The sequence below is a fragment of the Streptomyces sp. NPDC015127 genome (assembly GCF_043080095.1).
GTDB lineage: Bacteria > Actinomycetota > Actinomycetes > Streptomycetales > Streptomycetaceae > Streptomyces.
In genome coordinates this window covers 1-53,714 of the sequence record NZ_JBIBVE010000030.1, presented here as the reverse complement: position 1 = coordinate 53,714, position 53,714 = coordinate 1, and the positions used below count along the sequence as shown (strand labels likewise).

Genomic DNA, 53,714 nt, shown 5'->3' with positions numbered 1-53,714 from the left:
GCAGGGGGGACCCTGTGGGAGAGTAGGACGCCGCCGAACAATCATTGTGGGGAAGCCCCGGAACCTGGTTCCGGGGCTTTTCTGCGTTCCGGGGCCATTTCGGAGTGGATTCATCCCGTCACCGATCGTCGCCGGCGTGGCTTCGGTGCGACCCCTGTGCTCGGTGCCCGAGCGGCTGCCGGTAAGGTCAGGGGGCATCGTCGGTACGTTTCCCACAGGAGGCCCCCGGGTGGAGGTCCAGGAGACCCGCGTCCAGACGGACCGGGTACTCACCATCCCCAACATCCTCAGCATGGCGCGCCTGCTCGGAGTGCCGCTCTTCCTGTGGCTGATTCTTCGCCCCGAGTTCGGTGGGCCGAAGAGCGACGGCTGGGCATTGCTCGTTCTGATGCTGAGCGGGGTGAGCGACTATCTCGACGGGAAGCTCGCCCGCCGGTGGAACCAGATCAGCAGCCTGGGCCGTATCCTCGACCCGGCCGCCGACCGGCTCTACATCCTCTCCACCCTCGTGGGACTGACCTGGCGCGAGATTCTTCCGCTCTGGTTGACCGCTGCACTTCTGGCCCGGGAACTGATGCTGCTGGTGATGGTGTACATCCTGCGCAGGCACGGTTATCCGCCACCCCAGGTGAACTTCCTGGGCAAGGCGGCCACCTTCAACCTCATGTATGCCTTCCCCTTGCTGCTCCTGAGTGACGGAACCGGATGGCTTGCGTCACTGGCCGCGATTTTCGGATGGGCGTTCGCCGGATGGGGTACAACTCTCTATTGGTGGGCAGGGATCCTCTATGTGGTTCAGGTCCGCCGACTCGTCAAGGCGGACGCAGAGGCCGATTGACCCCGAAGACACGGTGACCGGCAGTGTCGCCGGGCGTGGATGCCACCTGAGGGTCTGTTCGTGCGGGTGAAGTCGGCTGGACCGTCATCTCTTCAAGGAGGACGCTTCCGACATGAAGGCCGTCGTGATGGCTGGTGGCGAAGGAACACGACTTCGCCCCATGACCTCGAGCATGCCCAAGCCGCTCCTGCCGGTCGCCAACCGGCCGATCATGGAGCATGTACTGCGGCTGCTCAAGCGGCACGGGCTCACTGAGACCGTCGTTACCGTGCAGTTTCTCGCCTCACTCGTCAGGAACTATTTCGGTGACGGCGAAGAGCTCGGAATGGAGCTCACCTATGCCAACGAGGAGAAGCCACTCGGCACCGCGGGGAGTGTGAAAAATGCCGAGGAAGCGCTGAAGGACGATGCCTTCCTCGTCATTTCCGGTGACGCCCTCACCGATTTCGACCTCACCGACCTGATCTCCTTCCACAAGGAGAAGGGCGCCCTTGTCACCGTCTGTCTGACGCGGGTGCCCAACCCTCTGGAATTCGGCATCACGATTGTCGACGAGGAGGGGAAGGTCGAGCGCTTCCTCGAGAAGCCGACCTGGGGCCAGGTCTTCTCGGACACCGTGAACACAGGCATTTACGTGATGGAGCCCGAGGTCTTCGACTACGTCGAGCCCGACGTCCCCGTCGACTGGTCGGGCGACGTCTTCCCGCAGCTCATGAAGGAAGGCAAGCCGATCTACGGCTATGTCGCCGAGGGCTACTGGGAGGACGTCGGCACGCACGAGAGCTACGTGAAGGCGCAGGCCGACGTCCTGGAGCGGAAGGTCGACGTCGAGATCGACGGGTTCGAGATCTCTCCCGGCGTGTGGGTCGCCGAAGGCGCCGAGGTGCATCCCGACGCCGTGCTGCGCGGGCCGCTGTATGTCGGTGACTACGCCAAGGTCGAGGCCGGGGTCGAGATCCGCGAGCACACGGTCGTCGGCTCCAACGTCGTCGTCAAGTCCGGGGCGTTCCTCCACAAGGCCGTGGTCCACGACAACGTGTACATCGGGCAGCAGGCCAATCTGCGCGGCTGCGTCATCGGCAAGAACACCGATGTCATGCGTGCCGCGCGGATCGAGGACGGCGCGGTGATCGGTGACGAATGCCTGGTGGGCGAGGAGTCGATCGTCCAGGGCAACGTGCGGGTCTATCCGTTCAAGACCATCGAGGCCGGCGCGTTCGTCAACACCTCGGTCATCTGGGAGTCCCGCGGGCAGGCGCATCTGTTCGGCGCCAGGGGTGTCAGCGGCATCCTGAACGTGGAGATCACCCCGGAGCTCGCCGTGCGCCTGGCCGGGGCGTATGCGACGACGCTCAAGAAGGGCGCCACCGTCACCACGGCCCGGGACCACTCCCGTGGTGCCCGAGCCCTGAAGCGGGCGGTCATCTCCGCTCTGCAGGCCAGCGCAATCGACGTCCGGGACCTGGAGAACGTGCCACTGCCCGTGGCGCGGCAGCAGACGGCCAGGGGCAGCGCGGGCGGCATCATGATCCGTACGTCCCCGGGCGTGCCCGACTCCGTCGACATCATGTTCTTCGACGAACGCGGCGCCGACCTGTCGCAGGGCGGCCAGCGGAAGCTGGACCGGGTGTACGCGCGCCAGGAGTACCGCCGGGCGTTCCCGGGCGAGATCGGTGACCTGCACTTCCCGTCGAGCGTGTTCGACTCGTACACGGGCTCCCTGCTCCGCAACGTGGACACCTCGGGAATCGCCGAGTCCGGGCTCAAGGTGGTCATCGACGCGTCCAACGGCAGCGCCGGCCTCGTGCTGCCGAGCCTCCTCGGCCGCCTCGGCGTCGAGGCTCTGACGATCAACCCGGGTCTCGACGAGTCGCGGCCGACCGAGTCCGTGGACGCGCGCAGGTCGGGGCTCGTGCGGCTCGGTGAGATCGTCGCGTCCGCGCGGGCCGCGTTCGGTGTGCGCTTCGACCCCGTAGGTGAGCGGCTGTCGCTCGTCGACGAGAGGGGGCGGATCGTCGAGGACGACCGGGCGCTGCTGGTCCTGCTGGACCTCGTGGCCGCCGAGCGGCGCAGCGGCCGGGTCGCTCTGCCCGTGACCACCACGAGGATCGCCGAGCAGGTCGCCGCGTACCACGGCACGCAGGTGGAGTGGACGACGACATCGCCGGACGACCTGACGCGGGTGGGCCGGGAGGAGACCACGATCTTCGGCGGCGACGGCCGCGGCGGATTCATCGTGCCCGAGTTCAGCAGTGTCTTCGACGGCACGGCCGCGTTCGTACGGCTCGTGGGGCTGGTGGCCCGTACGCAGCTCACGCTGAGCCAGATCGATGCCCGGATCCCTCGGGCCCACGTGCTGAAGCGTGATCTGGCGACGCCGTGGGCCGTCAAGGGCCTGGTTATGCGCCGGGTCGTCGAGGCCGCAGGTGATCGACATGTCGACACCACGGACGGTGTGCGCGTCGTCGAGGCCGACGGGCGCTGGGTGATGGTGCTGCCCGACCCGGCCGAGGCGGTCACCCACCTGTGGGCGGAGGGGCCCGACGACGCTTCGGCGCAGGCCCTGCTCGACGAATGGGCGTCGGTCGTGGACAGCGCCGGTCGGTGAGGCGGCCACCGGTGTGCCGGCCGCCTTTGCGGGGTGGCGCCCGGCACACCGGTGGGGCCATTCGGCGGTAGCGGCTGCGACATGCGACGATGTGCGGCATGTCGCAGCAGCCCCCCGTTCGGAGCACAGGATCTCCGCCCGCGCGTCCCGATGCGTCGATGTCGCTGCTGACGAACGTGATGGAGCACAGCCTCGACGACGGGTACGCCGAGGCGGCCGCGCGCCGGGCCGACGGGGGACTGCCCCGGACGCTGCGCGCCAAGCTCGGGCTCGCCGCCGGTCTGGTGCTGGCCGCCATCGTGGTCACCGTGGGTGCCGCGGAGGCGCGGATTTCCGCACCGGTGCTGGCGAAGGAGCGCGAGGAGCTGATCGACCGCGTCCAGGCGCAGACCGGTTCCGTGGACGAGCTCGAGGAGAGTGTCGACGCGCTCCGCGACGACGTCCAGGAGCGCCAGCGCAAGGCCCTCAACACCGACGGCGGCGACCAGGGCGCGCTCGTGGGTCTGCTCGCCGGTGCCACCGAGGTGGTCGGGCCGGGCGTGAAGCTCGTGGTGGACGACGCCAAGGGCACCGACCAGAGCGGCGACGGGCCGCGTGAGAGCAGCGGCTTCTCCGACACGGGCCGGGTCCGCGACCGTGACATGCAGCGTGTCGTCAACGGGCTGTGGGAGTCGGGCGCGGAAGCCGTGGCCATCAACGGGCAGCGGCTGACGGCCCTCTCGGCGATCCGCGCGGCGGGCGACGCCATACTGGTCGACAACAGGCCGCTGGTGCCGCCGTACACGGTGCTGGCGGTGGGGGACGGGAACAGGCTGAGCACCGCGTTCCAGGACAGCGCCGACGGGCAGTATCTGCACGCGCTGCAGGAGAACTTCGGCATCCGCTCCAGCATCTCCGACGAGCAGACGGTGCGGCTGCCCGCGGCCCCGAGCTTGATCGTACGTACAGCAGAGCCGATGACCGCCGACGCCGACCAGGGCAGCGGGCCGGGTACGGCTGACACAGGGAAGGGCACATCGTGATCGCCGTACTGGGCCTCGTCGTGGGAGTCGTGGTCGGACTGTTGATCCGGCCCGAGGTGCCGGCGGTGGTCGAGCCCTACCTTCCGATCGCGGTGGTCGCCGCTCTGGACGCCGTGTTCGGCGGCCTGCGGGCCATGCTCGACGGGATCTTCGTCGACAAGGTCTTCGTCGTCTCCTTCCTCTCCAACGTGGTCGTGGCCGCGCTGATCGTCTTCCTCGGCGACAAGCTCGGGGTGGGTGCCCAGTTGTCGACGGGCGTGGTCGTCGTCCTCGGTATCCGGATCTTCTCCAACGCCGCCGCGATCCGCCGGCATGTCTTCCGGGCGTGACGAACATGAACAGCGAAGAGAAGCCCAACAGCGGCTCGCCGGAGCCGAGGCGTGAGCCGCTGCCGCCGCTCGCCCCGCCGGCGCCGCAGCAGCCCGCGCCCGCGCCCGACGAGGCGCCCTCGCAGACGGGACGGCAGCGGCTGGGCGCCGCTGTCTGGCCGCCTCGCGTGACGCGGGCCCAACTCATCGTGGCGGTCCTGCTGTTCGTGCTCGGTCTGGGGCTGGCCATCCAGGTGCGGTCCAACAGCGACGAGAGTGCGCTGCGCGGGGCGCGCCAGGAGGACCTGGTGCGCATCCTCGACGATCTCGACAACCGTTCGCAGCGCCTGGAGGACGAGAAGCGGCGTCTGGAGGACCAGCGCACCGAGCTGGAGAACAGTTCGGATCAGGCCGAGGAGGCGCGCAAGCAGACGCTTCAGAAGGAGCAGCAGCTCGGCATCCTCGCCGGCACGGTCGCCGCGCAGGGTCCGGGCATCACGCTCACCATCGGCGACCCGTCGGGCACGGTGGAGCCGGACATGCTGCTCGACGCGATCCAGGAGCTGCGGGCGGCCGGTGCGGAGGCGATCCAGGTCAACGGGGTCCGGGTCGTCGCCGATACGTTCTTCTCCGGCACGGCGGGCGATATAGAGGTCGACGGAAAGCGTGTGAGCGCGCCGTACACCTTCAAGGTCATCGGCAAGCCGCAGGACCTGGAACCGGCGCTCAACATCCCTGGTGGCGTGGTGCAGACACTGGAGAAGGAGCAGGCCACGGCGACCGTGGCCCGTTCGGAGAAGATCATTGTCGACGCCTTGCGACCGGCGGAGCGGCCTGACTACGCTCGGTCGTCCTCGCAGTGAAACGGGGGAGCATGAGGACTGCCGGACCAGGGCGGAAGATTGCAGGGGGGCGACGCACCGGATCAGTGGTGCGTGGTGGAAACTGTCCGGTGGTTGCGGACGTTGTGAGGATGTCCGGGTCGGCAGGTGTGTTCGTTCAGGGTTCGTCCTGCCCCACGGGCGGGTCTATTTCGGTCAAGGGGAAACGCCCGTGAAGTTGTTTGGGAAGTTGTTCGGCAAGAGCGCCCGCGAGGACGGCAATGCCCGCCATCGCGCGCCGCGCCACGGCCAGAGCGAGGAGCAGGGAGCTGAGCGGCCGCTGTTCCGCGACGAGGTCGCCGGTGGCGACAATTCGGGCGGACAGGGCGCGTCGTCTGTTGACCCCGCCGGTGCCGGGCGCATAGGTTTCGGGGAACCATCAACCTCAAGTACGGGTGGAGGGTTTGCCCCCGACCCGTATGCGACCAATCCCCACGCGGGCCAACCGCGGCAGGAGGATCCGTCCATGGCGGGTTTGCCGGTTTGTACGAGGTGCGGCCACCGGAACACCGAGGCCGGTCGGTTCTGCTCCAACTGCGGTGCGCCGCTTCGCGGTGGCGCTCCGGCCGAGCGCGCCTCCGAGACGACCTCGACCATCTCGATCTCCGGGATCGAGGCGTACGACTCCGAGGTCACCGGGCAGACCGCTCTGCCCTCACTGTCGCCCGAGGCGCAGGCGGCCGTCGACGCCCTGCCGCTCGGCTCCGCCCTCCTGGTGGTGCGCCGCGGCCCCAACTCGGGCAGCCGGTTCCTGCTGGACGGTGACCTGACGACAGCGGGCCGTCACCCGCAGAGCGACATCTTCCTCGACGACGTGACGGTCTCGCGCCGCCATGTGGAGTTCCGCCGCGGCCCGGACGGCAGCTTCAGCGTCTCCGACGTCGGCAGCCTCAACGGCACGTACGTCAACCGCGAGCGAATCGACTCCGTGGTCCTGTCGAACGGTGACGAGGTCCAGATCGGCAAGTACCGGCTGGTGTTCTACGCGAGCCAGCGGGGCGTGTGACCTCCCCCAGACTTCGTCCGGGGGGACCCACAGGGAAGGTACATGCTGCGTACACCGACGGGCGGTGCCGGACACGGCACCGCCGGCACGGGCGACCGGCCGATGAGCATCGGCACGGTGCTCGCCCGGCTGCGCGACGAGTTTCCCGAGGTGACGATCTCCAAGATCCGTTTCCTGGAGGCCGAGGGGCTCGTCGAGCCGAGCCGGTCTCCGTCCGGGTACCGCAAATTCAGCGCCCAGGACGTCGAGCGCCTGGCGCTCGTCCTGCGCATGCAGCGGGACCACTACCTTCCCCTCAAGGTCATCCGCGAGCAGCTGGACGCCGTCGAGCGCGGCGAGCAGATCCAGCTGCCGGTCCAGGGGGCGCAGCGCGACCTGTTCGACGGGGGTGACGGCGCCGAGGGCGAGCGCCGTACGGCCCGGCGGCTCGGCCGCGCCGAGCTCCTGGCCGCCGCCGAGGTGGGCGAGGAGGAGCTGGCCGAATGGGAGTCGTACGGCCTGCTCACGGCCGACGGGAGCGGCGGTTACGACGCCGAGTCGGTGACGGTGGCCCGGCTGGTCGCCGAGCTCGGCAGATTCGGGCTCGAGCCGCGGCATCTGCGGGCGATGAAGGCGTCCGCCGAGCGGGACGCCGGGCTGGTCGAGCAGATCGTGACGCCGCTGCGCAGACACCGTAATCCGCAGACCAGGGCACATGCGGAGGCCACCACGAGGGAGCTGGCGGCGCTGGCCGTGAGACTGCACGCGGCACTGGTGCAGAGCGCCCTCGGGGTCCGGCTGCACTGATCTTGGCCCAGCCCGACTACCCAAACCTCGTCCGCACGTCCTAGGGTTGCTGTGTGAACGAGCTCGACGTTGTGGGTGTCCGGGTCGAAATGCCCTCGAACCAACCGATCGTGCTCCTGCGTGAAGTGGGAGGCGATCGGTACCTCCCCATCTGGATCGGACCGGGGGAGGCGACCGCGATCGCCTTCGCGCAGCAGGGCATGGCCCCCGCCAGGCCCCTGACGCACGACCTCTTCAAGGACGTCCTCGAGGCGGTTGGCCAGGAGCTCACCGAGGTCCGCATCACGGACCTGCGCGAGGGCGTGTTCTACGCGGAGCTGGTCTTCGCCAGCGGTGTCGAGGTGAGCGCCAGGCCGTCCGACGCCATAGCGCTCGCCCTGCGGACGGGGACCCCGATCTACGGCAGTGACGGTGTGCTCGACGACGCTGGGATCGCCATCCCGGACGAGCAGGAGGACGAGGTGGAGAAGTTCCGCGAGTTCCTCGATCAGATCTCGCCCGAGGACTTCGGTTCCAGCAGCCAGTGACGCCGTCGCGGCTGGTGAAACGGCCGGCCGTGCGGCAGCGGCACATTCGAGTAGCCTTTCCCCGGATCGGGGCACGAGAAACCACTCTCAGGGTGATTATCACTCGGCGTGCCGAGTGTGGCGATCGTTGACGCACCCCTGGTGACTCCCTACCTTCGAGGTGGCAGGTCAAGGACGGAGGTCGGCGTGAGAAGCAGCGGCGACAGTACGGCTGGGGGCGGCCCCGGAATCAGTCCGGTGGAAGGCGGGCCGTATCCGCTGCAGGACAGCGCGGGCGACCCCTCTGCGGACACCATCGGATACCGGGGACCGACCGCGTGCGCGGCGGCGGGGATCACCTATCGGCAGCTCGACTACTGGGCGCGGACGGGGCTGGTGGAGCCGAGTGTGCGGCCGGCGTACGGATCGGGCACCCAGCGGCTCTACAGCTTTCGGGACGTGGTCGTCCTCAAGATCGTCAAACGGTTCCTGGACACCGGTGTGGCGCTGCAGAACATCCGCGCCGCCGTCCAGCACCTGCGGGCCCGGGGGTTTCGTGACCTGGAGCGGATGACGCTGATGAGCGACGGGGCCACGGTGTACGAGTGCTCGTCGCCCGACGAGGTCGTCGACCTGCTCCAGGGCGGTCAGGGCGTCTTCGGGATCGCGGTGGGTGTCGTGTGGCGGGACGTGGAGGCCGCCCTTTCGCAGCTCCACGGCGAACGTATCGACACCGGCGAGACCCTGGTCGGCAACAACCCCGCGGACGAGCTGGCCCGGCGCAGGCGCGACCGGGCGGGCTGATCCGGATCAGTCGTCCGCGCGGCGGCGGGTGGAGGCCTGTCGCCTCGCCGTTCGGGCGGCGACGTTGTCAGTGGCGTAGGGCAGCATCGAGGGTGTGAGATCCGCGCCGACGATCCTGCATCTGGACATGGATGCCTTCTACGCCGCCGCCGAGCAGGCGGCGAAGCCTTCGTTGCGCGGGAAAGCCGTGGTGGTCGGCGGGCTGGGGCCGCGCGGAGTGGTCGCCACCGCGTCGTACGAGGCGAGGCGGTTCGGTGTGCACTCGGCGATGCCGATGGCGCAGGCCAGACGACTGGCGCCGAACGCCGCGTATCTGGTGCCGCGGTTCTCGCTCTACCGCTCGGTCAGCGAGCAGGTCATGGAGTTGCTGGGCCGGCTGTCGCCGCTCGTGGAGCCGCTCAGCCTGGACGAGGCGTTCGTCGACCTGGAGGCGGGCGGGGCCGCCGACGACTCGGCCTCGGCCCGTGCGACGGGGGAGCGCCTGCGGGCCGACATCCGGGCGGCGACCGGGCTGACCGGGTCCGTCGGCCTGGCCGGTTCCAAGATGCTGGCGAAGATCGCCTCCGAGCAGGCGAAACCCGATGGCCTGGTGCTGATAGAGCCGGGCACCGAGAGGGAGCTGCTCGCGCCGCTGCCGGTGCGGACGCTGCCCGGGGTGGGCCCGGCGACCGGGGAGCACCTCAGGCGCGCCGGGATGACCACGGTCGCCGATCTCGCGGAGGCCGGCGAGGACGAGCTCGTACGTCTGCTGGGCAGGGCGCACGGGGCCGCGCTGTTCCGGATGGCGCTCGGGCACGACGACCGGCCCGTGGTCGCCGAGCGGGACGCGAAGTCGGTCTCGGTGGAGGACACCTTCGACGTGGACCTGCACGACCGGGTGCGGGTCCGGATCGAGGTGGAGCGGCTTGCCGAGCGCTGCGTGCAGCGGCTGAGGGCGAGCGGGCACTCCGGCCGGACGATCGTCCTCAAGGTCCGGCGCTACGACTTCTCGACGCTGACGCGCTCCGAGACGCTCAGGGGGCCCACCGACGACCCGGCCGTGGTGCGGGAGGCGGCCGGCAGGCTGCTGGAGTCCGTGGACACGACGGGGGGCGTACGGCTGCTGGGGGTCGGGGTGACAGGGCTTGCCGACTACACGCAGGAGGACCTGTTCGCGCAGGCGGCGGCGGAGGAGGCCGCTGCCTCCGCCGCGTCAGCGGCCGCCCCCGGTGAACAGCCGGAGCCCGAGCGCGAGGCGGCGCCGACGGAGCCCGTACCCGCCGAGGCCGCCGCGCGGCACTGGTCCGCCGGGCAGGACGTCCGGCACGCCGTGTACGGAGCGGGCTGGGTGCAGGGGAGCGGGGTGGGGCGCGTGACCGTGCGCTTCGAGGAGCCGGGCTCGGCGCCGGGCCGGGTGCGCACGTTCCGTGTCGACGACGAGGACCTCCAGCCGTCGGATCCCCTGCCGCTCGTGCCGGCGTCGCCTCCTGGGGCGCAGGCGCCGGACGTGGCCGCCGCGGGCACGGCGGCAGGGAGGCCCGTCGACGAGCCCGCCCGGCACGTGCCGGCGGAGGGGAGCGCGTCCGTCCCGGGCGGGGACGGCCGGCCGGTGGCGCACGGCGACTGACGGGGGAGGGAGGTGCCGCAGGCGTCAGGGCCGCGCTCGGCATGGGCGTCCACGTGGCCGACAGTGGGCGGCCGCCGGTGCCCGGGCTGCCGGATCGGCGTGCCCGGAGAGCGACGGGCGAGGTGTCGGCCTCAGTCCTCCTGGCCCGCCACGCGGCCGAAGGAGCGGTCGCCGGAGCGGTCGCCGGGGCGGTCGCCGGCGGACGGGGCCGGGGCCGGGGGTGCGGAGAGGTCGAGGCCGTAGTGGTGGTAGAGCTGGAGTTCCTGCTCGGGGGAGAGATGGCGGCCGACACCGAAGTCGGGGGCGTCCTTGATCAGGGCGCGCTCGTAGGGGACATGGAGCGCGTTGTCGACGACCTCACTCGGCTCCAGGGGCACGAAGGCGTCCCGGCTGAACAGTCCCGTGCGTACGGCGGCCCACTCGGGCTCGCCCGTGGCGTCGTCCAGGTACACCTCGTCGACGGTCCCGATCTTGTGGCCGTCGCGGTCGAACGCCTTGCGGCCTATCAGGCTGCGCGGATCGATGTCGGTCTGCACGGGTCCCTCCACGTGGTCGCACCTGCTCTACAGTCACTACGAAAGGGCAGATCCCGGGTGTCGGCCACTCGAAGGATCGCCGAGGGAACGCGCTGGTACCCTGGCAATCGGCTGTTGACCCCGTGCGGGAGAGTCCACCGGTGATCCCACCGGCGGCGCCGAAGGAGCAAATCCTCCCCGGAATCTCTCAGGCCCCTGTACCGCACGGACGAGGTCACTCTGGAAAGCAGGGCGGGCGTCGGACGGCATCCGCTCTCACCGACGGTGAAAACCGGCGCGTCGTCCCATGGCGCCCGGTGAAGCTCTCAGGTTCGAGATGACAGAGGGGGAGGCCGTCCGGGCATCCGCGCCGTGATGCCCCTCGCAGGTCGTACATGACCAGGAGGCCTCCCACATGACCGCCAACCGCATTCCGCTCTCCCAGCTGGAGCGAGGCACCCCCTTCGAGCAGCGTCACATCGGGCCCGACGCCGCTGCTCAGGCCAAGATGCTCGCACAGGTGGGCTACGGATCGCTCGACGAGCTGACCGCCGCCGCGGTGCCGGATGTGATCAAGAGCGCCGAGGCGCTGAACCTCCCCGACGCCCGCACCGAGGCCGACGTCCTCGCCGAACTGCGTTCGCTCGCCGACCGCAACCAGGTGCTCGCGCCCATGATCGGCCTCGGCTACTACGGCACCTTCACGCCGCCGGTCATCCTGCGCAACGTCATGGAGAACCCTGCCTGGTACACCGCGTACACCCCGTACCAGCCGGAGATCTCCCAGGGACGGCTCGAGGCCCTGCTGAACTTCCAGACCGTCGTCGCCGACTTGACGGGCCTGCCGACATCCGGCGCCTCCCTCCTGGACGAGGGCACCGCGGCCGCCGAGGCCATGTCGCTCGCCCGCCGGGTCGGCAAGGTCAAGGGCGGCGTCTTCCTCGTCGACGCCGACGCCCTGCCGCAGACCGTCGCCGTGATCGAGACCCGTGCCGAGCCCACCGGCGTCGAGGTCGTCACCGCCGACCTCAGCGAGGGCATCCCGGCTGAGATCGCCGAGCGCGGCGTCTTCGGCGTGCTGCTCCAGTACCCCGGCGCCTCCGGTGCCGTGCGGGACCTGAAGCCGGTCGTCGAGCAGGCGCACGAGCTCGGCGCGATCGTCACGGTCGCCGCCGACCTGCTGGCCCTCACCCTGCTGACCTCGCCCGGCGAGCTCGGCGCGGACATCGCCGTCGGCACCACCCAGCGCTTCGGCGTCCCGATGGGCTTCGGCGGCCCGCACGCCGGTTACATGGCCGTGCGCGACAAGTTCGCCCGCAGCCTGCCCGGCCGCCTCGTCGGCGTCTCCGTCGACGCGGACGGCAACAAGGCCTACCGGCTCGCGCTCCAGACCCGTGAGCAGCACATCCGCCGCGAGAAGGCCACCAGCAACATCTGCACCGCTCAGGTGCTGCTCGCCGTGATGGCGGGCATGTATGCCGTCTACCACGGTCCCGACGGCCTGCGCGGCATCGCCGAGCGCACCCACCGCTACGCCACCGTCCTCGCCGACGGGCTGCGGGCCGGCGGTGTCGAGGTCGTGACCGGCACCTTCTTCGACACCCTCACCCTCCGCGTGCCCGGCAAGGCCGCCGACGTCGTCGCCGCCGCGCGAGAGGGCGGGGTCAACCTGCACCTCGTGGACGCCGACCACGTCTCCGTCGCCTGCGACGAGACCACCGGCCGCGAGCAGCTCACGGCCGTGTGGTCCGCGTTCGGCGTCGAGGGCGACATCGAGGCGCTGGACGCGGCGAGCACCGAAGGCCTGCCGGCCGCGCTGCTGCGCTCCGACGACTACCTGACCCACCCCGTCTTCCACCAGCACCGCTCCGAGACCGCGATGCTGCGCTACCTGCGCAAGCTCGCCGACCGCGACTACGCGCTGGACCGCGGCATGATCCCGCTCGGCTCCTGCACGATGAAGCTGAACGCGACGACGGAGATGGAGCCGGTCACCTGGCCGGAGTTCGGCCAGATGCACCCCTTCGCGCCCGTCGAGCAGGCCGAGGGCTATCTGACGCTCATCAACGAGCTGGAGGAACGTCTCTCCGAGGTCACCGGCTACGACAAGGTCTCGATCCAGCCCAACGCCGGTTCCCAGGGCGAGCTGGCCGGTCTGCTGGCCGTGCGCGCCTACCACCGCGCAGGCGGCGACGAGCAGCGCACCGTGTGCCTGATCCCGTCCTCCGCGCACGGCACCAACGCCGCCAGCGCCGTGATGGCCGGCATGAAGGTCGTGGTCGTGAAGACCGCCGACGACGGCGAGATCGACGTCGAGGACCTGCGCGCCAAGATCGAGCAGTACAGCGACGAGCTGTCCGTCCTGATGATCACCTACCCGTCGACGCACGGTGTGTTCGAGGAGCACGTCGCCGACATCTGCGCCCAGGTGCACGACGCCGGCGGCCAGGTCTACGTGGACGGTGCGAACCTCAACGCGCTCGTCGGTCTCGCCAAGCCGGGCAGGTTCGGCGGCGACGTCTCGCACCTGAACCTGCACAAGACCTTCTGCATCCCCCACGGCGGTGGCGGTCCGGGCGTCGGACCGGTCGGCGTGCGCGCGCATCTCGCGCCGTACCTGCCGAACCACCCGCTGCAGCCGACCGCGGGCCCCGAGACGGGCGTCGGCCCGATCTCGGCCGCGCCGTGGGGCTCGGCCGGCATCCTGCCGATCTCCTGGGCGTACGTCCGTCTGATGGGCGGCGAGGGCCTCAAGCGGGCCACGCAGGTCGCGGTGCTCGCGGCGAACTACATCGCCAAGCGCCTGGAGCCGCACTACCCGGTGCTCTACACCGGTCCTGCGGGTCTGGTCGCCCACGAGTGCATCGTCGACCTGCGGCCGCTGTCGAAGGCGACCGGTGTCAGCGTCGACGACATCGCCAAGCGCCTGATCGACTACGGCTTCCACGCGCCCACCATGTCGTTCCCGGTGGCCGGCACGCTGATGATCGAGCCGACGGAGAGCGAGGACCTGACCGAACTCGACCGCTTCTGCGACACGATGATCGCGATCCGCGCCGAGATCGAGAAGGTCGCGACGGGCGAGTGGCCCGCGGAGGACAACCCGCTGCGCAACGCCCCGCACACCGCGGGTGCGCTCGGCGGCGAGTGGAACCACGCCTACAGCCGTGACGAGGCCGTCTTCCCGGCCGGGGTGAACGCCGCGGACAAGTACTGGCCGCCGGTCCGCCGTATCGACGGCGCCTTCGGCGACCGCAACCTCGTCTGCTCCTGCCCGCCGCTGGACGAGTACGACAACTGACGTTCTCGGGGCTCGGCGCGCATGGATCGGGGCCGGTACGGAGAACTCTCCGGCCGGCCCCCGGTCGTATCGGTGACCGCGCTACGCGGCCGTGACCACCTGCCCGGTCTCACGCGGCCGGTGGGGGGCGATGATCTGCCCGTCGGGCAGCAGTTCGCCGGTGTCCTCGAAGAGGAGAACGCCGTTGCACAGAAGGCTCCAGCCCTGCTCCGGGTGGTGCGCCACCAGGCGTGCCGCCTCCCGGTCGGCTGAGTCGGGCGTGGGGCAGGCTGGCTGGTGCTGGCACATGGATGGGTTCTTTCGCTGCGATGTGGTGAGTGTCCTGCGGCTCGATGAGCTGTTCATGGCCGCCCCCGTATCTGTATCGGTCCGATCCCAGTGTTCCCCCACGGGCGTCGATCCGCAGGGATTTCACAGCAGCTCTTCCTACTGATTGATGACGCATCACCCGCGCGGACGGTTCAACGCAACTGGGCTGTCCTTTCGGGTGGTTCGCCATGGCCCGGCAGGACTAGTCAGGCCGGGCCCTGCGCCCGCTCGTCAGTACGCCCCGCGACCGGACGGTCGCGGGGCGTACTGACGTCGCGCGAGGTCAGGCGGCAGGTGAGTCGAACAGGGACTCCGGCGTCAGCCGCAGGGTCAGCACGGGCAGCAGATCGGCGACCTGGTGCGGCCGGTGGGCCGCGATGCCGGGCGGAGCCGGTGCGAGCGGCACCAGGACGTCGGTCGGCTGAAGGGTGCCGGCGGAGGCGTCCGCCTCGGTGTCGTGATGGAGCCAGAGCGTGAGCATGTAGAGCTCCGGCACGGAAAGGAGCCGCGGCTGGAAAGGCGGCCCCATCGCCTCTGCCTGGCGCAGCGCACGTTCGGTGGAACCGAGATAGGGGCCTTCGAAGAAGTGGGAAAAGGCCCAGCCGTCGGGCGTCAGCCGGGTGTCCGCCGCAGCCACGGCGCGATCGCCGCTGCGGATCAGGAAGCGCCACCCGGCGAGCCGGGTGTACGGGGCGCTGCCATTCGGAACCACCCGGTCCAGGACATGGACGGGAAGCGGCAGTTCGGGGCTCAGAGGTCCCTGGACGGACCTCAGAGCGGGCGTCGGAGCCTCACGGACGGCCGTGGGGGAACCGAGTGCTGCGAGAACGCTGCGCAGGGCGGGCGCGGGGGCCGGAGGAACATGCAGCGGCATGATGGGTCGCCTCTCGCTCAGGAGACACGGTGATGCGGGGAGATGCGGACGGCACTGTCGGCGTACGGGCCGCGCGGGGCCGGAAAGACCACCTGGCGCCGAGTCTCGGCCCATCGGCAGAGTTTATACGACCCGTGTTCACGCTTCGTTTCCGCTAGCCGACGCCGGTATTTCCCGCAAGGCGAATACAGGTCCCTCGCGCCAGGGGTTTCCGGCGCGATTTCCGTGGTGTCGCGGCCGTGGCCTGCGGTTTTCTTCACGGCGTGGTAGGCCGAATCCGGACGGTGTTTAACGATGCATCCGTCCCGGAAAGTGACCGTCGCATCACACCGGGGAAAGTGCCCGATGAATGTGCCCCGTGCCCGAAGACTCCCAGCCTATCGGGAGCGGACCTGCCGCACGGGCGTTACGGATCAAAGAGTCTGGGCATTATCGTCCGTGACACGAGCGGCCCACGTTGCGTGGCTGCCCACTCGAGGAGGGACGCTTCGATGGGGGAGAAGATCGTGGCAGGCGGGTTCGACCTGTCCGATCGGCAACGGTACCGGCGCAAGCTCCAGCAGTGCCTGGCAGCGCTCGGGCGGCTGCTCGCGGAGAAGAGGTTCGACCGCCCCAGGAATCTGATGGGACTGGAGATAGAGCTGAATCTCGCCGATGCGGACGGGACTCCGCGGATGATGAATGCGGAAGTGCTCTCGCGCATCTCGAGTCCGGATTTCCAGACCGAGCTCGGAATGTTCAATCTGGAAGTAAACATCGTTCCGCACCGGCTCGACGGGCACGTTTTCGATCAGTTGGCGGAGGAGTTGCGGACCGGTCTCGGATATGCCGACCGCAGGGCCGCGGACCTCGGGTCCGGGCTCGTGATGATCGGAATTCTGCCCACCCTGCGGCAGTCCGATCTCGTCTCCGCCAATCTCTCCGACGTCGACCGCTACATGCTGCTCAACGATCAGATCGTGGCCGCACGCGGCGAGGACTTCACCCTCGACATAGAGGGCGTCGAGAGGCTGACCTGCACCTCGGAGTCGATCGCGCCCGAATCGGCCTGCACATCGGTCCAGCTGCACCTCCAGGTGACGCCCGCCCGGTTCGCCGACGTGTGGAACGCGGCGCAGGCCGTTGCGGCCGTCCAGGTCGCCGTCGGCGCCAACTCGCCGTTCCTGTTCGGCAGGGAGCTGTGGCGCGAGTCGCGGCCGCCGCTGTTCCAGCAGGCGACCGACACCCGCCCGCCCGAACTCCAAACGCAGGGGGTGCGTCCGCGCACCTGGTTCGGCGAGCGCTGGGTGAACTCCGCGTACGACCTCTTCGAGGAGAACCTGCGCTACTTCCCCGCGCTGCTGCCGTTCTGCGACGACGAGGACCCGCTGCGGGTGCTGGACGACGGCGGGGTCCCCCGGCTCCAGGAGCTCGTCCTGCACAACGGCACCGTCTACCGGTGGAACCGGCCGGTGTACGCGGTCGTCGACGGAGTGCCGCACCTGCGCGTGGAGAACCGCGTCCTGCCCGCCGGGCCCACGGTCGCCGACGTCGTCGCGAACGCCGCCTTCTACTACGGACTCGTACGGGCGCTGGCCGAGGAGGCGCGGCCGGTGTGGTCCCGGCTCCCCTTCGCGGCCGCCCACGAGAACTTCGAGACCGCCTGCCGCCACGGCATCGACGCCGACCTGCTGTGGCCGCGCCCCGGCCGCGGCGGCGGCGTCACCCGGGTGCCCGTCACGGCGCTCGTGCGCGACGAACTGCTCCCGCTGGCAGCGGCCGGTCTGGACGCGTGGAACATCGAGCCCGCCGACCGCGACCGGTACCTCGGCATCATCGAGGAACGCTGCCGACGCCGGACGAACGGCGCGTCCTGGCAGGTGGACACCTTCCACCGGGCACTGGAGGCCGGCCTGGAGAGGGACGCGGCCCTCGCGGCGACCACCCGGCGCTACGGCGAGCTGATGCGCGAGGGGGAGCCCGTGCACACCTGGCCCGTCGGGTTCCCCGGCGCGGCCTCGTGACGGGCCGGGCCGGCTGACGGGGCCGGGACCGGCCGTCAGCCGGCCGCGCCGCTCTTCTGCCCGACCGCCATAATCGCCTTGAGGATCACCGACGTGATCTCCGCCGGGTCGCTCACCTGGTAGCCCGCGCCGCCCGTCGCCCTGGCGATCTCGTCCACCTCCTGGAGGTCCGCCTCCGGCCCGATGGCAATGGCGATCACCGGTACCGGGGTGTTGGGGTTGTCCAGCTGGTTCAGCTCGGAGATCAGACTGCTGCGGGTGATGCTGAACCGGTCCTGGTTCGAGCCGTCGGTGAGCACCACCATCGCGTTGAACTTGTCCTTCACATAGGTGTCCTGGGCCTTCTTGTAGACCGCGAGCGTGGTGTCGTACAGGCCGGTCGCGCCGTTGGGGACGGCGGCGAGGTCGTCGAACGCCTCGGCGAGCCGGGCCCGCTGGGTACCGGGCTTTCCCACCGGGCCCAGCGGGTCCGTCGGCACGACCTCGCGGTAGTCGTTCGGGCCGTCGAGCCCGGTCGCGAACTCCCACAACCCGATCTCGTCCTCGGGCGTGAACTGGTCCAGCGCCTTGCGCAGCGCCGCCCTGGTGACATCGAGCCGGGTCTGTGTGCCCCGCCCCGGCACCGGCGTCTGCATCGACCCGGAGATGTCGACGACCGTGGTGAGCCGGGCGCTCTGCACGGTGATGGTCCACATGCCGAGCGTCTGCTGGACCGCGTCCGCCGGGACGGGTTCGGACACCGCGCCCTCGGCGGCGAACGGCTGCGGGGCCCGCCCGCCCGCCGCACGGACCAGCTGCCCGTCCACGGGCCTGCCCGGCGCCCGGAACCCCTGCCGCGTGAGGGCGGCGCGCGCCTCCGGCTCCTCCAGCAGCAGCATGAAGCGGGTGGCCGCCCTGCTCTCGTCGGTGGACAGGTCGGTCTCGTCCACGAGCTCGTACGGGTAGTCCAGCATCGGGCTGCCGTCCTCGGGATAGAACAGCCGCAGGTCGGGGACTCCCTCGCCGGCCGACGCGTTGTACGCGAACGCTGCCTGCTCCGCGAGGAAGACGGCCTGGTTGCGGGCCGGGTCACCGGCGGCCTGGCCCGCGTCCGCGCGCGACAGGGTGTTCGCGGCCGCCGTGTCCGTGTCCGACACCCGCTGGGACAGCAGCTTGGCCGTCGCCGCGACGCCGGTGTCCGCGTCCGGGTCCGTCCGCTGAGCGGAGCGGGAGACGCTCGTGAGCGCGAGCAGCCCGGTGGCGCTGCGGGCCGGGTCGGCGGAGCCCAGGCGGATGTCGTCCGTGGCCGTCGCCGCCTCGGTGAGCTCCGCCCACGTGTACGTCGTGCGCGGCCAGCCCATTTCGGCGGCGGCGGACGGCACGGTGGCCAGGACCACCGGGGTGCGGGCGACATTGCCGGCGGGCGTGAGCGGCACGCCGTCGCCGGTGCTCCGGACGCGTTCCGCCCAGATCTCGGAGTCCGGTACCCAGACCTCGTAGTCAGGGCTGTTCGACCCGGTCGACAGCAATTCCGCCACTTCGTGGTTCTCGCGGGAGACGACCTGTACGTCCATGCACTGGCCGTCGGACCTGATGCCCTGTTCGCGGGCCCGTTCGGCGGTCTCCCTGACGGCCGGTGCGAGGTCGGGCGACACGGCCACGTCGATCCTGACGGCGGAGTCCTCGCAGGAACCGGCGAAGGAGAGCAGACCGCTCTCCACGGCCGCCCCCGCCCCGGCCGCGACGCCGAGCACGAGCGAGGTGGCGATGGCGGTCGTGCGACGGCGTACGCGAGGACGGGACCTGCCTCCCTCCGTCGCGTCGGCGTCGGGCAAGCTGTGACGTCCCATGCGGTGGTGCCCCTCCTTGTGCGGTGTGCAAGGAAAAAGGGGACCGCGTCATCGTGATGACGTGTGTCCCCCCGGCCTGTCGCGCGCGATCTTCGTACCTGCATTCGAGACCCTAGCGGCACGAGGACGGGGACGAGACGGGATTGGCGAACTGGAGGCAGTTGTGCAGGCGGAGCCGGGAGGCATGGCCGATTCTCTTCCCCGGGAGAGCTCGTCACGGAAGATCCTGAGGTCCGAGACGGTGCTCGTCCTCGCGCTGTCACTGGGCGCGAGCGGGGTGTCGGCCCTGATCAGCTTTGTCGGGTCGTTGACGAAGCCAGGGGGGCTCAAGGACCAGGCGGCGATGCTCAACGCGTCGCAGGCGCCGGGCCGGCCGTGGCTCGATCTCGCCTGGCAGCTCTTCGGTATCACCACCGCTCTGGTGCCCGTGCTGCTCGTCGCCCACTTCCTGGTCCGCGAGCGCGCCGGGCTCGGGGCGATCGGCTTCGACCGGAGCCGCCCGTGGTCGGACCTCGGCAGGGGCGCGCTGGTGGCGGCGGGCATCGGAAGCGCCGGGCTGGCCTTCTACCTCGGAGCACGCGCCGCGGGGTTCAATCTCACCGTCGTACCGGAATCGCTGCCCGACGTGTGGTGGAAGTACCCGGTGCTGATCCTCTCGGCGCTCCAGAACTCCGTGCTGGAGGAGGTGATCGTCGTCGGCTACCTGCTGCGCAGGCTGGGGCAGCTGGGGTGGTCGCCGGTGGCCGCGCTGGCCGCGAGCTCGGTGCTGCGCGGGTCGTACCACCTCTACCAGGGCGTGGGCGGGTTCGTCGGCAACATGGTGATGGGCGTCGTCTTCGTGCTCCTCTACCGCCGTTGGGGCCGGGTCGGCCCCCTGGTGGCGGCCCATGCGCTGCTCGACATCGTGGCCTTCGTGGGCTACGGGCTGCTGGCCGGCCACGTGTGCTGGCTGCCCACGCCGACAGGCCCCGAGCACTGCTGAGGGGCGTACGGCACCGGCCGTACGCCCCGGCTCCTGCTCAGGGCGCCGTCAGCAGCTCCCCGTCGACGACGGTCACGGCGCCGCCCCTGAGCAGCGTCCGCTCGCCGCGCAGCACGGTGCGGACCAGGCCCGAACGGGCGGACGCCTGGAGCCCGGTCAGTTCGTCGCGGCCCAGGCGCGCGGACCAGAACGGCGCGAGCGCGGTGTGCGCGCTGCCGGTGACCGGGTCCTCGTCGATGCCGACCCGCGGGAAGAAGCAGCGGGAGACGAAGTCGTAGCCCGCCGACGGGTCCCCGGCCGCGGCGGTCGCGATGATGCCCCGCTCGGAGTGCGCCACCAGGGCCGCGAAGTCGGGCGCGAGCGAGCGGACCGTCCGTTCGTCGGCCAGCTCCACCAGCAGATCGCCGACGTGCTCGCCGGTGTCGTGGGCGGAGAGGACCTCGGCACCGAGCGCCTTCGCGATGCCGTCGGGAACGGTGAGGGGCGTGAGCGGCGAGGTGGGGAAGTCGAGGGTGATCGTCGCGTCGTCGTGGGCCGTGGCGGTCAGGATGCCGCAGCGTGCGCGGAAACGGACGGTGCCGCTCGCGGCGCCCGTGGTGTGCAGGACGTGCGCGGTGGCAAGGGTGGCGTGCCCGCACATGTCGACCTCGGTGGCCGGGGTGAACCAGCGCAGCGCCCAGTCGGCCGCGCCTCCGTCGGGCAGGGGGTGGGCGAAGGCGGTCTCGGAGAGATTCACCTCCTTGGCCACGTTCTGGAGCCAGGTGTCGTCCGGGAAGCCGTCGGAGTCGAGCAGCAGGACTCCGGCCGGGTTTCCGGCGAAGGGACGGTCGGTGAAGGCGTCGACGATTCGAATCCGCATGCCGTGACCGTAGAGGCCGGGTAAAGCCGCAGGCCAAGGCCAATCGCGGGGAGCTGGACCCATGGGCATTGCCATACGACAGTTTCCGATATATCGTTGACGCATCGCGACAGATCAACGATGGAAGGAGCGTAGCGATGCGTTCACATGGACACGGCCAGGAAGGCGAACACGGCCGGGGCCGTGGGCACTGCGGGCCCGGCCATCAGGGTCGGGGCGAATGGGAGAGCCGGCGTGCGGCGTTCGGGCCCTGGGGGCCTCCGTTCGGCGGACCCTTCGGCGGCGGACGCGGGCGCGGCGGCGGCCGGGGCAGGGCGCGGCGCGGCGATGTGCGCGCCTCGATCCTGGCCCTGCTCAAGGACCGGCCGATGCACGGTTACGAGATGATCCAGGAGATCGGCGAGCGCAGCGGCGGGGCATGGAAGCCCAGCCCGGGCTCGGTCTACCCGACGCTCCAGCTCCTCGAGGACGAGGGTCTGATCGTCTCCGAGAGCGAGGGCGGCAAGAAGCTGTTCACGCTCACCGACTCCGGCCGCGCCGAGGCCGAGACGGGGCCGGAGGCCCCGTGGGAGGAGGCCGGGCGTGGCGTCGACTGGGACACGGTCAACGAGATCCGCCAGGCCGGCTTCGGGCTGATGGAGGCATTCGGCCAGGTCTGGAAGACGGGCAGCACCGAGCAGCGGCAGAAGGCCGTCGCTGTCATCAACGAGGCCCGCAAGAAGCTCTACCTGATCCTCGCCGACGAGCACTGAAGCGCAGACCGGCACCGAGGGGCCCCGCACACGCGGGGCCCCTCGCGCATGCTCAGGCGACCAGGCCGCCCAGCTTGCGCAGCGACTCGTTGAGCGCCGCCGTCGCCGAGTCCTTGAGCTTTCCGGCCATGAGCGAGACCGCCGCGCCCGTGAACTCGCCGTCGATGCGCACCGTCGTCGCCGAGCCGTCCGGGACGAGTTCGTAGCGCGTGCCGACGTTCACGGACATCGGTCCCTTGCCCCGGATGGCGAGCACCCGCTCGGTCTCCAACTCCTCTACCGTCCAGGTCACCTCGGCGGGGAAGCCCATCAGCTTCATGTTCTCCGCGAACGTGGCGCCCCTCTCCAGGGGCTCGGGGCCGCCCTGGGGGAAGCTGGTGTGCGTGGCGTTCCAGCGGCCGTACGAGGCGAAGTCCGTCAGCTGGGCCCAGACCTTCGCCGCCGGCGCCTCGATGCGTGCCTCCGCGCTGACCTCGGCCATGCGGCCACCCCTTCCAGTCGGGTTACGGTGCCGGGGAACGTAGCCCCGAGTGCCCGAACATTCAATACTGACGACCCATCAGATATGCCCGGCCGGGCGGGCAAGGCGGCGCGCCGCCCCGAGGGGGAGATGTCGCGATCTCATCCGTAAGGAGGAGAAACCGGCCAGGTGTGCCCAACCTCCGTGGGATGCGCACATGCTCCCCTGCGGGGACGCCGCGGACGCCCTCGCCTGATGAGGTGGATACCGTGCAAAGCCCCATGCCGCGGGTGCCCCGGCAGCCCGCCCCCGTCCGTGCAGAGATCGAGGACTCGCTCACCGTCGAGCTGGCCTCGGTGGTCGCGGGCGCGCGCCGCAGGGCGCTGCGCGACGGCGACCGGCAGATCGACACGGCTCACCTCCTGCACTCGCTGCTGGAGTCCGACGCGGACGTCAGGGCGGCGGTCGGCGACGGGGCGCAGGTCGCGCGCGTGCTCGGCTACCTCGTGCAGCGCAGCATCGGCTACGGGCTGCGCTGGCAGGGGTCGGTGGAGGACTCGGGGGCGCTTCCGGTGGTGCGCGCGGCCGCCGTGCCCGGCTGGTCGCCGTCGGCCGTCGCCGCCATGACGGGCGCTCTCGCCCGGGCGCAGATGCGTGGCGATCTGCGGGCCCAGGGCATCGACGTGCTCGCCCGCATCGTCACCGATCCCGCGTGCCGGGCCGTCGAGGTCCTGCGCCGCGCGGGCGTCGACACCGCGCAGGTCGGCGAACGGATCGCGGCAGCGTCTCGACATGTGTCACGGGGGTGACGGTCCTGACGCGCCCTGCCATCATGTCCGGATGCGCACGTCTTCGGGAAGAAGCGCCGGCCTGGGCATCGCCCTCGGGTCGGCCTTCGCTTTCGGTGGTTCGGGAGTCGCGGCCAAGCCGCTGATCGAGGCGGGGCTCGACCCGCTTCATGTGGTGTGGCTGCGGGTGGCGGGCTCCGCCCTCCTCATGCTGCCGCTGGCCTGGCGCCATCGCGCCCTCGTGCTGCGCAGGCCCGCACTGCTCGCCGGCTTCGGTCTGCTGGCCGTCGCGGGCGTGCAGGCCTGCTACTTCGCGGCGATCTCCCGCATCCCCGTCGGCGTCGCGCTCCTCATCGAGTACCTGGCGCCCGCCCTCGTGCTCGGCTGGGTCCGCTTCGTGCAGCGCCGCCCGGTGACCCGCGCCGCGGTCGTCGGCGTCGTCCTCGCTGCGGCGGGACTCGCCTGCGTCGTCGAGGTGTGGGCCGGGCTGAGCTTCGACGTCCTCGGCCTGCTGCTCGCGCTCGGCGCCGCCTGCTGCCAGGTCGGCTACTTCGTCCTGTCCGACCAGGGCGGCGACAGCGAGGACGCGCCCGACCCGCTGGGCGTCATCGCCTACGGCCTCCTCGTCGGCGCGGCCGTGCTGACCCTCGTGGCCAGGCCCTGGGGCATGGACTGGTCACTGCTGGCGGGCCGCGCGGACATGAGCGGCACCGAGGTGCCCGCGGCGCTGCTGCTCGGCTGGATCGTGCTGATCGCCACCGTGCTCGCGTACGTCACCGGAGTCGTCTCGGTGCGCATGCTGTCCCCGCAGGTCGCCGGTGTCGTGGCCTGCCTGGAGGCGGTCGTCGCGACCGTGCTGGCCTGGGTGCTGCTCGGCGAGCACCTGTCCGCCCCGCAGATCGCCGGTGGCGCCGTGGTGCTGATCGGTGCCTTCATCGCCCAGTCGCAGGCGCCCAAGGCGCCGTCCGGGCCGGTCGCCGAGGGCGGACGGGAATCCGTCCGCGACGGCGTCGGCGAGTTGTCCGCCGGATATCCCGCGCCGTAGGGTGACGCCCATGCATTCGACCGTACTTCCGCCGCCTGCCGCTTAGCGCGGGCGGCCGTTCTTCGACGAGGACCGGGCTCGGGGTGCTCCCGAGCGGTTCGCCGCTGCCCGCGTGACGGAGCCGAGCGACCCCTCATCCCCTGTCCTCCACACGGAGAAGTCACGTGTCGAATTCCTCCACAGCTCCTGTCGGCGTGCCCGTCGGACGGAGCCTCGTCTACCTCGTGTTCGCCGGAGTCGCCTGGGGCACCGCCGGTGCCGCGGCCTCCCTCGTCTTCGCGGTGAGCGACCTCGGTCCTCTCTCGCTGTCCTTCTGGCGCTGCGCGGGCGGACTCCTGCTGCTGCTCGCCGTCCTCGCGGTACGCGTCCGCCGGCGTGCGACCGCCCCCGCACCCCGCACCGTCGCCGAGACCCGTGGGCGCAGGTACCTGCGCATAGTCGGCACCGGCGTGGGACTGACCCTCTTCCAGAGCGCGTACTTCGCCGCCGTCGAGTCGACCGGTCTCGCCGTGGGCACGGTGGTCACGCTCGGCGCGGGACCCGTCCTCATCGCCGTCGGCGCCCGGATCACCATGGGTGAACGCCTCGGCCGGGGCGGCACCGTCGCGGTGGCCGGAGCCCTCACCGGACTCGGCGTGCTGGTGCTCGGCGGCGAGGGCGGAACCGTGCGGCCCGCCGGTGTCGCGCTCGCCCTGCTGTCCGCGGCCGGGTACGCGGCGATCACCCTGCTGACGCGATGGCTGGGCCGGGACGGCGGAGGCGGCGACTCCCTGTCGACGACGGCCTGGGCCTTCGCGATCGGCGCGGTCGGCCTGCTGCCCATGGCGCTCGCCGAGGGCCTGCTGCCGCACACCGCGGACCCCGCCCGTGTGGTGTGGCTGCTCGTGTACGTCGCGGCCGTGCCCACGGCGCTCGCGTACGCGCTCTACTTCACGGGCGCGGCCGTGGTCCGCGCCGCCACCGTCTCCGTGATCATGCTGCTGGAACCGGTGAGCGCTGCCGTCATCGCGGTGACGCTGCTGGGCGAACGCCTGACGTCGGCGACGGTGGTCGGCACGCTGCTCCTGCTGGCGGCCGTGGCGGGGCTCGCGGTGGCCGAGGCCCGGGTAGCCGCGGTCCGCAGGCGGGCGATGGCCCCGGCCTGAGGGGTGGGGGCGGCGGGGCCGGACGGCCCCCGCCCGTGCGGCGCGTGGGCGGGCGGTGCGGCCTGCACGGTGTGGGGGTGGGCGGTGCTGCTACCCGCACGGCGTGTGGGCGGGCGGTGCGGCCTGCACGCGCGTGGGGCGGGCGCGGCGGCCTGTACTGCGCGGGCCGGCGCTGCCGCCCGCACGGTGTGCGGGGCTGGCGCGGCGACTCGCACGTGTGTGGGGGACGGCGCGCCGCCCCCACCGCACGCGCGGGCGCGCCTGCCCGCTGCCAGGTCAAGGGCGGCCGGGCCACATACGACGGCTACTGGCACACCTGGTGGATCAAGACCCCTGCGGTCGGCATGGTCCCGTCGCTCTACATGAGCGAGATCTTCCTGACCGGCGGAGGCAACGACGAGCCGGACACGGGCCTGCCCATCTGCTGAACCCTGACCATCACGACATAACGCCCCGGGTGCCGAAAGCGGCGTCCGGGGGCGTTTCGGTACGCACCGGTCCTGAAGACGCGTTCCGTGATTCACCGGACCGATCACAAACTATGGCCGGAATACGGCGGAGTGGGACAACGTCGCAGCGCCAACCGCGGCTCCTGTAGAAGCCTACGAAGAGCCGACGGGCGCTTTCATGTCTTTTACTCCTAGCTGGCGCCACTCGGTTGGCTGTGTACTCCTCAACAAGTTGCAACGGAACAAGCCACGTTGCAACGCCGCAGGGACGGTCGAAGTCGCCATGGACCGCCGTCGGCCACCACTCTGCCCGATCCTCCTGACATCGTGCCCAACGAAGGAGAAAGCCGTGTCTCAGACGTTATCCGGTCGGCATGTCGAGATCGCCTGGCCTGATCTGGGTATCACGGTTACCGCCGAACTCGAAGGTCACACCGGAGCGCATTTTCGGCGCCCAGCCGTGATGGTCTCCCACGGGTGCCATCGGCAGCACTGATCCGAAGGCGGCACCCGCGGGGGCCCCCTTGTCACCCCGGGTGCGGCGTCCCGCACGGGCAGAGCATCCGGGGAGTCCCCAACCTCTTCGAAATGGAGTGACCATGACCGCACACATCCAGGAAACGACCGTCCAGGAGTTCGAGCGCGCCTGGATGGAACAGGCGATCAGCCTGGCCACCAACAGCGTGATGAACGGCGGCGGTCCGTTCGGCGCACTGGTCGCCAAGGACGGCGAGGTGGTCGCGACCGGCAACAACCAGGTCACCGCGACCCTGGACCCGGTGGCACACGCCGAGGTCAGCGCGATGCGTGCCGCCTGCAAGGAGCTGGACACCTTCTCGCTTCAGGGCTGCGTCCTGATCACCTCGTGCGAGCCGTGTCCGATGTGCCTTGCCTCCGCACTGTGGGCGCGAGTCGACCGGATCGTCTACTCCGCCGACCGGCACGATGCCGCGGTGGCCGGCTTCGACGACCGCAAGTTCTACGACCTGTTCGAGAAGAAGCCCCAGTCGATGTGGCCGATGTCGGTCGAGCGGCTGGACCTGCCGAACCGTACGGCGCCGTTCGACGCGTGGCTGGCCAAGTCCGACCGCGTCGACTACTGACAAGGAGCTCTTGTGGTGCCGTCGCGGCACGACTTCACGCTGGTGTTCAACGAAGCCTCGTCCACCAGGAGGTCGCCGGCCGCAACGAGGGGAGCGTTCCTCCACCTCCCGGGCCGTCGCGCCGGCGATGGGCATCCGCGGCCAACGATCCGGGCCGCAGCTACTTCGGGTGGTCACGAGAGTTGGACATCGCCGACGGCACTCGGGCTGCTGCGGCACGGTGAGACGCCGCTGACGCCGGAGAAGCGGTTCTCCGGCAGCGGCGGCTCGGATCCGTCGCTGTCCGAGGCCAGGCGGCGAGTCGGTGGCGCGGCGGGTGGCCTTGGCGCGGGATGTGCTGCTGGCACGGCACGCGGGGGGCACCGTGCTTGTCGTCTCGCACGTCGGTCCGCTGAGGACGCTGGTGCGGTTGGCGCTGGGTGCGCCGGCGGAGTCGCTGTTCCGGAGGGAGCTGGCGGCGGCGTCGCTGTCGGCAGTGGCGTACGACGCGGAGGGGAACGCGTCGGTGCGGCTGCTCAATGACACGAGGCACCATCGGTAAGAGGGGGAGACTTTCGCGGGATGCCGCGGCCGTGACCGGCCGCGGCATCCCGCGCTTCGCGTGGGGCCTCCTGCTCAGCAGTGGTCCACGGAGTCCGAGGGGTCCTGGCCGATGTTGACGTTGCCGCCCCACACATAGACGTTGTTGCGCGTGGGCTCGACGACGTGACCGTCGTGGACGTGGCCCTTGTACCAGACGTCGGTGCCGTAGCCGCCGATCGTGACGTACTGGCCGCGGACGTAACAGACGCCGTCCATGTAATAACGGTCCTTGACCGTACCGGTGTTGAGGAGCAGCCGACTGGCCGAGGTGGCCGCCTCCCGGACGTTGCTGTTCGTCTGGAGCGAGACGTAGAAACCGGAGGCGCCGGCGTGCGCGGTTCCGGTGCCGCCGAGCAGGGCGAGAGCGGCTCCGGCCGCGAGGCCGGCGGCGGTGAATCGGGTGCTGCGCTGGGGCATGGGAGTCCTCCGTCGGATGCGTGGCCCTCGCGGACCGCGGCGTGCCTTCCCCGTGGGACGGGCCCCGCGGCCGCCTCGTATGCCCCGGATGCCGGTCCGCGGCCGTGCGGCGGGATGGCGCCGGTCGCCCTCATACGGCGGGCGGCGCCGACCCGTCGAGTCGGTGGTGCGGGTGACGCACCGTCCACCCCGGCCGAAGGAGACGACATGACGAGGAATCCGGCGAGGCGCACCGCCGCACTGGGCGGCGCGGCCGCGGCACTGAGCGCCCTCGCGACGGCCCTGGGCGCGGTACCCGCACAGGCACAGGCCGAGCAGCCGCCGCCCTACCCCGTCTTCAGCACCTGGGCGACCGACGTCAACGTGCGGGTCGGCGACTCGCCCGGCTACCGCTGCGCCGAGTTCCCGTCCCCGGGCAACTGCCCCAAGGTGAAGGGGCAGGCCCAGCCCGGCGACCGGCTCGCGGTCGTCTGCCAGACCAAGGGTGAGCAGGTCGGCACCAACCCCAATTGGGTGTTCGTCGAGAACCGGACACGCGGCTTCGACGGCTGGATGGCCGGCTACTACATCGCGCACCCGGACAACTGGCTGCCCGGCGTCCCGCAGTGCTACGGGCCGTGAGCCCCGTCCGCCCCGACAGCGAACCGTCCCGACCCGAGGAGGTCCGGCAACCATGACCCCGAACCACCCCTTCGTCCCCGCCCTGACGCGGCTCGCGCCTACGCGGCGCCGACGCCGTGCGGCCGGCCCGGCAGCAGCCGGCAGCGGCATCCGCCGGCGCTCCGCCCTCGCAGGCGTGCTCTCGACGGGCCTCGCGGTGCTCCTGTCGTCCACGGCGGCCGCCACCACCGGTTCCGGCGCGGCGGCCGTTCCGCCGTCCCCGCAGCCGCGCGCCGCGCAGGCCGAGGTGCCCGCCGGGGTGACGGCGGGGGTCGCGGTCTTCGACCGGCAGACCGGCACGTTCACCGAGCAGGTCAACAGCGCCGGCCAGTTCCGGTCGGCCTCCGTGGTGAAGATCCTGATCGCTCTCGATCTGCTGTGGAACCGCAGCCCGGACGCCCTGGCGCCGTCCGACCGCTCCCGCGTCGACGCGATGCTGCGCGGCAGCGACGACAGCGCGGCGAGCCACTTCTGGGCGAACAACGGCCAGGGCGCCGTCATCGACCGCATGGTCCCGAGGCTCGGTCTCACGGACACCGCCCGGCCTCCGGCGTCGCACCCGGGTTTCTGGGGCTACACGGCCCTGTCCGCGCGCGACACCGTCAGGATCTACCGGTACCTGCTGGACTCGGCCCCGGCAGCCGTACGCGACTACGTGCTGAACAACCTGCGGCGGTCCACCCGCTGCGCCACCGACGGCTACGACCAGCACTTCGGCATCGCGGGGGCCTTCGACAAGCCGTGGGCGGTGAAGCAGGGCTGGTCGGGCTTCGATTCGGGCGGGTGCACCGCCGCCGCGAGCAGCCGCACGACGGGTACGGCCGGTTCGGACGGAGGCCCCGGGACGCGCGCCGCCGGGTCCGCCGCCGGCATCCGGGCCGTGGACCTCGCCCGTCCGGCGCTGCACACGACGGGTGTCGTCGGCGCGGGGGACCGTTCCATCGTGGCGGTCCTCACCCTCCACCCCGGCGGTACGCCGTACGGCAAGGCGTACACCGACGTGGGCCGGCTGACCCGCTCGCTCCACGTGCCCGGCGCCGCGCGCCCGGCGGGCACCTGGATCGGCACCTGGGGCAGCGGAGTACGCATCCGCTCCCAGGCCACCACCGGCTCCGCGGCCCTGACCACGCTGCCGGCGGGGGCGGAGGTGCTGGTCGCCTGCCAGAAGCGCGGCCAGCAGGTCAGCGTGCCGCCGTACGTCAACGACTGGTGGGCGTATCTGCCCCAGTACGGCGGCTACATGACCAACATCTACCTCAGCTCGCCGGACAACCAGGTCCCGGGCGTACCGGTCTGCTAGCCGGCACCGGCACCGGCACCGCCCTCGGCCTCGGCAGCCGCATCGGCACGGTGCCCGAACGGAGGGGCGGTGCGAACCGGTCCCGCCCCTCCGCCGTGCCGTCTCAGCCGAGCGCGGCCAGGTAGTCCGGCAGCGCCACCGAGTCCGCGAGGTCCTCCGACGGGACGGGGGCGCCGTACGCGGGGGCCACCGGGACGACACCGGCCCAGTGCGGGAGCGCCATGTCCTCCGGCTCGTCGTTCGGACCGCCCGCGCGGCACTTGGCGGACACCTCGGCGAGGTCGATGCGGATCACGGCCGTCGCCGCCAGCTCCTTGGCGTTCGCCGGACGCGAGTCCGCCGAGCGGCCCGCCACCACGTGGTCGACCAGGGCGTCGAGCGCCATGCGCTTCTCGTCGGGGTCGGTGACCTGGTACGCGGTGCCGTGGATCACCGCCGAGCGGTAGTTGATGGAGTGGTGGAAGGCGGAGCGCGCCAGCACCAGGCCGTCGACATGAGTGACCGTCAGGCACACGGCAAGGCCGGGATCCGCCTGGCCCGCCATCCGCAGCGGCCGCGAACCGGTCGATCCGTGGACGTACAGCGTCTCGCCGACGCGCGCGTAGAGGGTCGGCAGGACGACGGGCGCGCCGTCCCGGACGAAGCCGAGGTGACACACATAGGCGCCGTCGAGTATCGAGTGGACCAGCTCGCGGTCGTACGAGGCCCGCTCCCGGGACCGGGTGGGGACCGTGCGGGTGGTCGGCTCGTACGCGGAGGGGGTGTCCGGCTCGGCGGGGTGCGACATTGCAGAACTCCATTGCGCTAGTGCATAATGTGTTTTGTGCTAGGAGAGTATCGGATCACGGGCAGACGCGCATCGGAGATTGCCGGGAGCATCGAGCGCGCGGTGGGTACGGGCGACCTCGAACCGGGTCAACTGCTCCCGCCCATGCGGGAATTGGCGAACGATCTCGGGGTCAATCCCAATACCGTGGCCGCCGCCTACCGGACCCTGCGCGAGCGCGGCGTCATCGAGACCGCCGGCCGGCGGGGCAGCCGGGTGCGCCCGCGCCCCGCGAGCACGCCGCGCAACGCCATCCGGATCGAGGCACCGCCCGGTGTGCGCAACCTCAGCGAGGGCAATCCCGACACGGCGCTCCTGCCGCCGCTCGACGAGGCGCTGGCCGCCGCGGCCCGCCGGCACGCCGAGCACCCGACGCTCTACGGGGAGGGGCCGCTCGATCCGGAGTTCGCCCGCCGAGCCAGGGAGTCGCTCGCCGCCGACGGCGTTCCGCACGGGCCGCTCGCCGCCACCTCCGGCGCACTCGACGCCATCGAGCGCGTCCTCGCCGCCCATCTGCGAGCCGGGGACGCGATCGCGGTCGAGGATCCGGGGTGGGGCAGCCTGCTCGACCTGGTCACCGCCCTCGGGCTCAAGGCGCTGCCCGTCGGCCTCGACGACGACGGGCCGCTCACCGCCGACGTCGAGCGCGCCCTGGCGGCCGGGGCCCGCGCCCTCGTCGTCACCGACCGGGCGCAGAACCCCACCGGCGCGGTCCTGTCGGCCGGGCGGGCGGCGGAACTGCGCGCCGTCCTCGCCCGGTTCCCGCACACCCTCGTCGTCGAGGACGACCACGGGCACGCCATCGTCGACCAGCCCCTGCACCCGCTGGCCGGCGCCACCGTGCACTGGGCGTTCGTGCGCTCGGTGGCCAAGGCGTACGGACCGGATCTGCGCGTCGCGGTCCTCACCGGTGACACCGTCACCGTCGACCGGGTGCTGGGACGACTCGGGTTCGGACCGGGCTGGGTCAGCACCCTGCTCCAGCGCGCGGTCGCCCACCTGTGGGCGTCGGGGGCGGTCGACCCGCGGGTGGTGGCCCGGGCGTACGGCGAACGGCGCGATGCGCTCATCGGGGCACTGGCGCGCCGCGGTGTCACGGCGTACGGGCGCAGCGGGATGAACGTGTGGGTGCCCGTGCCCGACGAGACCGGCGCGGTGACGCGGCTGCTGCATGCCGGGTGGGCGGTGGCGCCCGGGGCCCGGTTCCGGATGTCGGCGGCGCCCGGCGTGCGCATCACCGTCTCCGGGCTGACGCAGGCGGACATCGAGCCGATCGCCGCGGCGGTGGCCGCGGCGATCGGCCCGGTGCCGGCGCGCAGCTACGGCTGAGCGGCGGGGGCGGTGGCCCTGTCGGCGGGTCCGCCGCATGCCGGTGCGGCGGCTGCCGGGGCGGGCCCGGCGGCCGCCGGGCCCGCGGCCGTCGTGGTACGCGTGCTCCTGGCGCGGCTCTGCGTGAGCGCCGCACCCGCCAGCACGATGAGCGCGCCGACGGGCGTGTTCCAGGCGAGCTGCTCGCCCAGCAGCGTCACGCCCGCCGCGGTGGCGATGACCGGGATGAAGTACGTCACCATCTGCGCCGTCGTCGGGCCGACCTCGGCGACCAGCCCGTACTGCACCAGCAGCGCCAGTCCCGTCCCCAGCGCACCGAGCGCGACGACCGCGAGCAGCGGCATCAGCGGGAACGAGGCCGGCATCGTGGTGAACAGCGGCGTGACGACGGCCAGTTGGACGGTGGCGAGACCCAGTTGCGCTCCGGTGAGCGACAGATGGGAGTGACTGGAGCCCGCGAGCGTACGGCGCACGTAGATCCAGCCGACCGGGTAGCTGAGGGAGGCCAGCAGCGCCATCGCCGTGCCGCGGACGTCGAGGCCCGAGAAGCCCTGCCACGCGCCGAGCACCGTCAGCACGCCGAGGAAGCCGATGCCCAGGCCCGCCACCCGGCGCCGGGTCGGCCGGTCCTCCGACAGTGCGACCAGGGACAGCGCCATGCCCCACAGCGGTGAGGTGGCGTTGCAGATGCCCGCGAGCGTCGAGGGGATCGTCAGCTCGGAGTAGGCGAAGAGCGAGAAGGGCAGCGCGTTGAGGAGGAACGCCGCGACGGCGAGATGGCCCCAGGTGCGCAGCCCGCGGGGCAGCCGCTCGCGCCGGAACGCCATGGCAGCCGCCAGGACGGCGGTGCCGAAGAAGAGTCGGCCGAAGGTGACCTGGAACGGCGCGTATGCCCCGGTGCCGATCTTGATCAGCAGGAAGCTGAAGCCCCAGACCGCCGAGAGCACCGCGAACCGGATGCGCCAGTCGACGGCACGGCGGTGCGAGACGGCCGGCGGAAGGGACGGGAGGGCGCGGCCGGACGAGGCCGGCGCTGAGGCAGCGGTGGTCATGTACTCAACCATCCCTGCTGCGATGTCTTAGGACAAGCGAGAAAAGATGGACCACTTCGCTTAGGATTGCTTACATGTTGAACCTGGAGCGCCTGCGCACCCTGGACGCCCTGGCCCGGCACGGCTCCGTGAGCGGTGCCGCCGACGGACTGCATGTGACGACCTCGGCCGTCTCCCAGCAGATGGCGAAGCTGGAGCGGGAGGTCGGCCAGCAGCTGCTCGCCAAGAACGGGCGCGGCGTACGCCTGACCGATGCCGGACAGCTCCTCGCCGACCATGCCGCACGGATCCTGTCCCAGGTCGAACTGGCCCAGTCCGACATCGAGGCGCAGCGCGGGCAGGTCGTGGGGGAGGTGCGGCTCGGCGCGTTCCCCACGGCGGCCCGCGGCCTGTTCCCCGCCGCCGTCTCCGCGCTGCGCGGCGACCACCCCGACCTGCGGGTGCGGACCTGCGAACTGGAGCCCGAGCTGGGCATCCGCGCGGTCATCCGCGGTGACCTCGATCTCGCGGTCGTCCTCGACTGGAGCAACAAGCGCCTGCCCGTGCCCGGCGGCCTCAGCCAGGCCCAGCTGCTCGACGACGTGCCGGATGTCGCGATGCCGGCCGGGCATCCCCTCGCGGACCGCGAGGAGGTGGATCTGGAGGAGTTCGCGGACGACGAGTGGGTCTCCTGGCCCGCGGGGGAGTTCTGCCACGACTGGCTGGTGTTCACCCTGCGTTCCAAGGGCTTCGAGCCCAAGATCGCCCACCAGGCCGGTGAACACCACACCCAGCTGGCGCTGATCGCCGGCGGCCTCGGCGTGTGCGTCGCTCCCCGGCTCGGCCGCGGTCCCGTCCCCGAGGGCGTCGCGCTCGTGCCCGTACGCCAGCGGATGCGCCGGCATGTCTACGCGGTGTGGCGCACGGACGCCGACCGCAGGCCGTCCATCAGGGCGGCCGTCGAGGCGCTCCGCGCGGCCGCGGGATCAGAGAGCTGACAGCTTCCTGAAGTCCCAGGAGGCGATCGCGTCGGGCGTCAGCCTGAGCCAGGCGTGCCGGCCGTCGTGCGGCATCGCGTCCAGGTCGAAGTTCTTGCGGGCGAACAGCGCCTCGGGCACCCGCAGTTCGGGGCAGTCGGCGCCCGTGCGCGGGGCCTCGCCGACGAACACGGCGGTGCCGGTGAGCTCCACGCCCCTGAGCTCGCCGTACTCCTCGCCGTCGTCGACCACGACGGCGATGCGCGGGTCGTGGCGCAGGTCGGCCCAGCGGCGGCTGCGGGTCAGCGAGTACAGCCACAGCGACGTGCCGTCCCAGGCGAACCACAGGGCGCTCACGTGCGGGCGGCCGTCCGGTGAGACGGTGGCCACCCGGCAGGTGCGCCGCTCGGTGAGGAAGGCGTCCAGCTCGGCGGGGGTCATCATGATGCGCCGGCCGCGGCGCTGGGTGACGGCCATCGGCGTCGTACCCCTTCCCTGTGCTGACGGTATGTCAGAAAGCATGGCGGCACTTCCTCCGTGGCGCAATGGCGGCTACCCTCGCGCGCCCCGGGACAGCGAGGAGGGGCACACCATGGCGTCCAGGGAAGAGATCGCCGGACAACTGGATCCGGCGACCACCGTGCTGCTCACCGTCGAATGCCAGGAGGGCGTCGTCGGAAGCGGGAGCGCTCTGCCCGAACTGGCCGCACAGGCACGCTCGTCGGGCACGCTCCACAACATCGCCCGCCTGGTGGACGCGGCGCACGAGGCGGGTGTGCAGGTCATGCACGCCGTCGCGGAGCGGCGACCCGACGGGAGAGGGGCCAATCACAACGCCCGGCTGTTCCGGGCCGCCGCCCGGCTCCCCGTGCAGCAGCACACCGGCTCGGCCGCGGTCCGCGTCGCGTCGCCGATCGAGGTGGCGGCCGAGGACATCGTCGTCCGCAGGCTGCACGGTCTGTCCCCCGTGGCCGGCACCGAAGTGGACCCGCTGCTGCGCAATCTCGGCTGCCGCACGCTCGTCGTGACCGGCGTCTCGGCGAACATCGCCGTTCCGGCCGCCGTCTTCGACGCGGTGAACCTGGGCTACACCGTTGCCGTGGTCGCGGACGCCATCGCGGGAGTGCCCGCCGAGTACACCCCCGCGATGATCCGCAACACACTGTCCCTGGTGGCCACGATCGCCACGACCGACACCGTGCTGGGTTGCTGGAAGCGGCCGCGCCGGACCCAGCGCGCCTAGGGGCTGCCCGGCGGCCCCTGACCCCGCGCACACCCCGGCCCCGGCCCGGCCGCCTCCCACGCGTGATCCCCGAGACCGGTCCGGCGCCTGACCCCGTGCGCCGGAACCGGCCGTGTCACGCGAGTGTGATGGCGTCGCCTTCCACGGTGATCTCCGCCGGGGGCAGCGGCGAGGTCGCGGGACCCGCCTTGACGCTGCCGTCCGACGCGTCGAACGCGCTGTTGTGGCAGGGGCACGTGATGACCCCGTCCGCCACGTCCTTGACCGCGCAGCCCTGATGCGTGCATTTCGACGAGAACGCCTTGAACTCGCCCGCCCGCGGCTGCGTGATCACCACGTCGCCGACGACCTTGCCACCGCCCTCCGGGATCTCCGTGGTCCTCGCGACCACCGAGCCGCCGCCACCCGAGCCGCCCGTCGACCCGCCGCTCTGCCCGGCGGGCTTGTCGGACACCGACCCGGCCGACCCGCCCTGATCGCCGCAGGCGGTCAGGGCGACGGCGAGACCGGCGCCGCCCGCCGCGGCGACGACGGTACGGCGCGCCACGGTCCGTGCGGTCCCCTGCGATCCGGTCATGTTGGCTCCCTCTCCACGGCCGGCCCTCTGCCGGCCCGTTCGTGAAGGTGTACGGGAGAACCGCCGCCGATGTTCACCCCTTCCCCCGATTGCCGCGGGGCAATGCGCTGCGACGTCACAGCGCCCCGCAGCGTCACGCCCGGCCATGCGCCCGGCGGACAGGGCACGGTCGGGGAGGCGGTAGGGGGCGAAAGGGGTGCCTGGCCGGTTGCGTACCCGCTTACCTTCACCACCCGAGTGCGCCACCGTTCCCAGGACTTCGCGGTGATCGGCCGCTTCCGCCGGCACGGATTCCGGCGCCTCGGAAAACCACGTTCTCGAGCGAAGTGCAGCGAGGAGATTCCATGGGCCGGGCTGAGGGCAAGGTCGTCGTCATCACAGGAGCGGCGCGGGGGCAGGGGCGCAGTCATGCCGTTCGGCTCGCCGAAGAGGGCGCCGACATCATCGCCATCGACATCTGCGAGGACATCGACACCGCCGGCTACGCGATGGCGGGCAATGACGAACTCGACGAGACGGCCCGCCTGGTGAAGGAGGCCGGCCGTCGCGTGGTGGTGCGGCACGCGGACGTGCGCGACTACGCGGCGCTGCGCGCGGCCGTCGAGGAGGGCGCCGCCGAGCTGGGCGGCATCGACGTGGTCATCCCGAACGCGGGCATCCTCCCCATGGGGTCCGACCTTCCGGTCGGCGCGTTCACCGGCACCATCGACGTGAACCTGGTCGGTGTGTTCAACACCGTGCACGCGACTCTGCCGCACCTGCGGGAGGGCGCCTCGGTCATCGTCGTCGGCTCGATCGCGAGCTTCATGCCGCCCATGCCCTCGGACGTGGTGGCCGGCGCCGGATACACGGGATACCGGTTCGCCAAGCACGTACTCGTCGACTACGTGAAGGAACTCGCGCTGCAGCTCGCGCCGACGAAGGGCCGGGTCAACTCGATCCACCCGACGACGGTCGACACGGAGATGTCGTTCAACAAGGGCATGTTCCAGACCTACCGTCCGGACCTGGAGAACCCGACGAAGGAGGACATCGAGCCGATCCTGGCCTCCATCCACGCGATGCCGATCTCGTACGTGACGCAGGCCGATGTCACGCATGCGGTGGTCTACCTGGCCTCCGACGAATCCCGCTATGTCACCGGGACCCAGATCAAGATCGACGGCGGCGCTCTGGCTCTGCAGCGTCTCTAGGACCAGGAGGGCGACATGACCGAGGCCGATTCCACGCTCTATCTCGAACTGCTGAAGAAGGTGCTCACCAACCGGATTCAGATGGACAACCGCACGGAGTGGCTGGCCGAACCCGACAGCGGCTCCGCCGAGCCCGAGGCACAGCCGAACATGTTCTCCGCGCACACCATGGTCAGCCCGGAGGGGCTGGACACGGTGCAGTACTGCGTCGAACGCGCTCTGGCGGACAAGGTCCCGGGCGACCTCATCGAGACCGGTGTCTGGCGCGGTGGCATCTGCGTGCTCATGAGGGCCGTCCTCAAGGCGCACGGCGTCACGGACAGGCGTGTCTGGGTCGCCGATTCGTTCCAGGGCGTGCCCACGGCAGGGGAGGACAGCCACCCCCTCGACCAGGAGATGGGGCTGCACAACCTCAACACCGTGCTCAGCGTGTCCGCGGACGCCGTTCGGGCCGTCTTCGCGTCGTACGACCTGCTCGACGACCAGGTCGAGTTCCTGGAGGGATGGTTCAACGAGACGCTGCCCGGCGCGCCGCTCACGTCACTGGCGGTGCTGCGCCTGGACGGCGACCTGTACGAGTCCACGATGGACTCGCTGACGGAGCTCTACCCGAAGCTGTCACCGGGCGGGTTCGTCATCGTCGACGACTACAACCTGACCCCGTGCCGCACGGCGATCCACGAGTACCGCGATGCCCACGGCATCAAGGAAGAGATCAAGCCGGCCGACAGCGTGGGCGTCTACTGGCGCAAGGACTTCTGATCGGGGCCGTCGGCACGACGGCCTCGCAGAGCGAGCGGCGGCCCCCGCGGGAGCCGCCGCTCGCTCGCGCGCACGTCGGTCAGTCGGTTCGCCGCTGGAAGAAGACGGCGGCGAGCGTCACCGAGACCAGGAGGATGCCGGCGGACCAGGCGAGCCCGATCCAGGGGTTGTTGCCGACCGGCTGATCGAGGAGGAAGCCGCGCAGGCTCTCGATGATGGCCGTGGACGGCTGGTGCGTGGCCACACCCTGGAGCCAGCTCGGCAGCGTGTCGATCGGAACGAACGCACTGCTGACATAGGGCAGGAACATCATGATGAACGCGAAACTCGCGGCGGCATCCGTGGACTTGGTCAGCAGACCGACGACGGCCGACAGCCAGGACATGGCCAGGATGAACGCCACCAGGATCCCGCACGCCCCGAGCCACCCCAGCAGGTCCGCCTGCGGGCGGAAACCGATGAGAAGGGCGACCGCGATGACCACGACGGTGGAGGCGATGTTCTTGACGATGCTGGCCATCACATGACCGCCGAGCAGGGCGGCGCCGCTGACGTCCATGGACCGGAAGCGGTCGACGATGCCGGTGGTCATGTCGTTGGCGACGCCGACACCGGTCTGCGCGGCTCCCCACGCCGTGCACAGCAGAAGCACGCCGGGAGCGACGTAGGTGACGTAGTCGCCGCCGGTGCGGATCGCGCCGCCGAAGAGGTAGACGAACAGGACCATCATCATGATCGGCAGCATCAGCGACATGATCAGGGCGTCCATGTCACGGCTGGTCAGCCGGGTGCAGCGGCCGATCATGGTCAACAGGGCGGACACGGCACCCGTGCGCCGGGGCCTGGTGTCGAGGACGAGGCTCTCAGCCACCGACGGTCTCCTTCACTCGCTCCGCCTCCACGTCGGGGGCGGTACGGCCGGTCAGCGCGAGGAAGACATCGTCCAGCGTGGCGCTGTGCACGGTGAACTTGGTGACGCGGCTGCGGTCGAGGTCCACCTCGTCGAGCAGCGTGCGGATCTGGGCGGCCGATCCGTCCGTGGGCACTCCGATGGTGAGGAGGTCCCTGTCCTTCTCGACGACGCGGTGTCCGAGCAGGCTCAGCACGTCCTCGAAGGCCTGGTGATCGGCCAGTTCGAGGTCGAGGCGCTGGCCGGAGACCCGCTCCTTGAGCTCTTCGGGGGTGCCCTCGGCGACGACCCTGCCCTCGTCGAGCAGAGCGACCCGGTCGGCGAGGCGGTCGGCCTCCTCGAGGTACTGCGTGGTCAGGAACACGGTCAGGCCGCCTGCGGCCAGGTCCGCGATGACGCCCCACAGCGCCATCCGGCTCCGCGGGTCGAGGCCGGTGGTCGGCTCGTCGAGGAAGACGATCGACGGCGCGCCGACCAGGCTGGCCGCGAGGTCCAGCCGGCGGGCCATACCGCCGGAGTAGGTGCCGAGCCTGCGGCCGCCCGCGTCGGTCAGGTCGAACCGCTCCAGCAGATGCGCCGCCCGTTCCTTGGCCTCGCCACCGGAAAGGCCGGAAAGCCTGGCCATCATGTAGAGGTTCTCGGCGCCGGTCTGGTTCTTGTCGATCGCCGCCTGCTGACCGGTCAGCGTTATCCGCCGCCGTACTGCGCGGCGTTCCCGCACGACATCGAAGCCGGCGATTTTCGCCATGCCGCCGTCGAGGGAAGTGAGCGTCGACAGGATACGGACCGTGGTCGTCTTTCCCGATCCATTCGGTCCGAGGAGGGCGAACACGCTGCCTTTCCGGACATTGATGTCGACGCCCCGGAGCACCTCTGTCTTGCCGTAGGACTTCAGTAGTCCACTTGCTTCGATCGCCAAATCGTAGGTCATTTTCAGTCGCACTCCTGGCCGTCCACGGCCGATCGGGTGGGATCTGCGTGCTGCGTACGCTATAGAGTGTAGAGCGTACGCAGTCGGCCCGTCCAGTCGTCAACTCGACGGCGATCCCACCCCCTTGGGGTGTCCCGTGGGGCGTGACCCGTCCCGCTGGCCCGAGCCTTCGTCAACACGCTGTTCCACGTGACCGTTTCGAACGCCGCTACTACTGCTTGGGGGAGTCGCATGGTCCTGCGCTGGGGGTGTGGGGTCGGCGTGACGGTGGCGCCGGACGGCTGGCTGGTCCTGTGCTGCGAGGCAACGGGCGAGGTGTACCGGTATCCGCCGCCGTTCACCGTGGCCTGGATCTCGTTGCGGCGCCATCGTGGCAACGCGCGCCTGGCGGCCGACGAGATCGCGGTGAGCTGGCACGCCGACCGGGCCGAGATTCTCGAGTTCATCGACCGGTGGCTGGACGAACTGCTCACGGCGGGGCTGGTCCGACAGGGCTGTTGACCTTGCCACTTGGGCCCGCGTCGGACCTGCGCGCGCCGCGCATCCCTGTTCGGCACCCCTGCATGACACCCCTGTCAGGCCACCCCTGTGCCGCCCGTGCGGACGGGCGTGAGGTTTAGGGGTCGCCGATGGGCTCACACGGGGCCCGGTTGCGGGTAGTCAAGGCGGTGTGCGCCGGCTCGCGCCGGTGCGGAACGCCGCGCTCCTCCATGCCGCCTTCGAGGGTTGACTGCTCTTCTGCGTACTGCGTATCTTGTACGCGTGCGCCATACGCAGAAGTGGGCTCGAGGGGGCATGGCGCAGGTGGAGTCGGGGGACGGTCCCGGCAGTAATGTGGATCATTCCGCTCGCGAGTGGGTTGCCCTGGGGTGCCTGTGCCCCGACAACCGCCAGTCGTCGGGCACGGAGAGGTAGGTCATTGTGCGTGATTCGACGGGCCTTCTGGCAAAGGCCCCCAGCGGGCGCCGTTCCAAGTGGTTTCTCCTGTTGGGCTGGGTGTTCCTTGCGGCACTCCTCACGCCGTTGTTCGGCGGTCTCGAGGATTACGAGGACAGGAGTCCCTCGGGCTCTCTCCCGCGGGGTGCCGAATCCACCGCCGTCATGGCCGAGATGGACAAATACCGTTCGGCGCTGGACCAGGTTCCTGCTGTCGTCGTCTACACGCGCGAGAGCGGAATCCAGGAAGCGGACCGCAAGAAGGCGGAGGCCGACCGGACCGCGTTCGCCGAGTTCGCCGGCGGCGAGGACATCGCGTCGGCGATCCCGTCACAGGACGGGAAAGCCCTGATGACGGTCGTCCCGCTGACACGGGACAAGGTCGAGATCGACTTCGCCATCAAGGACATGCGCGCGACCGCTCAGAAGGGGGCTCCGGCCGGGCTCGGCATCGCGGTCGGCGGTCCCGGAGGTCTGCTGAACGACTACACCCAGGCCTTCGAAAACCTTGACGTGAACCTGATGATCGCCACGAGCTCGATCGTCATCGTCCTGCTCCTGCTGATCTATCGCAGCCCGTTCCTGTGGCTCCTGCCGCTGCTCTCGGTCGGTTTCGCGAGCGTCCTCACGCAGGGCGTGGTCTACCTGCTCGCCAAGCACGCCGGCCTTCCGGTGAACCCGGCCAGCTCCAGCCTGCTGATGATCCTCCTGTTCGGCGTCGGCACCGACTACGCCCTGCTGCTGATCGCGCGCTACCGCGAGGAGCTGCGCCGGCACGAGGACCGGCACGTCGCGATGGGGATCGCGCTGCGCCGCTCGGGCCCGGCGATCCTGGCGTCCGCGGCGACCGTCGTGGTCGGCCTCGCGTGTCTCGCCCTGGCGGACATGCAGAGTTCGCGCAGCCTCGGCCTGGTCGGTGCCACCGGTGTCCTGTGCGCCTACATCGCCATGGTGACGATCCTGCCCGCGCTGCTCGTCATCGCCGGACGCTGGGTCTTCTGGCCGTTCGTACCGAGGGCCGGGCAGGAGAGCCGGACCACGACGGGCGTCTGGGCGCGGATCGGCGACATCGTCGGGCGCCGTCCCCGCGCTGTCTGGCTGGGCTGCCTCGTCGTCATCGGTGCCCTCGCCTTCAGCGCCCAGGGCATGAACCTGGGCCTGGGGCAGTCCGACGTGTTCCAGACGAAGCCGGAGTCGGTGTCCAGCCAGGAGAAACTCGCCCGCCACTACCCGTCCGGAGCATCCGACCCGGCCGTCGTCATCGCGGACGCCGAAGCCGCCGCACCCGTCAAGGCGGCACTGGCGAAGGTCGACCGGGCGCAGGTGGGCCAGGACTCGCCCAGTCCGGACGGGCGCCGCGTCATGATCGACGTCGTCCTCGAGGACTCTCCCGAGAGCGACGCGGCCAAGGACACGATCGAGGACCTCCGGACGGCCGTGCACGCCGTACCCGAGGCGCACGCGATCGTCGGCGGCAGCACGGCCGAGACGCTGGACATCGACCGGGCGCAGAGCCGCGACGTCAAGGTCGTCATCCCCGTGGTGCTCGCGGTGATCCTGCTCTTCCTCCTCCTTCTGCTCCGGGCGGTGATCGCTCCGCTCATCCTGCTGTCGACCGTCGTCGTGTCCTACTTCGCCGCCCTCGGCGCCTCCAGCCTGCTGTTCGAGCACGTCTTCGGGCACGCCGGCGTCGCCTGGCAGCTTCCGCTGGTCAGCTTCGTCTTCCTCGCGGCGCTGGGCGTCGACTACAACATCTTCCTCATGACCCGCGTACGGGAGGAGGCGGCGCTGCTCGGCCACGCCGAAGGTGTTCGCCGGGGACTGTCGGTCACGGGCAGCGTGATCACGTCGGCCGCCATCGTCCTGGCCGCCACGTTCGCGGTGTTCGTCTCGATGCCGGTCGTCGACATGGTGCAGCTCGGCGTCGTCGTCGCGGTCGGTGTGCTGCTGGACGCCTTCCTGGTCCGCACGCTGCTCGTGCCCGCGCTCTCCTTCGACATCGGCCGGGCGAGCTGGTGGCCGGGCGCGCTGTACCGGCGACTCGGCCGCCAACGCGCGCCGGAGGCAGCCCCGTCGGAAGCGGCGCCGACGGATGTGTCGGTGGGCCGCTGACCTTCCACCGGGGCGCGGCCGGCCGCGCCCTTCGTTCCTCGGCGGCCATCGGGCGCGGGCTCCCCGCGCCCGATGGCGTTTGGCCGATGCCGCCCATGGCGGTGACTTGTCAGTGGTATACGGATAGGGGTTGGTATAGGGGTTGGGCCTGTGCCAGGCGCGGATATAGCGTCAGGGGTAGTGGGGACTCCTGATTTGCCTTTGTGGTCGGGAGGGCTGGCGTGGGGGGTGCTGGGTGTGCTCGTGCTGGTTTGCTGCTGGTTCCTGGGCGGTCCGTGCTCTGTCGGAGGCGGGTCCGGGCCACTGCCCGGGTGAGCAGGGGGGTCGTCAGCGATGCCCCTCAACCTCTGCCGACGACAGTGCCGGTGAGGGCGCGTTAGGGGCACCGGTCCGCGAACTCGGGCCGGTTCATTGGGCGTTGTCCGCCGTGGCGTACAGCGGAGACGGAATCGATCACCGTGCCCGGTCCCGACCATGCCCCTTCACGCGCCGGTTCCGGCCTGCGAGGCCGGTCCGCTTCCGTGGTGCGGTCGCCGCCGTGTCTTCCGTATGTTCGATACTCAACACGCCGCGTACACCTTCGGATACGACAATGAAGGGGTCGAACACGCGGGGGGCCGTGGTGGGGACAGGTCGCCGCCATGAGCGGCACAGGGGCTTCGACGGGATGCCGCATGCCGGCACCCTGCCCGCCGGCGGAGACGCCGTGGCAGGGTGCCGGTTATGTCGGATATCGTTTCGGCGAGCACACCCTCGTCGAGGCGGACCATGAACCGATCACGTCGAGGAATCAGGCGATGCGCGTCACTCACGCCGACGGAGGACGTCTCGCACGCCGGGATCCACGGTGCCTCGGACGAGCCGTGCCACGTCACGTCCGAGCGCCGATCGGCAGGGGCACAGGAGCCCTCTCGAAGCACCGCCTGTGAGCGGTTGTTCATGATGTTTTCCATCGGAAAAAGTCGGGTGCACGGCGCATAGATCATCGGGGGATTTGGCGTTTATGGCGAGAATGGGCTACAGCGTCGCACTGTCTCGGTTGAGGGAACTTCTGTCGGAAAGCGCAAAGGGTCATGGCAGGCTTGTTCTCGTAGAAGGCGGTCTGGCCAGCGGAAAGACATATTTGCTGCATGAATTCTCGCGCCAGGCGGCGGAATCCGGCGCCTTGGTGCTCAGTGCCACCGGATCCAGGATCGAACAGACACTGCACATGGGCGTCTTCGACCAGTTGTTCCGCAGCGCAGGCCCGGCGCCCGCCCTGCCGGCGCGCGTCGCCCAACTCGTAGGAGCAACGGACGAGTCGAACGGCGTACCAGGAGAAGACCGGTCGGCCGCGCAGCACGCGCTGGACGCCGAGGTCCGCGAACTGTGCGCAGCGGTACTGGATCTGTGCGCGGACCGGCAGGTCGTCCTCGCCATCGACGACGTCCAGTTCGCCGACGCGGCGTCGCTTCAACTCCTGCTCTCCCTTCAGCGCAGGATGAGCTGTTCCCGCCTGATGGTGATCCTGAACAAATGGCACCGCGGGAGGCCGACGCTCCCGGAATTCCTCGCGGAGCTCACGCGCCACCCGTACAGCCAGATCCGGCTGTCCCCGCTGTCCGAGCAGGACATCGCCGACCTCCTCGTCAAGGAATCCGGATCGCCGGACGCCGAGGATCTCGCGGAGGGATACCACGAGCTCACCGGCGGAAATCCCATGCTGTTGCACGCGGCACTCGAAGACGCTGTGAGCAGCATGCCGACCGGCCCGGGAGAAAGACCGGACGGCCCCGTGGTCGGCGTCACCTACGCCCACGCGGTGCTGACCGGCCTGTACCGCTGGGACGCCGAACTGCTGGCCGTGGCACGCGCCGCGGCGCTGCTGGGCGAGCGCTCGACCACGGCACTGATCGCGCAGTTGCTCGGCGCCAGACACGAGGAGACCGAGGAACTCGTCACCATCCTCGCCGACGCCGGAATGCTGCGGGGCGAACGGATCCGGCACCCGCGCGGCGAGGCCGTCATCCTGGAGAGCGTGCCGCGCCGCGAACGGTCGAGCCTGCAGACCCAGGTGGCGAAGCTGCTGCACCAGCGGGGCGCGCCCCCGATCGAGGTCGCCCGGCATCTGCTGGCCACCGACGAGGCGCCCGAGCGCTGGGCCGTGGCCGTACTGCGCGACGCCGCCGATCACGCACTGGCCTCGGGCGAGGCGGACACCGCGGTGCGCTGCCTGGAGCTGGCCGTCGGGGCATGCGCCGACAAGGTCGAGCGCAACTCCGCCCTGTACGCCTTGATCCGCGCCCTGTGGCGGGAGAACCCGGCGGCCGCGACCGCCTACCTGTCCCGCCTCCGCGACGCCGTCGAAGCGGGCGAACTCCCGGTGGCCGCGGCGGTCGCGATCGTGCGGTACTCGCTCTGGCACGGCGAAGTGCAGGCGGCCACCAAGGCCGCCGCCGCGCTCACCGGCACGCCCGGCCTCCTCGACCAGCGCGGCGCCGCCGAACTGTCAGCGGCCTTCCACTGGCACTTCGGCTCCGACCGCCGACTCAACCGGGCGGGCACCAGGAGCGCGGGCACTCCGCTGCGCAAGGACACCTGGGCCGACGCGGTCAACCGGATGACCACGCTCTGGGTCCGCGGCGGCAGCGACGCGGCCACCGCGTCCGCGGAGCACATACTGCGCAGCTGCCATGTCGGTGAGACCGCGCTGGAGGTCGTGGCCGACGCCGTCCTCGCCCTGCTCAGCGGCAACAAGCCGGAGCTGGCGCGTTCGTGGTGCGAGCGGTTGATCCAGGAGGCCGACCGGTTCGCCGAGATCACCTGGCAGGCCGTACTCGGCGGCATCAGTGCGGGCATCGCGCTGCGGCTCGGCGACCTCTCCACCTCCGTGCACCAGGCGGAGCGTGCGCTTGCGCTGCTGCCGGTCAAGGCGTGGGGCGTCCTGATCGGCCAGCCACGAGCCACCCTGGTGGCCGCGCGAACCTGCCTGGGGGAATTCGAGGCCGCCGCGGAGATCCTCCGGCAGCCGGTGCCGGACGCCATGTTCGACACCTTCGTGGGGCTGCAGTACCTCGAGGCCCGGGGCTCCTTCTTCCTGACCACCAACCGTGCGCTTGCCGCGGGCGGCGACTTCCAGCTGTGCGGCAGGCTGATGCGCGAGTGGGAGGTCGACCTGCCGGCGCTCAACCCGTGGCGCACCAACCTGGCCCAGGTCAACCTGGAACTGGGCCACACCACGGAGGCCCGCGAGCTGATCAAGCAGCAGCTCGACCGGGCCAGGAGCGCCGACGTGCGCGTCCAGGGCATCTCCCTGCGCGTGCTCGCCGCCGCCAGCGAACTCTCCCAGCGCCCGGCCCTGTTGCGCCAGAGCGTCGAGTGCCTGACGGCGGCGCAGGACCGGCTGGAGCTGGCCAGGACACTCAGCGACTTCAGCGTGGTGCACCAGCAGCTCGGCGAGTTCGACCGCGCACGCCTGCTGGCCCGCCGCGCCGCCCAGGTCACCCGGGCCTGCCTCGTCCCCGAGCCCGTCGTCGCCGAGGAGGTGCCCGGCGTCGAGCACCGGACCGCCGCACAGGCCGGCTGGGTCCAGGACGGCCAGCAGACGCGTCAGGTGCTCAGCGAGGCGGAACGCCGCGTGGCCGAGCTGGCAGCACTCGGCCACACCAACCGCGAGATAAGCCAGATGCTCTACATCACCGTGAGCACCGTCGAACAGCACCTCACACGGGTCTACCGCAAGCTCGGCATCACGCGGCGGACCGATCTGCTGGCGGTGTACGAACTGCGCGGGCACAACGGCGAGAGCCAGCCGCACGGCCTCGTCGACACGGGGGACCTGCTGCCCGTCGCTCCCGGCGGCATCGCCGGCTGATCCTCGACCCATCCCGCCCGCCCACTGTGAACACCGGTCCGCGGCGCCGAGCCGGTCGCGGACCCGTCATGCCCGGTGCAACGAGGTCTTCCGGCACCTGGTTACGCCGTCCGGGCGGCCCGCCCCCCGCTGTAGGGGCGACCCCGACCGGCCGCCACGGGCGGGTTAGGGGTCGCCGACCGCCCTTAGGGGTGCTTCCCGGCTGACCCCGCGCCCCGGCACGCGTTTGTATCGAGCCACTGTCGAAGAGAGGACGCCTTGGCGATGACCGAGAACACCGAGAACGGCAGCACCAACGGATCGCTCCCGGTGTTTCCGCTCGACCGAAGGAAATGCCCGCTCTCGATTCCCCAGGAATACGAGTCGATGCGCACCGAGAACCCGGTGGCGAAGGTCACCAACCGCATGACCGGAAAGCCCGCTTGGGCGCTCACCCGGTACGCGGACGTGCGCCGCGTCCTGGGCGACCCCTCGATGAGCTCGAACGCGCGGAACCCCGGATATCCGCACCAGTTCCAGGTGCCGGAGGAGATGCTGCCCTACATCGCCTTCCCCTTCGCCGCGATGGATCCGCCGGAGCACACCGTGCGCCGCCGGATGGTGATCCCCGAGTTCACCGCCAAGCGGATCGCCGAACTGAAGCCGCGCACCGAGGCGATCGTCGACGCGCGGATCGACGCGATGCTCGCCAAGGGCGGGCCGCTGGACCTGGTGGCGGAGCTCGCCGTGCCCGTGCCGTCCCTCCAGTTCTGCGAACTGCTGGGCGCCGACCCGGAGCACATCGGCTACTTCCGCCGCTACGCCGAGACCACGACCGGCCGCGACTCGAGCATGGAGGCCGTCGCCGGCGCGATAGCGCAGATGGACGAGTTCCTCGACGAGCTGATCACCGAGAAGACCCGCAACCCCGGCGAGGACCTGCTCAGCCGGATCGCGGCACAACTGCCCGACGAGCCCACGCTCGAACACGACGACCTGGTGGCCATCGCCCGGCTCCTGGTGATCGCCGGTTCGGACACCACCGCCAACATCATCTCGCTGGGCACCGTCGTCCTCCTCGAACACCCGGAGCAGCTGGACGAGATCCGGCGCGACCCCTCGCTGCTGCCGGGCGCCGTCGAGGAACTGCTGCGCTTCCTCAGCATCCTGGACTCGGCGACCGTGCGGGTGGCCACCAAGGACATCGAACTGGCCAGCGGGGAGACCGTCCGCGAGGGCGAGGGAGTACTGGCGCTCAACGGCGCGGCCAACTGGGACCCCGAGCAGTACCCGCAGCCGCACCGGTTCGACATCCACCGCGACGTCGAGGGCCACATGGCCTTCAGCTACGGCGGCCACATGTGCCCCGGCGCGAACCTCGCACGCATGCAGCTGGAAGTGGTGTTCCGCAAGCTGTTCACCCGCATACCCGAGCTGCGCCTCGCGGCCCCCGCCGACTCGCTTCCCTACATGTTCGACGCGCACGCATACGGGCTTCACGAGCTGCCCGTCACCTGGTGAGGCAAGGGCGGGGACGATGCGCATCTCGGTCGACCGCGACACCTGCGTCGGATCCGGCTCCTGCGTCTTCATCGCACCGGAAGTGTTCGACCAGCACGCCGACGGCCGGGTGCTGCTCCTCGTCGGCGAACCGGACGAGCGGGCGCGCGCCGCGGCGCTGAGCGCGATCGCGAACTGCCCGGTCGGCGCGATCACCGCCGACCGCGTATGACCCCACCGAGTCCGTCAGCGGCCCGGGTGCCGGGGCGGTCCGGCCGTACGGCAACCGTCGACGACCGGCCCGCACGGGCGAGTTTCGACCGATCAGTACGACCTTTCCAGGAACCAGGGTGCGGAGGAGACGATGATCAGGCTTCCCGAGGCGGACGGCACACTGACCGCCTACGAACCGGTGCGCACCTCCGCGGTGCGCCCGGCCGATTCCGCCGCGTTCCGCAGCCGGTCGGTGCTGGCCACGGCACACGTCCTCGCCGACCCGCTGGCGGACAACGAGCCGCTCGGCCCGGTGGGCCCGACCCCGCCGCCGCAGTCGCTGGACTGGGACGCGACGCTCGCGTTCCGCCGGCACCTGTGGTCGTACGGGTTCACGCTGTGCGAAGGCATGGACACCGCGCACCGCGGCATGGGCGTGGACTGGCCGATGGCCGCCGAGCTGATCCGCCGCTGCGGCGCCGAGGCGAAGGCGGTGGGCGGCCGGATGGCGGCCGCGGTCCTCACCGACCAGATCGAGCCGTTCGAGCCGTGCACCCTCAAGGAGGTGCAGGCCGCCTACGAGACACAGATGGAGGTCGTGGAGGAGGCGGGCGCCCAGGCGGTGATCATGTGCAGCCCGCACCTCACTGTGGCGGCCCGCGGCGTCGACGACTTCGCCGAGGTGTACGGCAACCTGATCCGGCAGGCCCGCACGCCCGTGATCCTGCACTGGATCACCTCCGAGTGGGACCCGCGCAACACCGAGTACTGGGGCCACGAGGAGCCCGAGCCGGCCTACGACGCACTCCTGGACATCGTCAGGGCCCACCCAGGCAAGGTCGACGGCGTCAAGATCGGACCCGCGGACCTCGACCGGCAGATCGCCTGGCGCGGCAAGCTGCCCGAGGGCGTGAAGTTCTACACCAGCGACACCACCGACTACGCGCGGATGTTCGTCGGCGACGAGCAGGGCCACAGCCACGCCCTCACCCCCGTCGTCGACCCGGTGATCCCCCTCGCCGCACAGGCATTCCGCGCACTGGACGCCGGGGACAGCGCCACGGCGCGTGAACTGCTGGACGCCACCCTGCCGTTGAGCAGGCACCTGTTCAGCGGAGAAGGCCGCAGCATCTACTTCTTCCGGACCGGCGTGACCTTCCTGGCCTGGCTGTCCGGTCACGCCGACCACTTCCGGATGGTCTGGGGCGAGCAGTCCGCGCGCTCTGTGCCGCACCTGGCCACCGCCTACCGCCTGGCCGACACGCTCGGCGCGTTCCCGGACCCGGACCTGGCCGAGCAGCGGATGAAGCTGTTCCTCGCCGTCTCGGGGGTCGAGCAGTGAGCACGGCACTCGTCCTCGGCGGCGGTCTGGCGGGCATGCTGGCCGCCGCGGCACTCGCCGGCACGGTGGACAGCGTCACCGTGCTGGAGCGCGACACGTTCCCGCACACCGCCGCACCGCGCCGCGGCCTGCCGCAGGGCCACCACAGTCACATCCTCATGCGCGGCGGCGTCGAGGCGATCGACGAACTGCTGCCCGGCACCGTCGAGCTGCTCTACGCCGCCGGTGCCAAGAAGCGCGGACTGCCCTCCGGCGCGCTGGCCCGCGGACCGGAAGGCTGGATGGAGCGGCTCGACACCGACGCCTACCTGCTGCTGTGCAGCCGCGACCTGCTCGACCACATCGTCCGCCGACAGGTGCTCCGCGACAGCAGGATCACCGTGCGCGAATCCACCAAGGTGCTGCGGCCGACCGGCAGCGCGTCCCGGGTGACCGGGGTGCTCGTGGAGACCGACGACGGGCAGGAACAGCTGTCCGCCGACCTGGTCGTCGACGCCACCGGCCGCGGTTCCACCGCGCCCGCATGGCTGGCCGCCCTCGGGCTGCCGCACGTCCGCGAGGACGTGGTCGACGCGGGGATCACCTATGTGAGCCGCTGGTTCGAGGCACCGGCCAAGGCGGGCGACGACTTCCCCGGCGTGATGATCCAGCTGACGCCCGGAACCGGGAAGCCCGGACAGGGAGCCGGACTGCTGCCCATGGAGGACGGGCGGTGGATCCTCAGCCTGTTCGGCAGCCGCGGCGGCGAACCGCCGCACGACGAGGAGGGCTTCGCGCGGTTCGCCCGCGAACGGCATCATCCGATCATCGCCGACCTGATCGCCCTGGCCACCCCGGCCGGCCCCATCCGGACCTACCGCAACATCCCCGACCGCAGGCGGCGGTTCGAGAAGCTGCCCGTGCCGGAGGGCTTCGTGGTCATCGGCGACGCCGCGTCGGCGCTGAACCCCGTGCACGGGACCGGCATGTCCGTCGCCGCCCAGTGCGCCCGGCTGCTGCGCGACGAACTGGGCGACGGAGGTGTGCGCCCGGGGCTGGCGCGCCGGGTCCAGGCCGGCATCGCGAAGATCAACGGCGGTGCGTGGCGGCTGGCGACCGGCACCGACCAGGGGCTGCCCGACGTCCGCGCGAACGTCCCGCTGCGCGGCGGTGCCTTCGCCGACAAGATGGCGGCCCGGGTCGCCCGGACCGGCTGCCGCGACCGCGACGTGATCAACGCGGTGTTCGGAGTGGCGTCACTGGTCAAGCCGATGACCGCGATGATGTCGCCCTCGTTCCTGATGGCGGTCATGCGCGGGCCGCGCAAGCCCGCGCTCACCGCGGAGCAGGCGATCGCCCAGTTCCCGGAGTTCGCCGACCTGCTCGCGTACGGCGAGCCGGACCGGTCGAGCCGCGGCACGGCATGAACGGGCAGGGGGGAGGAACGCCTGTGAACCCGGCAGTGGTCCCGTGGGTGGTGTCGGGCCGAGGAGAGGACGCCCTGCGCGGCCAGGCGGAGCGCCTGACGTCCCACGCGGAGCAGGGATCCGATGCGGGCGGGGCCATGGACATCGGCCATTCCCTGCTGACCACGCGCGCCCTGCTCGGGCACCGGGCCGTGGTGCTCGGCGCGGACACGCCCGAGCTGGTGGCGGGTCTGCGCCTGCTGGCGACCGGGGAGCTCCCCACGAGCGGCGCGGCCGCGGTCGTGTCGGGCTCGGTGCTGCCGGATCCGCGGGTCGCGTTCGTCTTCCCGGGCCAGGGCTCGCAGTGGCGCGGCATGGCCGGCGAACTCCTGGACACCGCACCGGCTTTCGCCGACCGGCTGGGTGAGTGCGCCGCCGCACTGGAGCCGTTCGTGGACTGGCAGCCGCTGGACGTGCTGCGGGACACCGAATCCCCGTTGTGGGACCGGGTGGATGTGGTGCAGCCGTTGCTGTGGGCGGTCATGGTCTCGCTGGCCGGACTGTGGCAGTCGTACGGAGTGCGACCGGCCGCTGTGGTGGGTCACTCGCAGGGGGAGATCGCCGCCGCGTGCGTCGCGGGCGCGCTGACCCTCTCCGACGGCGCCAGGGTCGTGGCCCTCCGCAGCCAGGTGATCAGGGCACGCCTGGCCGGACTCGGCGGCATGCTGTCCGTACCGCTGTCGCAGGCCGACGCCGAACCCAGGCTGGAACCGTGGGCGGGCCGGCTGCAGCTGGCCGCGGTGAACAGCCCCTCCTCCGTCGTGGTGTGCGGTGAGATCACCGCGCTCGACGAACTGTTCGCCGGTCTCACCGCCGAAGGGATCCAGGTCCGCCGCATCGCCGTGGACTACGCCTCGCACTCGCACTACGTCGAGGCGCTCAGGGACGACCTGCTGGAGGTGCTGGCGCCCGTACGGCCGAAGTCCGCGGAGACCGCCTTCTACTCGACGGTCACCGGAAAGCCGCTCGACACCGCCGAACTGACCGCGGACTACTGGTACCGCAACCTGCGCGGCACCGTCCGGTTCGCCGAGGCCACCGGAGCACTGCTGGCCGACGGCTTCCGGGTCTTCGTCGAGTCGAGCGCCCACCCCGTGCTGACCAGCGGCGTGCAGGACAGCTGTGAAGCCGCCGGGGTGGAGGCGGTCTCGCTCGGCTCCCTGCGCCGGGACGAAGGCGGCCTCCCCCGGTTCGCCCGGTCGCTCGCGCAGGCGCACGTCCGCGGTGTGCCGGTCGACTGGACCCCCTTCCTGCCCGACGCCCGGACCGTCGACCTGCCGACCTACGCCTTCCAGCGCAAGAGGTACTGGAAGGACCCGACCGGCGCGGCCACCGGCCGCTCCGTCGCGGGCCAGCGCGCCGTGGAGCACCCCCTCCTGGCGGCCGCCGTGGAACCCGCCCACACCGACGGCACACTGTTCACCGGCCGCCTGTCCCGGCAGACCCAGCCCTGGCTCGCCGACCACGAGGTCTTCGGCACGACGGTCGTGCCCGGGGCGGCGCTGGCCGAACTGGCGCTGTGCGCCGGCGAGCAGACGGACTGCCCGGTCCTCGCTGAGATGACCTTGCGCACGCCGCTGGTACTGCCCGAGCACGGCGGTATGGCCGTCCAGGTCGCGGTCGGCGCGGCCGACGCGTCCGGCGCCCGGCCGTTCACGGTGCACTCCGGTGCCGCCGAGGACGCGGGGCCGTGGACGCTGCACGCCGAAGGCATGCTCACCGACACACCCGAGACCCCACCCCCCTTCGACTTCACCCACTGGCCGCCGCCCGGTGCCGAGGCCGTGGACGCCACCGAGGCTTATTCGGCCCTGCCCGCCGAGCGGTACGGCTACGGCCCGGCCTTCCAGGGCGTCACCGCGATGTGGCGGCGGGGCAGTGAGCTCTTCGCCGACGTGGAGCTGCCCGAGGGCGTCCGAGCGGAAGCAGAACGCTACTTCCTGCATCCCGCGCTGCTGGACGCCTGCCTGCACCCCGCCGTCCTCGCCGCCCCGGACGGACCGGTGAAGCTGCCGCTCGAATGGACCGGCCTGCGCCTGCACGCCGTGGGTGCGGGCGCGTTGCGCGTCCGGATCGCCGAAGGCCCGGGCGGTGACCGGCTGGACGCCGCCGACCCGCTGGGCAGGCCCGTGCTGTCGCTGACCGCGCTGTCCGCGCTGCCGGTCACACCGGAGCAACTCGTGTCCGCCCAGGACCGCACCGGTGTCGAGCCCCTCCGCCTGGAGTGGACCGAACTCGCCGTAGAAGACGGCGACTTCGCCGCCCTCACCGACCTCGACACGGTCCGTGCCCGCCTCGACGAGGCCGCCGAGGTGCCCCAGGCCGTGCTCTGGCCCGTCGACCGTCCCGACCGGGACCTGCCCGCCGCAGCACACGACACGGTCCACCGCGCGCTGGCCGTGGCACAGGACTGGCTGGCCGACGAGCGCTTCTCCGCCTCGAAACTGGTGGTCCTGACCCGCCGGGCGGTGTCCGTCCCAGGCGACGAGCACCCCGCGGATCTGGCTCTCGCACCGGTGTGGGGCCTGTTCCGCGCGGCCATCGCGGAGAACCCGGACCGGTTCGTACTGGTCGACACCGACGACCATGCGGAATCGGCCCGCGCGCTGCCGGTCGCCCTCGCCTGCGGCGAGTCGGAGCTCGCCCTGCGGGCCGGTGCCGTACGGGTGCCCCGGCTGGTCCGCGCACCGCTGCCCGCCGCGGACACGCCGGCACTGAACACCGCCGGTACGGTGCTGGTCACCGGTGGTACGGGTGGGTTGGGTGCGGTGGTGGCGCGGCATCTGGTCGTGGTGCACGGGGTGCGTCGGCTGGTGT

47 protein-coding genes, 1 pseudogene and 1 riboswitch are annotated in these 53,714 nt (G+C 71.1%); of the genes and pseudogenes, 35 read left to right on the top strand and 13 right to left on the bottom strand.

Going from position 1 to position 53,714, the window contains the following annotated elements; genetic code table 11:
* Positions 1-229: 229 nt before the first annotated feature.
* From ACF08N_RS35025 to ACF08N_RS34980, 10 genes are all read left to right on the top strand, one after another.
* On the top strand, positions 230-838 hold the full coding sequence (locus tag ACF08N_RS35025; protein WP_392328780.1) for a CDP-alcohol phosphatidyltransferase family protein: 609 nt from the start codon (positions 230-232) through the stop codon (positions 836-838).
* Between the two features lie 112 nt (positions 839-950).
* Positions 951-3,446 (top strand): sugar phosphate nucleotidyltransferase, encoded by a 2,496-nt coding sequence (locus tag ACF08N_RS35020; RefSeq protein ID WP_392328779.1) that lies wholly within the window; start codon positions 951-953, stop codon positions 3,444-3,446.
* 98 nt (positions 3,447-3,544) lie between these two features.
* Entirely contained in the window at positions 3,545-4,468 is a 924-nt protein-coding gene (locus ACF08N_RS35015) for a DUF881 domain-containing protein (RefSeq protein ID WP_392328778.1), read from the top strand.
* Entirely contained in the window at positions 4,465-4,797 is a 333-nt protein-coding gene (locus ACF08N_RS35010; RefSeq protein WP_010469069.1) for a small basic family protein, read from the top strand. Before ACF08N_RS35015 ends, ACF08N_RS35010 begins: the two co-directional genes overlap by 4 nt.
* Positions 4,798-4,802: 5 nt before the next feature.
* Positions 4,803-5,639, top strand: a complete 837-nt coding sequence (locus tag ACF08N_RS35005; RefSeq protein ID WP_392328777.1) for a DUF881 domain-containing protein — start codon at positions 4,803-4,805, stop codon at positions 5,637-5,639.
* A gap of 61 nt (positions 5,640-5,700) precedes the next feature.
* On the top strand, positions 5,701-6,663 hold the full coding sequence (locus ACF08N_RS35000) for an FHA domain-containing protein (protein WP_392328782.1): 963 nt from the start codon (positions 5,701-5,703) through the stop codon (positions 6,661-6,663).
* A gap of 42 nt (positions 6,664-6,705) precedes the next feature.
* Positions 6,706-7,449, top strand: coding sequence for a MerR family transcriptional regulator (locus tag ACF08N_RS34995; protein WP_392328776.1), 744 nt, complete (start codon positions 6,706-6,708; stop codon positions 7,447-7,449).
* 53 nt (positions 7,450-7,502) lie between these two features.
* On the top strand, positions 7,503-7,976 hold the full coding sequence (locus ACF08N_RS34990; protein ID WP_026281837.1) for a bifunctional nuclease family protein: 474 nt from the start codon (positions 7,503-7,505) through the stop codon (positions 7,974-7,976).
* 186 nt (positions 7,977-8,162) lie between these two features.
* Positions 8,163-8,759: a MerR family transcriptional regulator gene (locus ACF08N_RS34985; protein WP_392328775.1), complete on the top strand. Its 597-nt coding sequence runs from the start codon at positions 8,163-8,165 to the stop codon at positions 8,757-8,759.
* A 94-nt stretch (positions 8,760-8,853) separates the two neighbouring features.
* On the top strand, positions 8,854-10,365 hold the full coding sequence (locus ACF08N_RS34980) for a DNA polymerase IV (RefSeq protein ID WP_392328774.1): 1,512 nt from the start codon (positions 8,854-8,856) through the stop codon (positions 10,363-10,365).
* A gap of 131 nt (positions 10,366-10,496) precedes the next feature.
* Here the strand turns inward: ACF08N_RS34980 and ACF08N_RS34975 are convergent, their stop codons facing one another.
* Positions 10,497-10,901: a PRC-barrel domain-containing protein gene (locus tag ACF08N_RS34975; RefSeq protein ID WP_392328773.1), complete on the bottom strand. Its 405-nt coding sequence runs from the start codon at positions 10,899-10,901 to the stop codon at positions 10,497-10,499.
* A gap of 115 nt (positions 10,902-11,016) precedes the next feature.
* Positions 11,017-11,114: riboswitch (glycine riboswitch) on the top strand.
* Positions 11,115-11,295: 181 nt separating this feature from the next.
* Here ACF08N_RS34975 and gcvP point away from each other — a divergent pair.
* Complete coding sequence (gene gcvP / locus ACF08N_RS34970) at positions 11,296-14,181, top strand: aminomethyl-transferring glycine dehydrogenase (protein ID WP_392328772.1); 2,886 nt, start codon at positions 11,296-11,298, stop codon at positions 14,179-14,181.
* An 81-nt stretch (positions 14,182-14,262) separates the two neighbouring features.
* Here the strand turns inward: gcvP and ACF08N_RS34965 are convergent, their stop codons facing one another.
* Complete coding sequence (locus ACF08N_RS34965) at positions 14,263-14,469, bottom strand: DUF5999 family protein (RefSeq protein WP_392328771.1); 207 nt, start codon at positions 14,467-14,469, stop codon at positions 14,263-14,265.
* 304 nt (positions 14,470-14,773) lie between these two features.
* Positions 14,774-15,364 carry a hypothetical protein gene (locus ACF08N_RS34960; protein ID WP_392328770.1) on the bottom strand — a complete coding sequence of 197 codons (591 nt, stop codon included), beginning with the start codon at positions 15,362-15,364 and terminating at the stop codon, positions 14,774-14,776.
* Between the two features lie 491 nt (positions 15,365-15,855).
* Between ACF08N_RS34960 and ACF08N_RS34955 the strand changes: the two genes are divergently transcribed.
* The gene (locus ACF08N_RS34955) at positions 15,856-17,367 is read left to right on the top strand and encodes a glutamate-cysteine ligase family protein (protein WP_392328769.1); all 1,512 of its coding nucleotides are present in this window, start codon (positions 15,856-15,858) and stop codon (positions 17,365-17,367) included.
* 35 nt (positions 17,368-17,402) lie between these two features.
* Here the strand turns inward: ACF08N_RS34955 and ACF08N_RS34950 are convergent, their stop codons facing one another.
* Complete coding sequence (locus tag ACF08N_RS34950) at positions 17,403-19,196, bottom strand: substrate-binding and VWA domain-containing protein (protein WP_392328768.1); 1,794 nt, start codon at positions 19,194-19,196, stop codon at positions 17,403-17,405.
* 184 nt (positions 19,197-19,380) lie between these two features.
* On the opposite strand from ACF08N_RS34950, the gene ACF08N_RS34945 reads away from it, so the two are divergent.
* Entirely contained in the window at positions 19,381-20,178 is a 798-nt protein-coding gene (locus tag ACF08N_RS34945; RefSeq protein WP_392328767.1) for a CPBP family intramembrane glutamic endopeptidase, read from the top strand.
* Positions 20,179-20,215: 37 nt separating this feature from the next.
* Here ACF08N_RS34945 and ACF08N_RS34940 read toward each other — a convergent pair whose 3' ends face one another.
* Positions 20,216-21,037, bottom strand: a complete 822-nt coding sequence (locus ACF08N_RS34940; RefSeq protein ID WP_392328766.1) for a PhzF family phenazine biosynthesis protein — start codon at positions 21,035-21,037, stop codon at positions 20,216-20,218.
* Positions 21,038-21,174: 137 nt separating this feature from the next.
* Here ACF08N_RS34940 and ACF08N_RS34935 point away from each other — a divergent pair, with 137 nt between their 5' ends.
* On the top strand, positions 21,175-21,789 hold the full coding sequence (locus ACF08N_RS34935; protein ID WP_392328765.1) for a PadR family transcriptional regulator: 615 nt from the start codon (positions 21,175-21,177) through the stop codon (positions 21,787-21,789).
* Positions 21,790-21,841: 52 nt separating this feature from the next.
* Here the strand turns inward: ACF08N_RS34935 and ACF08N_RS34930 are convergent, their stop codons facing one another.
* Positions 21,842-22,270, bottom strand: a complete 429-nt coding sequence (locus ACF08N_RS34930) for an SRPBCC family protein (protein WP_392328764.1) — start codon at positions 22,268-22,270, stop codon at positions 21,842-21,844.
* Positions 22,271-22,518: 248 nt separating this feature from the next.
* Between ACF08N_RS34930 and ACF08N_RS34925 the strand changes: the two genes are divergently transcribed.
* The 6 genes and pseudogenes from ACF08N_RS34925 to ACF08N_RS34900 form a co-directional block, all read left to right on the top strand.
* Positions 22,519-23,058, top strand: a complete 540-nt coding sequence (locus ACF08N_RS34925) for a Clp protease N-terminal domain-containing protein (protein ID WP_392328763.1) — start codon at positions 22,519-22,521, stop codon at positions 23,056-23,058.
* 31 nt (positions 23,059-23,089) lie between these two features.
* Complete coding sequence (locus ACF08N_RS34920; protein ID WP_392328762.1) at positions 23,090-24,082, top strand: DMT family transporter; 993 nt, start codon at positions 23,090-23,092, stop codon at positions 24,080-24,082.
* A 164-nt stretch (positions 24,083-24,246) separates the two neighbouring features.
* The gene (locus tag ACF08N_RS34915) at positions 24,247-25,227 is read left to right on the top strand and encodes a DMT family transporter (RefSeq protein WP_392328761.1); all 981 of its coding nucleotides are present in this window, start codon (positions 24,247-24,249) and stop codon (positions 25,225-25,227) included.
* A 116-nt stretch (positions 25,228-25,343) separates the two neighbouring features.
* Positions 25,344-25,655 (top strand): hypothetical protein, encoded by a 312-nt coding sequence (locus ACF08N_RS34910; protein WP_392328760.1) that lies wholly within the window; start codon positions 25,344-25,346, stop codon positions 25,653-25,655.
* 620 nt (positions 25,656-26,275) lie between these two features.
* The gene (locus ACF08N_RS34905; RefSeq protein WP_392328759.1) at positions 26,276-26,779 is read left to right on the top strand and encodes a nucleoside deaminase; all 504 of its coding nucleotides are present in this window, start codon (positions 26,276-26,278) and stop codon (positions 26,777-26,779) included.
* Between the two features lie 129 nt (positions 26,780-26,908).
* Positions 26,909-27,320: pseudogene (locus ACF08N_RS34900) on the top strand (histidine phosphatase family protein); the annotation flags it as partial.
* 74 nt (positions 27,321-27,394) lie between these two features.
* Here ACF08N_RS34900 and ACF08N_RS34895 read toward each other — a convergent pair.
* Positions 27,395-27,778: a hypothetical protein gene (locus ACF08N_RS34895; protein ID WP_392328758.1), complete on the bottom strand. Its 384-nt coding sequence runs from the start codon at positions 27,776-27,778 to the stop codon at positions 27,395-27,397.
* A gap of 207 nt (positions 27,779-27,985) precedes the next feature.
* On the opposite strand from ACF08N_RS34895, the gene ACF08N_RS34890 reads away from it, so the two are divergent.
* Both ACF08N_RS34890 and ACF08N_RS34885 read left to right on the top strand, forming a co-directional pair.
* Entirely contained in the window at positions 27,986-28,399 is a 414-nt protein-coding gene (locus ACF08N_RS34890) for a hypothetical protein (protein ID WP_392328757.1), read from the top strand.
* A 52-nt stretch (positions 28,400-28,451) separates the two neighbouring features.
* Positions 28,452-29,738, top strand: coding sequence for a hypothetical protein (locus tag ACF08N_RS34885; protein WP_392328756.1), 1,287 nt, complete (start codon positions 28,452-28,454; stop codon positions 29,736-29,738).
* Positions 29,739-29,841: 103 nt separating this feature from the next.
* On the opposite strand, the gene ACF08N_RS34880 is transcribed toward ACF08N_RS34885, so the two are convergent.
* A complete protein-coding gene (locus ACF08N_RS34880) occupies positions 29,842-30,525 on the bottom strand; it encodes a pyridoxamine 5'-phosphate oxidase family protein (protein WP_392328755.1) in 684 nt (227 codons plus the stop codon).
* 36 nt (positions 30,526-30,561) lie between these two features.
* On the opposite strand from ACF08N_RS34880, the gene ACF08N_RS34875 reads away from it, so the two are divergent.
* A complete protein-coding gene (locus ACF08N_RS34875; protein WP_392328754.1) occupies positions 30,562-31,893 on the top strand; it encodes an aminotransferase class I/II-fold pyridoxal phosphate-dependent enzyme in 1,332 nt (443 codons plus the stop codon).
* On the opposite strand, the gene ACF08N_RS34870 is transcribed toward ACF08N_RS34875, so the two are convergent.
* The gene (locus ACF08N_RS34870; RefSeq protein WP_392328753.1) at positions 31,884-32,945 is read right to left on the bottom strand and encodes a DMT family transporter; all 1,062 of its coding nucleotides are present in this window, start codon (positions 32,943-32,945) and stop codon (positions 31,884-31,886) included. The genes ACF08N_RS34875 and ACF08N_RS34870 overlap by 10 nt on opposite strands.
* Positions 32,946-33,019: 74 nt before the next feature.
* On the opposite strand from ACF08N_RS34870, the gene ACF08N_RS34865 reads away from it, so the two are divergent.
* Positions 33,020-33,922 (top strand): LysR family transcriptional regulator, encoded by a 903-nt coding sequence (locus tag ACF08N_RS34865; protein WP_392328752.1) that lies wholly within the window; start codon positions 33,020-33,022, stop codon positions 33,920-33,922.
* Here ACF08N_RS34865 and ACF08N_RS34860 read toward each other — a convergent pair.
* Positions 33,911-34,378 (bottom strand): pyridoxamine 5'-phosphate oxidase family protein, encoded by a 468-nt coding sequence (locus ACF08N_RS34860; RefSeq protein ID WP_392328751.1) that lies wholly within the window; start codon positions 34,376-34,378, stop codon positions 33,911-33,913. The two genes, ACF08N_RS34865 and ACF08N_RS34860, sit on opposite strands and share 12 nt — an antisense overlap.
* A 115-nt stretch (positions 34,379-34,493) precedes the next feature.
* On the opposite strand from ACF08N_RS34860, the gene ACF08N_RS34855 reads away from it, so the two are divergent.
* Positions 34,494-35,144 carry a cysteine hydrolase gene (locus tag ACF08N_RS34855; protein WP_392328750.1) on the top strand — a complete coding sequence of 217 codons (651 nt, stop codon included), beginning with the start codon at positions 34,494-34,496 and terminating at the stop codon, positions 35,142-35,144.
* 115 nt (positions 35,145-35,259) lie between these two features.
* Here ACF08N_RS34855 and ACF08N_RS34850 read toward each other — a convergent pair whose 3' ends face one another.
* Complete coding sequence (locus ACF08N_RS34850; protein WP_392328749.1) at positions 35,260-35,721, bottom strand: Rieske (2Fe-2S) protein; 462 nt, start codon at positions 35,719-35,721, stop codon at positions 35,260-35,262.
* Positions 35,722-36,065: 344 nt separating this feature from the next.
* Here ACF08N_RS34850 and ACF08N_RS34845 point away from each other — a divergent pair, with 344 nt between their 5' ends.
* Entirely contained in the window at positions 36,066-36,914 is an 849-nt protein-coding gene (locus ACF08N_RS34845; protein WP_392328748.1) for a mycofactocin-coupled SDR family oxidoreductase, read from the top strand.
* 15 nt (positions 36,915-36,929) lie between these two features.
* The gene (locus ACF08N_RS34840; protein ID WP_392328747.1) at positions 36,930-37,676 is read left to right on the top strand and encodes a TylF/MycF/NovP-related O-methyltransferase; all 747 of its coding nucleotides are present in this window, start codon (positions 36,930-36,932) and stop codon (positions 37,674-37,676) included.
* Between the two features lie 79 nt (positions 37,677-37,755).
* Here ACF08N_RS34840 and ACF08N_RS34835 read toward each other — a convergent pair whose 3' ends face one another.
* Together ACF08N_RS34835 and ACF08N_RS34830 are read right to left on the bottom strand one after the other, a co-directional pair.
* A complete protein-coding gene (locus tag ACF08N_RS34835) occupies positions 37,756-38,499 on the bottom strand; it encodes an ABC transporter permease (RefSeq protein ID WP_392328781.1) in 744 nt (247 codons plus the stop codon).
* A 40-nt stretch (positions 38,500-38,539) separates the two neighbouring features.
* On the bottom strand, positions 38,540-39,517 hold the full coding sequence (locus tag ACF08N_RS34830; RefSeq protein ID WP_392328746.1) for an ATP-binding cassette domain-containing protein: 978 nt from the start codon (positions 39,515-39,517) through the stop codon (positions 38,540-38,542).
* Between the two features lie 189 nt (positions 39,518-39,706).
* Here ACF08N_RS34830 and ACF08N_RS34825 point away from each other — a divergent pair, with 189 nt between their 5' ends.
* The 8 genes from ACF08N_RS34825 to ACF08N_RS34790 form a co-directional block, all read left to right on the top strand.
* Positions 39,707-40,018, top strand: coding sequence for a hypothetical protein (locus ACF08N_RS34825; protein ID WP_392328745.1), 312 nt, complete (start codon positions 39,707-39,709; stop codon positions 40,016-40,018).
* Between the two features lie 420 nt (positions 40,019-40,438).
* Positions 40,439-42,565, top strand: a complete 2,127-nt coding sequence (locus tag ACF08N_RS34820; protein WP_392328744.1) for an MMPL family transporter — start codon at positions 40,439-40,441, stop codon at positions 42,563-42,565.
* A 1,003-nt stretch (positions 42,566-43,568) separates the two neighbouring features.
* Entirely contained in the window at positions 43,569-46,418 is a 2,850-nt protein-coding gene (locus ACF08N_RS34815; protein ID WP_392328743.1) for an AAA family ATPase, read from the top strand.
* A gap of 264 nt (positions 46,419-46,682) precedes the next feature.
* A complete protein-coding gene (locus tag ACF08N_RS34810) occupies positions 46,683-47,918 on the top strand; it encodes a cytochrome P450 (protein WP_392328742.1) in 1,236 nt (411 codons plus the stop codon).
* A gap of 16 nt (positions 47,919-47,934) precedes the next feature.
* A complete protein-coding gene (locus ACF08N_RS34805; RefSeq protein ID WP_392328741.1) occupies positions 47,935-48,129 on the top strand; it encodes a ferredoxin in 195 nt (64 codons plus the stop codon).
* A gap of 132 nt (positions 48,130-48,261) precedes the next feature.
* Complete coding sequence (locus tag ACF08N_RS34800; RefSeq protein WP_392328740.1) at positions 48,262-49,452, top strand: DUF993 family protein; 1,191 nt, start codon at positions 48,262-48,264, stop codon at positions 49,450-49,452.
* Complete coding sequence (locus ACF08N_RS34795; protein WP_392328739.1) at positions 49,449-50,858, top strand: FAD-dependent monooxygenase; 1,410 nt, start codon at positions 49,449-49,451, stop codon at positions 50,856-50,858. Before ACF08N_RS34800 ends, ACF08N_RS34795 begins: the two co-directional genes overlap by 4 nt.
* A gap of 23 nt (positions 50,859-50,881) precedes the next feature.
* Positions 50,882-53,714: acyltransferase domain-containing protein (locus ACF08N_RS34790; RefSeq protein WP_392328738.1), on the top strand; the 2,833-nt coding region annotated here is incomplete at its 3' end.

Coding starts and splice junctions, on each gene's coding strand:
- ACF08N_RS34965 (WP_392328771.1), bottom strand. CDS start 14,469: ATGTGCCAGCACCAGCCAGCCTGCCCCACGCCCGACTCAGCCGACCGG.
- ACF08N_RS34850 (WP_392328749.1), bottom strand. CDS start 35,721: ATGACCGGATCGCAGGGGACCGCACGGACCGTGGCGCGCCGTACCGTC.
- ACF08N_RS34995 (WP_392328776.1), top strand. CDS start 6,706: ATGCTGCGTACACCGACGGGCGGTGCCGGACACGGCACCGCCGGCACG.
- ACF08N_RS34890 (WP_392328757.1), top strand. CDS start 27,986: ATGACGAGGAATCCGGCGAGGCGCACCGCCGCACTGGGCGGCGCGGCC.
- ACF08N_RS34905 (WP_392328759.1), top strand. CDS start 26,276: ATGACCGCACACATCCAGGAAACGACCGTCCAGGAGTTCGAGCGCGCC.
- ACF08N_RS34945 (WP_392328767.1), top strand. CDS start 19,381: ATGGCCGATTCTCTTCCCCGGGAGAGCTCGTCACGGAAGATCCTGAGG.
- ACF08N_RS34815 (WP_392328743.1), top strand. CDS start 43,569: ATGGCGAGAATGGGCTACAGCGTCGCACTGTCTCGGTTGAGGGAACTT.
- ACF08N_RS34840 (WP_392328747.1), top strand. CDS start 36,930: ATGACCGAGGCCGATTCCACGCTCTATCTCGAACTGCTGAAGAAGGTG.
- ACF08N_RS35020 (WP_392328779.1), top strand. CDS start 951: ATGAAGGCCGTCGTGATGGCTGGTGGCGAAGGAACACGACTTCGCCCC.
- ACF08N_RS34860 (WP_392328751.1), bottom strand. CDS start 34,378: ATGGCCGTCACCCAGCGCCGCGGCCGGCGCATCATGATGACCCCCGCC.
- ACF08N_RS34935 (WP_392328765.1), top strand. CDS start 21,175: ATGCGTTCACATGGACACGGCCAGGAAGGCGAACACGGCCGGGGCCGT.
- ACF08N_RS34810 (WP_392328742.1), top strand. CDS start 46,683: ATGACCGAGAACACCGAGAACGGCAGCACCAACGGATCGCTCCCGGTG.
- ACF08N_RS34805 (WP_392328741.1), top strand. CDS start 47,935: ATGCGCATCTCGGTCGACCGCGACACCTGCGTCGGATCCGGCTCCTGC.
- ACF08N_RS34855 (WP_392328750.1), top strand. CDS start 34,494: ATGGCGTCCAGGGAAGAGATCGCCGGACAACTGGATCCGGCGACCACC.
- ACF08N_RS34940 (WP_392328766.1), bottom strand. CDS start 21,037: ATGCGGATTCGAATCGTCGACGCCTTCACCGACCGTCCCTTCGCCGGA.
- ACF08N_RS35015 (WP_392328778.1), top strand. CDS start 3,545: ATGTCGCAGCAGCCCCCCGTTCGGAGCACAGGATCTCCGCCCGCGCGT.
- ACF08N_RS34870 (WP_392328753.1), bottom strand. CDS start 32,945: ATGACCACCGCTGCCTCAGCGCCGGCCTCGTCCGGCCGCGCCCTCCCG.
- ACF08N_RS34895 (WP_392328758.1), bottom strand. CDS start 27,778: ATGCCCCAGCGCAGCACCCGATTCACCGCCGCCGGCCTCGCGGCCGGA.
- ACF08N_RS34930 (WP_392328764.1), bottom strand. CDS start 22,270: ATGGCCGAGGTCAGCGCGGAGGCACGCATCGAGGCGCCGGCGGCGAAG.
- ACF08N_RS34830 (WP_392328746.1), bottom strand. CDS start 39,517: ATGACCTACGATTTGGCGATCGAAGCAAGTGGACTACTGAAGTCCTAC.
- ACF08N_RS34950 (WP_392328768.1), bottom strand. CDS start 19,196: ATGGGACGTCACAGCTTGCCCGACGCCGACGCGACGGAGGGAGGCAGG.
- ACF08N_RS34955 (WP_392328769.1), top strand. CDS start 15,856: ATGGGGGAGAAGATCGTGGCAGGCGGGTTCGACCTGTCCGATCGGCAA.
- gcvP (WP_392328772.1), top strand. CDS start 11,296: ATGACCGCCAACCGCATTCCGCTCTCCCAGCTGGAGCGAGGCACCCCC.
- ACF08N_RS34845 (WP_392328748.1), top strand. CDS start 36,066: ATGGGCCGGGCTGAGGGCAAGGTCGTCGTCATCACAGGAGCGGCGCGG.
- ACF08N_RS34865 (WP_392328752.1), top strand. CDS start 33,020: ATGTTGAACCTGGAGCGCCTGCGCACCCTGGACGCCCTGGCCCGGCAC.
- ACF08N_RS35005 (WP_392328777.1), top strand. CDS start 4,803: ATGAACAGCGAAGAGAAGCCCAACAGCGGCTCGCCGGAGCCGAGGCGT.
- ACF08N_RS34800 (WP_392328740.1), top strand. CDS start 48,262: ATGATCAGGCTTCCCGAGGCGGACGGCACACTGACCGCCTACGAACCG.
- ACF08N_RS34885 (WP_392328756.1), top strand. CDS start 28,452: ATGACCCCGAACCACCCCTTCGTCCCCGCCCTGACGCGGCTCGCGCCT.
- ACF08N_RS34960 (WP_392328770.1), bottom strand. CDS start 15,364: ATGCCGCTGCATGTTCCTCCGGCCCCCGCGCCCGCCCTGCGCAGCGTT.
- ACF08N_RS34920 (WP_392328762.1), top strand. CDS start 23,090: ATGCGCACGTCTTCGGGAAGAAGCGCCGGCCTGGGCATCGCCCTCGGG.
- ACF08N_RS34880 (WP_392328755.1), bottom strand. CDS start 30,525: ATGTCGCACCCCGCCGAGCCGGACACCCCCTCCGCGTACGAGCCGACC.